Here is a 54,725-nt window from a genome sequence, read left to right as displayed (position 1 = left end):
GCAGACGGTACGCTGTCGCTGACCGGCACCGATCTGGAAATGGAGATGGTTGCGCGGGTGACGCTGACTCAGCCGCACGATGCAGGCGCCACCACGGTTCCGGCCCGTAAATTCTTTGATATTTGCCGTGGCTTGCCTGAAGGGGCAGAGATCGCCGTGCAGCTCGAGGGCGACCGCATGCTGGTCCGCTCTGGCCGCAGCCGTTTCTCTCTCTCTACCCTGCCAGCCGCGGACTTCCCGAACCTGGATGACTGGCAGAGCGAAGTGGAATTCACCCTGCCACAGGCGACGATGAAGCGTCTGATTGAAGCCACGCAGTTTTCTATGGCGCATCAGGACGTTCGCTACTACTTAAACGGCATGCTGTTTGAAACCGAAGGGGAAGAGCTGCGTACCGTCGCCACCGACGGACACCGCCTGGCGGTCTGCTCTATGCCAATTGGCGTTAGCCTGCCAAACCATTCGGTGATCGTGCCGCGTAAAGGGGTGATTGAGCTGATGCGCATGCTTGACGGCGGTGATACTCCGCTGCGCGTGCAAATTGGCAGCAATAACATTCGTGCCCACGTGGGGGATTTCGTCTTCACCTCGAAGCTGGTTGATGGGCGTTTCCCGGATTATCGCCGCGTATTGCCGAAGAATCCCGACAAGACGCTGGAAGCGGGCTGCGACAGCCTTAAGCAGGCATTTGCCCGTGCGGCCATTCTCTCCAACGAGAAGTTCCGCGGCGTGCGTCTGTATGTGAGTGAAAACCAGATCAAAATCACCGCGAATAACCCGGAGCAGGAAGAGGCAGAAGAGATTCTGGACGTCACCTACGCCGGCGCAGAGATGGAAATCGGCTTTAACGTTAGCTACGTGCTGGACGTACTGAATGCACTGAAATGCGAGAATGTTCGCATTCTGCTGACCGACTCTGTATCGAGCGTACAGATTGAAGATGCTGCATCCCAGTCCGCTGCTTATGTTGTTATGCCAATGAGACTGTAGTGATAACTATCGGGCTATCTTACTTGCCATTTTCAACCTGGGCTGTGCTCGCCCCTGTCACGTACTGCGTGTACGCGCCAGGGTCTGCGCGCAGTCCGCGTTGAAACTGGCTGCGCCGATTACGCCCTGGCCCGAAGAAATTCAGATATGTCACTGACGCGCCTTTTAATCAAAGATTTCCGTAATATTGAAAATGCGGATCTCGCTTTATCCCCCGGCTTTAACTTCCTGGTTGGCGCAAACGGCAGCGGCAAAACCAGCGTGCTGGAAGCCATCTATACGCTTGGCCACGGTCGGGCGTTTCGCAGCTTGCAAATTGGCCGCGTCATTCGCCACGAGCAAGAGTCCTTTGTTCTGCATGGGCGTCTTCAGGGCGCAGAGCGTGAAACCGCCGTCGGCCTGACCAAAGACAAGCAGGGTGACAGTAAAGTCCGCATTGATGGTACCGACGGGCATAAGGTGGCCGAACTGGCGCTCTTGATGCCGATGCAGCTGATTACGCCCGAGGGGTTTACTTTACTCAACGGCGGCCCCAAATACAGAAGAGCGTTCCTTGACTGGGGATGCTTTCACAATGAAGCGGGATTCTTTAACGCCTGGAGCAATCTCAAGCGTTTGCTCAAGCAGCGCAATGCCGCGCTGCGCCAGGTGACGCGCTACGCCCAACTGCGCCCGTGGGACAAAGAGTTGGTCCCGCTGGCGGAACAAATCAGCACCTGGCGTGCCGAATACAGCGCAGGTATCGCCGAAGATATGGCCGACACCTGCAAACAGTTTTTACCGGAGTTCTCTCTCACCTTCTCCTTCCAGCGTGGCTGGGAGAAAGAGACGGATTATGCCGAGGTGCTGGAGAGAAGCTTCGAGCGCGACCGCCTGCTGACCTATACCGCGCATGGCCCGCATAAAGCGGATTTCCGCATTCGTGCTGACGGTGCGCCGGTAGAAGATACATTATCGCGTGGGCAGCTTAAGCTCCTGATGTGCGCGCTACGGCTGGCACAGGGGGAGTTTCTCACCCGCGAGAGCGGCCGACGCTGCCTGTATCTGATAGATGATTTTGCCTCGGAACTCGACGACGCGCGGCGAGGGCTGCTAGCCAGCCGCTTAAAAGCCACGCAGTCGCAGGTTTTCGTCAGCGCGATTAGCGCTGAACACGTTATGGACATGTCGGACAAAAATTCGAAGATGTTCACCGTGGAAAAGGGTAAAATAACGGATTAACCCAAGAATAAATGAGCGAGAAACGTTGATGTCGAATTCTTATGACTCCTCCAGTATCAAAGTCCTGAAAGGGCTGGATGCGGTGCGTAAGCGCCCGGGTATGTATATCGGCGACACGGATGACGGCACCGGTCTGCACCACATGGTATTCGAGGTGGTAGATAACGCTATCGACGAAGCGCTCGCGGGTCACTGTAAAGACATCGTGGTGACGATCCATGCGGACAACTCCGTATCCGTCACCGATGATGGTCGTGGCATCCCAACCGGTATTCACCCGGAAGAGGGCGTATCTGCTGCGGAAGTTATCATGACCGTTCTGCACGCAGGCGGTAAATTCGATGATAACTCCTATAAAGTCTCCGGCGGCCTGCACGGCGTAGGCGTCTCCGTGGTTAACGCCCTGTCGCAGAAGCTGGAGCTGGTTATCCAGCGTGAAGGCAAAGTTCACCGCCAGATCTATCAGCATGGTGTGCCGGAAGCGCCGCTGGCTGTCACTGGCGATACCGAAAAAACCGGTACCCTGGTGCGTTTCTGGCCGAGCCTGGAAACCTTCACCAACGTCACCGAATTCGAATATGAAATTCTGGCCAAACGCCTGCGTGAGCTGTCGTTCCTGAACTCCGGCGTCTCTATTCGTCTGCGCGACAAACGCGACGGCAAAGAAGACCACTTCCACTATGAAGGCGGTATCAAGGCGTTCGTTGAGTATCTGAACAAGAACAAAACGCCTATTCACCCGAATATCTTCTACTTCTCTACCGAAAAAGACGGTATCGGCGTGGAAGTGGCGCTGCAGTGGAACGACGGTTTCCAGGAAAACATCTACTGCTTCACCAACAACATTCCACAGCGTGACGGCGGTACGCACCTGGCGGGCTTCCGTGCGGCGATGACCCGTACCCTGAACGCCTACATGGACAAAGAAGGCTACAGCAAGAAAGCGAAAGTCAGCGCCACCGGCGACGATGCTCGTGAAGGCCTGATTGCCGTGGTCTCTGTTAAGGTGCCGGATCCGAAGTTCTCCTCTCAGACCAAAGACAAACTGGTCTCCTCTGAGGTGAAATCGGCGGTTGAACAGCAGATGAACGAACTGCTGAGCGACTACCTGCAAGAAAACCCGTCTGACGCGAAAATCGTGGTCGGCAAAATTATCGACGCGGCACGTGCCCGTGAAGCGGCGCGTAAAGCCCGTGAAATGACCCGCCGCAAAGGCGCACTCGACTTAGCAGGCCTGCCGGGCAAACTGGCAGACTGTCAGGAGCGCGACCCGGCGCTGTCCGAACTGTACCTGGTGGAAGGGGACTCCGCGGGCGGTTCTGCGAAGCAGGGCCGTAACCGTAAGAACCAGGCGATCCTGCCGTTGAAGGGGAAAATCCTCAACGTCGAGAAAGCGCGTTTCGACAAGATGCTCTCTTCGCAGGAAGTGGCAACGCTGATTACCGCGCTCGGCTGCGGCATCGGTCGCGACGAATACAATCCGGACAAGCTGCGTTATCACAGCATCATCATCATGACCGATGCGGACGTCGACGGCTCGCACATCCGTACGCTGTTGTTGACCTTCTTCTATCGTCAGATGCCGGAAATCGTTGAACGTGGCCATGTCTACATTGCGCAGCCGCCGCTGTACAAAGTGAAGAAAGGCAAACAGGAACAGTACATCAAAGACGACGAAGCGATGGATCAGTATCAGATCTCTATCGCTCTGGATGGCGCAACGCTGCATGCGAACGCCAGCGCTCCGGCCCTGGCCGGCGAGCCGCTGGAACGTCTGGTGTCCGAGTTCAACGCTGCGCAGAAAATGATTGGCCGTATGGAGCGTCGTTATCCGAAAGCGCTGCTGAAAGAGCTGGTGTATCAGCCAACGCTGACCGAAGCCGATCTGAGCAGCGAGCAGACGGTCAGCCGCTGGGTCAACGCGCTGGTAAGCGAGCTGAACGAGAACGAACAGCACGGTAGCCTGTGGAAATGCGATGTTCAGCAGAACGCTGACCAGCTGTTCGAGCCGATCGTCCGCGTGCGTACCCACGGTGTGGATACCGACTATCCGCTGGAGCACGAGTTTGTGACCGGGCCGGAATACCGTCGCCTCTGCACCCTCGGCGAAAAGCTGCGCGGTCTGATCGAAGACGATGCCTACATCGAACGTGGCGAACGCCGTCAGCCGGTTGCCAGCTTCGAGCAGGCGCTGGAGTGGCTGGTGAAAGAGTCCCGTCGTGGTCTGGCAATTCAGCGTTATAAAGGCCTGGGCGAAATGAACCCGGATCAGCTGTGGGAAACCACTATGGATCCGGAAAGCCGCCGTATGCTGCGCGTTACCGTAAAAGACGCGATTGCAGCGGATCAGCTGTTCACCACCCTGATGGGCGATGCGGTTGAACCCCGTCGTGCCTTTATCGAAGAGAACGCGCTGAAAGCGGCGAATATCGATATCTAAGCTGTTATCCCCCTCACCCTAACCCTCTCCCCATAGGGGAGAGGGGATGTACGGTACCGCCTTTTCTCCCTCGCCCCTGTGGGGAGAGGGCCGGGGTGAGGGGAGATTCTTTGCCTGCAAAAGAGGAATCCCCTCCTCATATCCAATCCCCTTTCTTACCGTGTTTTTTGAGCGGAATCGCGTTAGCATGAGTGCAGACTCATTCAATCCGGGGATCCCATGGCCATCAAACTCATTGCAATCGATATGGACGGCACGCTGCTGCTGCCAGATCACACCATCTCTCCAGCCGTTAAAAATGCGATTGCCGCCGCCCGTGCAAAAGGGGTGAATGTGGTACTGACGACCGGTCGCCCCTATGCCGGTGTGCATAATTACCTGAAAGAGTTGCACATGGATAAACCGGGTGATTACTGCATTACGTATAACGGTGCCCTGGTTCAGAAGGCCGCCGACGGCAGCACCGTCGCCCAGACCGCGTTGAATTATGACGATTACCTCTATCTCGAAAAACTCTCCCGCGAGGTGGGCTCACATTTCCACGCGCTCGATCGCAACACGCTCTACACGGCCAACCGCGATATCAGCTACTACACCGTACACGAATCCTATGTCGCCACTATTCCACTGGTTTTCTGCGAAGCAGAAAAAATGGATCCGCAAACGCAGTTCCTGAAGGTGATGATGATTGATGAGCCAGCCATTCTCGATAAAGCCATCGCCCGCATTCCGGCTGAGGTAAAAGAGAAATACACTGTGCTAAAAAGCGCGCCGTACTTCCTCGAAATCCTCGATAAACGCGTCAATAAAGGCACCGGCGTGAAATCGCTGGCCGATACGCTGGGTATCAAGCCTGAAGAGATCATGACCCTGGGCGATCAGGAAAACGATATTGCGATGATCGAATATGCGGGCATGGGCGTGGCGATGGATAACGCAATCCCATCGGTGAAAGAAGTGGCCAATTTCGTCACCAAATCTAACCTGGAAGACGGCGTTGCCTACGCGATTGAGAAATTTGTCCTGAACTAAGCGTGGCTAAATACATCGGCCCTGGTTATTAACCGGGGCTTTTTTTTGCCCTTAACTTATCGAATTGTTCTTTTTGTGATCCGGATTGTAGTACAACATAAATAGATTGTACTACATTGCAACCACGGTCTTAACGAATTGCATCACGTTTGTACTGCAAAAGTGAGGCGGAATTCAGCGGTCGCGGTAAAGTAGTGATGGACACAAAAATCATAAGGACCCTCCATGACTCTCAATAAAACCGACCGCATTGTCATCACGCTGGGCAGCCAGATTGTGGGTGGCAAATACGTACCCGGCTCGCCGCTTCCTGCAGAGGCGGAGCTATGCGAAGAGTTTGAAACCTCGCGCAACATCATCCGGGAAGTGTTCCGCTCGCTGATGGCAAAGCGGCTAATTGAAATGAAGCGTTATCGCGGAGCCTTTGTCGCCCCACGTAGTCAGTGGAACTACCTCGATACCGATGTTCTGCAGTGGGTACTGGAAAACGATTATGACCCGCGACTGATTAGTGCCATGAGCGAGGTACGAAACCTCGTAGAACCGGCGATAGCCCGCTGGGCCGCCGAACGCGCCACCTCGGGCGACCTGGCGCAGATTGAGTCGGCGCTGAACGACATGATCGCCAATAACCAGGATCGGGACGCCTTCAACGAAGCGGATATTCGCTACCACGAGGCGGTGCTCCAGTCGGTGCATAACCCGGTGCTACAGCAGCTTAGCGTGGCGATCAGCTCGCTACAGCGCGCGGTATTTGAACGGACCTGGATGGGCGATGAGGCCAACATGCCGAAAACGCTCCAGGAACATAAAGCGCTGTTCGATGCGATACGGCATCAGGACGGCGATGCGGCAGAGCAGGCGGCACTCACGATGATCGCCAGCTCGACACGAAGGTTAAAGGAAATCACATGACATCTCGCTACATCGCTATTGACTGGGGATCGACCAATCTGCGCGCCTGGCTTTATCAGGGTGAGCAGTGCCTGGAAAGCAGGCAATCAGAAGCAGGCGTTACGCGCCTGAACGGTAAATCCCCCGAGGCGGTGTTAGCAGAGGTGACACAAAACTGGCGCGACGGCGCCACGCCAGTGGTAATGGCGGGCATGGTGGGCAGTAACGTAGGCTGGAAAATTGCGCCTTATCTGCCCGTACCGGCTCGTTTCTCCGCCATTGGCGAACAGTTAACGTCCGTTGGCGACAAGATCTGGATTATTCCCGGCTTGTGCGTCTCTCGCGACGATAATCACAACGTCATGCGCGGCGAAGAGACGCAACTGCTCGGCGCGCGCACGCTTTCTCCTTCTTCTGTCTACGTTATGCCCGGTACCCACTGCAAGTGGGTACAAACCGATGCAGAGCAGATCCACGATTTTCGCACCGTGATGACCGGTGAATTACACCATTTGCTCCTTAAGCATTCGCTGGTGGGGGCGGGTTTGCCGGAGCAAGCCCCCTCGCCGGAGGCATTTGCCGCCGGGCTTGCGCGCGGGATCGCTTCTCCTGCCGTTTTGCCGCAACTTTTTGAGGTTCGCGCCTCGCACGTGCTGGGACAACTCCCGCGCGAGCAGGTCAGCGAGTTTCTGTCCGGCCTGCTGATTGGCGCCGAAGTCGCCAGCCTGAGTGAACGCTTCGCCGGGCAGCAGGCCATTACTCTCGTCGCAGGCTCATCGCTGAGCTCACGTTATCGGCAGGCGTTTCACGCCATCGGCCGGGACGTGGCGGTGGTAGAGGGCGACACGGCATTTCAGGCTGGAATAAGGAGCATCGCTCATGCAGTGGCAAACTAACCTTCCCCTTATCGCGATATTGCGCGGCATCACCCCCGACGAGGCGCTGGCGCACGTAGGCGCGGTGATTGAGGCCGGGTTCGACGCGGTGGAAATCCCGCTCAACTCCCCGGAGTGGGAAAAGAGCATCCCGGCCGTCGTCGATGCGTTTGGTGATAAGGCGCTGATTGGCGCAGGCACGGTGCTACAGCCGGAGCAGGTCGACAGGCTGGCGAAAATGGGCTGCAAACTTATCGTCACGCCCAACATCAACCCCGAGGTGATCCGCCGCGCGGTGGGCTACGGCATGACCGTCTGCCCGGGATGTGCAACGGCAACCGAAGCCTTTACCGCTCTCGATGCGGGCGCGCAGGCGCTGAAAATTTTCCCGTCATCGGCTTTTGGCCCGGAGTACATCAAGGCGCTGAAAGCGGTCTTACCCGCCAGCGTACCGGTCCTGGCGGTGGGCGGCGTGACGCCAGAAAACCTGGCGCAGTGGATGAAAGCTGGCTGTGCAGGCGCCGGGCTGGGTAGCGATCTCTATCGCGCCGGACAGACCGTAGAGCGCACCGCACAGCAGGCGGCAGCATTTGTGAAAGCGTATCGAGAGGCAGTGAAATGAAAATAACCAAACTCACCACGTACCGTTTACCGCCGCGTTGGATGTTCCTGAAAATCGAAACCGACGAAGGGGTAGTGGGCTGGGGCGAGCCGGTGATTGAGGGCCGTGTGCGCACCGTCGAGGCCGCTGTGCACGAGCTGGGTGAATACCTGATTGGGCAGGATCCCGCGCGCATTAACGATCTGTGGCAAGTGATGTACCGCGGGGGCTTCTATCGCGGCGGCCCCATTCTGATGAGCGCCATCGCCGGTATCGACCAGGCGCTGTGGGATATCAAAGGGAAAGTGCTGAATGCTCCGGTCTGGCAGCTGATGGGCGGCCTGGTGCGCGACAAAATTAAAGCCTACAGCTGGGTGGGCGGCGACCGTCCTGCCGAAGTCATTGATGGCATCAGAAAGCTGCGCGGGATTGGTTTTGATACCTTCAAGCTCAACGGCTGTGAAGAGATGGGAGTCATCGACAATTCACGTGCGGTAGACCGGGCGGTAAACACCGTGGCGCAGATCCGCGAAGCCTTTGGCAACGACATTGAGTTTGGTCTGGACTTCCACGGCCGCGTCAGCGCGCCAATGGCGAAAATATTAATTAAAGAGCTGGAACAATACCGCCCGCTCTTTATTGAAGAGCCGGTGCTGGCGGAGCAGGCAGAATATTATCCACGGCTGGCGGCGCAAACCGCTATTCCTATCGCTGCAGGGGAACGTATGTTCTCGCGCTTCGAGTTTAAACGCGTACTGGAGGCGGGCGGAATCGCGATCCTGCAGCCGGATCTCTCCCACGCGGGGGGCATCACCGAATGCTACAAAATCGCCGGTATGGCAGAAGCCTACGACGTGGCGCTGGCTCCGCACTGCCCGCTGGGGCCGATTGCGCTGGCAGCCTGTCTGCACGTGGACTTTGTCACCCGCAATGCCGTGTTCCAGGAACAGAGCATGGGGATTCACTATAACAAGGGCGCGGAGCTGCTCGACTTTGTGAAAAATAAAGAAGATTTCAACATGGAAGGCGGCTTCTTCAAACCCTTAATGAAGCCTGGGCTTGGCGTAGAAATAGATGAGGCGCGGGTCAGCGAATTAAGCCGAAATAGCGCAGACTGGCGCAATCCTCTGTGGCGTCAGGAAGATGGTGCGGTTGCCGAATGGTAACACCCTAATAAGTTAATGCGTTTCTCTATATCAATCTTTGCCTTCTGATGGCCGCGATTTGGCCTGAAGAGGGCAAGATGAAGAGGTAATAATCGATGAGCATTGCACTCTATACTTCTACACTCAAAAAACTAAATAGCAAAATAATTCCCTTCGTCATCATTTGTTATTTTGTCGCCAATCTTGATAAAACGAATATTTCTATTGCCGCCTTACAAATGAATGCGGATTTAGGTCTCACAGCCAGTATGTATGGCCTTGGCGTGGGCATGTTCTATATCTCCTACATTATTTTTGAAATTCCCAGTAACATTATTATGACGCGTGTCGGGGCGCGTATCTGGATCGCCAGGATAATGATCACCTGGGGTATTATCAGCGCCGGGATGTCGCTGGTACAAACACCTACTCAGCTCTATGTCATGCGTTTTCTGTTGGGCATGGCGGAGGCAGGGTTTACGCCCGGTATTATTTACTATATCTCCTGCTGGTTCCCTAAGAGCAACCGCGCCCGCGCGATGTCATTCTTCTATATGGGCTCCGTACTGGCCTCCATCATCGGCCTGCCTATCTCGGGATCCATTCTCAATATGCACGGCATTGCTGACATCGCCGGCTGGCGTTGGTTGTTCGCCATTGAAGGCATTCCGGCCATTATCCTGGGGGTGATGGTTTTAGGGTTACTGCCCTCTACGCCTGAGAAAGCCCACTGGTTATCGGGGTCTGAAAAGGAGTGGTTAATTGCTCAGTTAGCGGAAGATAACCGAAGTGTGACGGTGAATGAAAACCACTCCTGGCTGAGCGCGCTAAAAAACAAAGTGGTGCTGTTACTGAGTCTGGTTTGGTTTTTACAGGCCTTCGGCTCTATCGGTATTACGCTATTTTTACCGCTGATTCTTAAAAGTATTGCCAGCGAGCAAAGTAATTTTGTAATCAGCTTGCTCTCTGCGGTGCCGTTTATTTTTGCCTGCCTGTTTATGTATTTGAATGGTCGCCATTCCGATGTAACGAAAGAGCGATCCTTACATATGGGGTTACCTTTAATTCTCGCCGGAATATCGCTCGGGGCCGCTATTTATTCGGGTAACCTGCTGGTCTCCTATATTCTGCTGGTGCTGACGGTCGGTTTTAACTTTGCCCTAACCCCTGTTTTCTGGGCAGTGACAACAGAAAAACTGGCCGGCGTTGCCGCGGCTGCCTCTATTGCATTTATTAATACGATTGCCAATTTCGTTGGATTAGGCCTGCCGCCTGTTTTAGGCAAGATTAAGGATCTGACCAACAGCTATCACTACGGCCTGCTGATTGTGGCCATTGCGCTGATACTAGGGGGGATTATCGGTATCGCCGTCTCTCGCCCGGGTAAAAGCACATCGCTCAAGCAGTCAGCCTCCTCTTCTTTATAAGTGAACGGATAACGATGAAATTGAAAGTTTTGAAACAAGCCTCCCTGCCTGACCAGCTAACGGCAGAACTGGAAAAACGTTACGACGTTTATGAATATGCGGCGCTTAGCGAGGAGGCATTCGCGGACCTGGCCGGACAATTTACCGTGATGATTACTAACGGTGAGGCCGTCGTCACGCGCCAGCTGATCGCAAGCCTGCCTTCTCTGGAACTGATTGCTGTTTTTGGCGTGGGATACGACGGTGTCGATGTGGCGGCTGCGGCGGATCACCATGTGGCCGTCAGCCATACGCCGGGCGTGTTAACGGACGATGTTGCCGATTTGGCGATGGGACTCATGCTGGCGACATCGCGTCAGATCGTTTCTGCTCAGAAGTTTATTGAGGCGGGAAGCTGGCATCAGGGAGGATATCCGTGGACACACAAGGTTTCGGGGGCGCGAGTCGGCATTGTGGGCATGGGGAGAATTGGCCAGGCCATCGCACAACGTTGTGAAGGCTTTGCCATGCACATTGCTTATAGCGATAGCAAAGTTATCCCGGGGCTGAATTATACCCGAATTGAGGACATTGCCACCCTGGCGGCAGAAAGTGATTTCTTGATGATATGTACGCCGGGTAGTGCAAAAAACCAGGCGCTGATTGATGGCCGGGTTCTCGCGGCGCTGGGTGAGAAAGGAATATTGATCAACATTTCGCGTGGTAGCGTAGTGGATGAGCCCGCGCTGATTAACGCGATTGAACAGGGCACCATCGCCGGGGCCGGACTGGATGTGTTCAGTCGCGAGCCGGACGTTCCGCAGGCGTTGCTCCAGCGCGCTAACGTGGTGGTGACGCCACATATGGCCAGCGCGACCTGGAGCACCAGAGAGGCGATGTCCCGGTTAGTGCTGGAAAATGTTTCGGGTTGGGCCAGCAATAAGCGTCTGGTAACCCCCATCCCTGAGCTGGACGCGTAGTCATTTTCCGGCAGATCCATTACTCTGAAGCGCAACTGTCGCTTCAGAGTTTATCCGTTCATGAAACAAGTCACCTTCGCTTCCCGTAATCACCAGCTCACCAATATCAACACCTGGACGCCAGATAGCCAGTGGCTGGCCTTTGACGTACGCCCATCCGGCGCATCGTTCACCGGTGAAACCATCGAGCGGGTAAATATCAGTACGGGCGAGGTTGAGGTGATTTATCGCGCCACAAACGGCGCGCATGTCGGGGTGGTGACCGTTCATCCTGCAGAAGACAAATATGTCTTTATCCATGGCCCGGAAAACCCGGATGCCGACTGGCAGTACGATTTTCACCATCGTCAGGGCGTGGTTGCGCACAATGATCGGGTGGATAATCTCGATGCGATGGATATCACCGCTCCCTACACGCCCGGCGCACTGCGCGGCGGCAGCCATGTCCATGTCTTTAGCCCGAACGGGCAGTTCGTCAGCTTCACCTATAACGACCATGTTCTGCACGAGCGCGACCCAGCGCTTGATTTGCGCAACGTGGGGGTCGCCGCGCCTTTCGGTCCCGTGAACCCACCGGCTACGCATCCCCGGGAATATGCGGGCACCTTCTGGAGCGTGCTGGTCACTCGCACGACGCCGAACCCGCCGCCAGGCAGCGATGCAATCAATCGCGCCTACGAAGAGGGCTGGGTAGGGAACCACGCGCTGGCGTTTATTGGCGATACCCTGTCTGAGAAAGGCGACAAGGTGCCGGAGCTCTTTATTATTGATTTACCGAAAGATGAGCAGGGCTGGAAGCACGCCGGGGATGCACCGCTACAGGGTACGCCAGAGACCCTGCCGGCACCTCCGGCGGGCGTGGTGCAGCGTCGGTTAACCTTTACGCATCAGAACGCGTACCCGGGGCTTGTGAACGCGCCGCGCCACTGGGTGCGTAGCAATCCGCAAGGTACGCAGATTGCCTTTTTAATGCGCGATAACCAGGGAGTGGTGCAACTCTGGCTTCTCTCACCCGAGGGCGGCGAGCCGCGCCAGTTAACCGCGAACCGCAGCGATATTCAGTCGGCCTTCAACTGGCATCCGTCCGGCAACGGGCTGGGATTTGTGCTGGAAAATCGTCTTGCATACTGCGATGCGGTGACGGGGAGCGTGACGTTTTTGACGTCCGATCACGGCAATCCGCCTTCTGCGGATGCCGTGGTCTTTTCACCGAATGGGCGTTATATCGCCTGGATGGAAGAGGCGGAGGGCTTCCGCCAGCTGTGGATCACTGAAACCGGGCGCTGATCAGCGCACGGGCATGGCGGCAGGGGGAATAACCGAGTTGGTGGCCAGCGTCTCCTGCTCGCTTTTTTCAACGCGCGAGCGCACGGAGCTGTCCGTACGGAAGAAATCCCAGGGCAGCAGAAGCGTATCGAATACCGCCGTAAAGGGCATATCCAGAATCACCAGAGATTTGGTGCCCCAGTTGGTGTCATCATCTGACAACATTGTGGCACTGGCTCGCGTGCCGGGATAGGTCCCTTCTTTACCGCCGGTGTGCGACATCACGCTTGAACATCCGCAAAGCAACACCACCGCGCTGAACGTCGTCAACTTTATCAGAACATTTTTCATCATCAGTTTGTCATCATCAATGGCGCGATATGAACCAGCAACCCGGTTTATAACGGGCCATATGCAAATTGAACAGTTGAAAAGCGCCGCTCTGTGGCAGCCATCGCAATTTAACCCTTTGTGCTGCCATCCCAGTCTAAGCCAGTGACAGTAAAGTGCAAAAAAAACTGTTCAGGATCCGCTTGAAATGATCGAAATCAGACCCATTTTAGAGATGTGTCCATGAACAAACGCGCCTGATGGGTGTTTGGGATACCGCAGCCTGTCCATGGTGGAAGGCTACAATTTCTCGCTGATTTCAGGAGTTTTAACTTATGCGTAATTTCGATCTCTCCCCGCTATACCGTTCTGCAATTGGTTTTGACCGCCTGTTCAACCATTTAGAAAATAACCAGAGCCAGAGCAACGGCTACCCTCCTTACAATGTTGAACTGGTTGACGAAAACCACTACCGCATCGCCATTGCCGTCGCCGGTTTTGCAGAGAGCGAACTGGAGATCACCGCCCAGGATAATCTGCTGCTGGTGAAAGGCTCGCATGCGGCCGAACAGAAAGAACGTACCTACCTCTATCAGGGCATCGCCGAGCGTAACTTTGAACGCAAGTTCCAGCTTGCTGAGAACATTCACGTTAAAGGCGCAAATCTGGTCAACGGCCTGCTGTTTATCGAACTGGAACGTGTGATTCCGGAAGAGAAAAAACCGCGTCGTATCGAAATCAACTAATTAGACGGGTCGCCATCGCGGCCCACTCAGAATTGCTTGCCGAACCGGGAGCATAGGCGAATCCGTAAGGATTTGCAGGAACAACTGCGCACAAAATTAGACTGTGCCGAACTCGCTTCTCAGAAGGAGATTTAGTATGCGTAACTACGATTTATCCCCCCTGCTGCGTCAGTGGATTGGTTTTGACAAACTGGCTAACGCCCTGCAAAGCACCACCGAGCAACAGACATTTCCGCCGTACAATATCGAAAAAAGCGACGATAACCACTATCGCATCACCCTTGCGGTAGCCGGATTCCGCCAGGACGATCTGGATATCCAGCTTGAAGGAACGCGCCTGACGGTGAAAGGTACCCCGGAAAAACAAGAAACCGAGACGAAGTGGCTGCATCAGGGTCTGGTGACGCAGCCGTTCAGCCTGAGCTTTACGCTGGCGGACCATATGGAAGTCTCTGGTGCGACCTATACCAACGGTCTGCTGCATATCGACCTGACCCGCAACGTGCCGGAAGCAATCGCTCCGCAGCGTATCGCCATTAGCGAACGCCCTGCGTTAAACAGCTAACAGTATGCGGGCTGATGCCTTCTCCCACTGGGGGAGGGCGCAAACACTAAAAACGGTCACCTTCGGGTGACCGTTTTGCTTTTACCTTCGGTTTTTTTGTGCGCCATCGCCCATACAACCGCCACCGGCTCTGAGAGAATCCCCATCATAACTAAGGTTATGCACAGGGAGTGGATCATGAGTGATATCGCGTTAACCGTCAGCGTGTTAGCCCTGGTCGCAGTAGTAGGACTGTGGATTGGCAACATCAAAATCCGCGGCGTCGGGTTTGGGATTGGCGGGGTACTGTTCGGCGGGATTTTTGTTGGCCATTTTGCCGACCAGTTTGGCCTGGTACTCAGCGCCGATATGCTCCACTTCATCCAGGAGTTCGGCCTGATCCTCTTCGTCTACACCATCGGTATTCAGGTCGGTCCGGGATTTTTCGCCTCCCTGCGCGTCTCCGGGCTACGGCTAAACCTCTTTGCCCTTGGTATCGTGGTGATGGGCGGGCTGGTCACCGCCATTCTGCATAAAATCTTTTCTATCCCTCTGCCGGTCGTTCTGGGTATTTTCTCCGGTGCGGTCACCAATACGCCGGCGCTCGGGGCGGGCCAGCAAATTCTGCGTGATTTGGGGATCGAGCCCGGCATTGTCGACCAGATGGGGATGAGTTACGCCATGGCTTATCCGTTTGGCATCTGCGGTATTCTGCTCTCTATGTGGCTGGTACGGGTGCTGTTTCGTATCAATGTCGAAGAGGAGGCGAAGGCGCACGAAACTGCGCATACCAACGGCCATATACCCATCAAAACCATCAACATTCGTGTCGACAACCCCAATCTCAATAACCTGGCGATTCAGGATGTGCCGATCCTGAACAGCGTAAATGTGGTCTGCTCGCGCCTGAAGCGGGAAGAGATATTGATGGTGCCGTCACCGGGCACGGTGATCCATACCGGAGATTTGCTGCACCTGGTTGGCCAGCCTGACGATCTGCACAATGCGCAGCTGGTCATTGGCAAGGAGGTCGATACCTCGCTTTCCACCCGCGGCACCGATATGCGCGTAGAGCGCGTCGTCGTCACCAACGAGCATGTTCTTGGAAAGAAAATCCGCGATCTGCAGGTAAAAGAGCGGTATGACGTGGTGATCTCCCGGCTTAATCGCGCCGGGGTTGAGCTGGTTGCCAGCCAGGACGCCAGCCTGCAGTTTGGGGATATCCTCAACCTGGTTGGGCGCCCATCCTCTATCGATGCCGTGGCGGATATGGTGGGCAACGCCCAGCAAAAACTGCAGCAGGTACAGATGCTACCGGTCTTTATCGGTATTGGCCTGGGCGTGCTGCTGGGCTCCATTCCGCTGTACGTGCCGGGCTTCCCGGTAGCGCTCAGGCTGGGGCTGGCGGGCGGGCCGCTGATTATGGCGCTGATCCTCGGGCGCATCGGTTGTATCGGCAAGCTTTACTGGTTTATGCCGCCGAGCGCCAACCTGGCGCTGCGCGAGCTGGGGATCGTGCTCTTTCTGGCCGTGGTCGGGCTGAAGTCCGGCGGAGATTTTATCGCTACCCTGGTCAAGGGCGAAGGGATGAGCTGGATTGGCTACGGGATCGTTATCACGGCTATCCCGCTTCTGACCATGGGGATCCTGGCGCGAATGTTCGCCAGAATGAACTACCTGACGATCTGCGGTATGTTGGCCGGCTCCATGACCGATCCCCCTGCGCTGGCCTTTGCTAACAACCTGCACGCCACCAGCGGCGCGGCGGCGCTGTCTTACGCCACGGTCTATCCGCTGGTGATGTTCCTGCGCATTATCACCCCGCAGCTACTGGCGGTGCTGTTCTGGGGGGCAGGTTAACAACGCCGCCTGCATTAGGCTATGCTGAAGCCAGGCCGTAGCACGACAAGGACTCTTGATGAAAATTTCCCGCCTCGGCGAAGCGCCGGACTACCGCTTCTCTCTGGCTAATGAACGCACTTTCTTAGCGTGGATCCGTACCGCACTGGGCTTTCTGGCCGCCGGGGTGGGTCTTGACCAGCTGGCGCCTGATTTTGCCACGCCGCTGATCCGTGAAGTGCTGGCGCTGCTGCTGTGCCTGTTCGCAGGCGTGCTGGCCATCTACGGCTACCTGCGCTGGCTGCGTAATGAGAAGGCGATGCGACTCAAGCAGGATCTGCCCTATACGCGCGGGTTATTCATCATCAGCGCGATTCTGCTGACGGTGGCAGGCGTAGTGATGGTGCTGGTTTTCTATGGCGGATAGCCGCAAAGCGCGACGCGAAGCGGACCCCGGCCTGCAGCCGGAGCGGACATCACTCGCCTGGCTGCGCACGCTGCTGGGGTACGGCGCCCTGATTGCGCTGGCGATTAAACACAACTGGCACCGTACCGGCCTGCCGTTCTGGATCTCACTGGTGGTGCTGGCGCTGGTGGCCCTTATGTTATGGCGTTATACCCGCAGCCGTAACCTGATGGACGTCACGCAGGATGAATTCGTACAGCCGAAAGCCGTCCGGGATAAGCTCTTGATCGCGCTTGCGGTGCTGTCGCTCTCTCTGCTGTTTGCGGTGACGCACCTGGAGGTTATTTTTTCCCTTTAGCCAGATATGTCGCCATCTCCTCTTCCGGGACCATGCCGCCGCCAGTCGCCCAGACCAGATGGGTGGCCTGTGCATCGGCTTTGAAACGCACCGGGCCGGCCATACCCGCCAGCGCCGACGGCTCCAGACGAAGATTTTCCGCCTGCGCCAGCCAGCCGAGCATGTCATACATGCTCTGATCGGACAGGGTATAGAATCCGTCCAGTAACCGCTCCATCGCGCGCCCCACGAAGCCAGAGGCCCGACCTACCGCCAGTCCGTCTGCCGCCGTCACGTTATCGATACCGAGATCCTGCACCGCAATGTCGTCGTGCAGTCCGGTGTAGACCCCCAGCAGCATGCAAGGGGAGTGCGTCGGCTCGGCGAAGAAGCAGTGGACGTTATCACCAAAAGCCAGCTTCAGACCAAACGCCACGCCGCCGGGGCCCCCGCCAACGCCGCACGGCAGGTAAACATACAGCGGATGTTGAGCATCGACCACGCGGCCCTGTTCGGCAAACTGGGCCTTCAGGCGCTCGCCCGCTACCGCATAGCCCAGGAACAGGGTGCGGGAGTTTTCATCGTCAATAAAGAAACAGTTTGGGTCGTTTTCGGCCGCTTTTCGTCCCTGTTCAACCGCCACGCCGTAGTCCTGCTCATATTCCACAACGATCACGCCGTGGCTGCGTAGTTTGGCTTTCTTCCATTCGCGGGCATCGGCAGACATATGCACCGTCACCTTAAAACCGAGGCGGGCGCTCATCATGCCGATGGACATCCCGAGGTTGCCGGTTGAGCCCACCGCAATGCTGTACTGGCTAAAGAACGCCTTAAAGCGCGGCTCCAGCAGGATGCTGTAGTCGTCATTGAGGTTCAGCAAGCCTGCTTCCAGCGCCAGTTTTTCCGCATGCGTCAGCACCTCATAGATGCCGCCGCGGGCTTTAATGGAGCCGGAGATAGGCAGATGGCTGTCTTTTTTTAGCAGCAGCGTGCCGGGGATGCCGACACCCGTTTCGCTCGCCAGCCGCGTTTGCATCGCCGGTATCGCGACCAGCTCGGATTCGATAATTCCGCCCGCTGCTGCCGTTTCCGGGAAGGCTTTCGCCAGATATGGCGCGAAGCGGCTGAGGCGAGCATGCGCGTCGTTGACGTCGTCCTGGGTCAGCCCGACATAAGGCAAGCCTTGCGCAAGGGTTGTGGCGCGCGGGTTAAGCCAGGTGAGCTCTTTCAGGGCGATCAGATCGGCAACCAGGGGGAATTTGGCGGTCAGCGTGTTAACGGCGTCGTTATTCATAATCTGTCTCAGAAATTAGTTCATTCTGACTCTACACGAAATGGCAAAAAGCGTGCTAAATACGGCTTATTACTTTCGATTTTTTCGCAAGGTTGATCGTGTTAAGACCCTTAATGGCCACCCTCTTATTGTGCGCTTCTGGCTGGGCCGCCGCCGCGGAGCCGCCGCTGACGGCGGCACGTTATGCTCAGCAGTTGGGCGTGGGAATGGATGTTGACTGGGCGCGTACCGAGCGTGGTATACGCGAATTTGACCCGCTGGTGGTGCGTGACTTTCACGCTAAAGGACTAAGCCATGTGCGTATCCGCGTCGCGGGGGCACCCACCGAGGCGCGGCTGATTCATCTGCGTAAGCTGGTGGAGGCGTGCGAGCAGTACGGCGTGATCCCGATTATCACTTATCAGGCGGATGCCTGGAAAAGCGACCCGAAGCCGGAAAATGAGAAAGCGGTGGTAAACTGGTGGATAGCGGTAGCCCGCTATTTTGGCCAGAGTTCTCCGCTGCTGGGTTTTGATCTGATTTATGAACCTGCCGAAAAGCTCAACCATAACCTCGCTGCGCTTAATCGTGTCTACGAAAAAACCATCAAAGCCATTCATGGCATCGACCCGCAGCGGATGATTTTTATCGCCCCGCGTCTGCGGGCCGCGCCTGAGGATCTTCCCGGCCTGAAATTACCGGCCCACAGCCAGGGCTATGTACTGGCAGAGTGGCACATCTTCCCCTGGGGGCCGCTGAAGAGTAACGGCAAATATCCCTGGACCTCCGGTACGGCGGCCGAAAAGGCGGCGATTCATGGGCGGATAAGCGCTGCCCTGCGCTGGCAGCAAAAAACCCGGCACAGCAGCTGGGTAGGGGGCTGGACGGTAGGGGAGACCATCAACTCTACGCCGACGGCCTCGCAGCTGGCCTTTGCTACCTTTATGGCCTGTGAACTGCAAAAGGCAAAAATACCCTATGCCATCAATGCGGATAATCAATTCTACGACGGAGAAGAGGGGGCGTGGCGACCCTCATCAGAGCCGTTATTGCAAACGATGATAGCCCCGCGCTGTGAAAAGCCCGACGAGAAGTCGGGCCATCATGGGGTTAAACCGGCTGCTCGTGATGCGGCACGCGCGACGCCAGCGGCAGCCAGCACAGCAAAATCAGCAGCCCCATCAGCGTCATCAGCAAACCTAAACTAGCCTGTCCGGTTTGCGGCATCATGGCGGAAAGCCAGGCCAGCGCGCCAGAACCGATGTTCTGCAAGCCGCCAACCAGTGCGCCGGCGGTGCCTGCCAGGAACGGAAACGGCTCCATCGCACCGCTGGTGGCGAGCGGGAACAGCATTCCCGCCCCGAAGAAGAACAGCGCCGCCGGGATGAGCAGCGTCCAGACGGTCATCACGCCAAACAGCCCTGGGATCCACATCATCAGCCCCGCCAGCAGACAGCTGATAACGGACTGCCACATCAGCGTGGAGAAACGCTTGTTGGGGCGACCCGCGAACCAGGCGCCGAAAAACGCCGCCGGGATCGGCAAAATAAACAGAATACTTACCACCATGCTGCTCAGGCCAAGCCCCGCACCCAGCAGCACCCCGGAACAGGCTTCAAACACCGCGATACCCGCCAGGCCACCGATCAGCATCAGCAGATAGCAAGTAAACGCCCCGTTGCCGAACAGCGTCTTATAGCTGGTGAGAAGTTTGGTACGCGGCGCATCTACTGGACGCGTTTCCGGCATCCAGCGCGCCATGCTGAAGGTGACTATCACGCACAGCACCAGCAGGAAGGCGTAGCAGGCGCGCCAGGACCACACCGTATCCAGCAGGCCGCCAATCAGCGGTGCCAGTAGCGGACTGACCAGAATGCCCATATTCAGCAGGCTGTTAGCATGACGTAGCTGGGTGCCCTGATACATATCGCGCGGTAAGGTGCGCGCCATCACTCCACCGACGCCGGTTCCGACACCCTGCAGGGCGCTGGCGGCGATCAGGACGGTCAGGCTATGGGTCGCGATCGCTATTACCGTCGCGACCATAAAAATGGTCATGCCCACCAGGATCACCGGACGACGCCCGACCCGATCAGAGAGCGGCCCGTAGAAGAGCTGCGATACGCCATAGGTCAGCAGGTAGGCCGCCATTACGCTCTGTACTGCGCCCTCGCGGACATTCAGTTCCTTTGCCATATCGGCAATCGCCGGTATGTAGATGGTTTGCGCCATCTGCCCGACGGCCACCAGTAACACCAGCATCAACAATAAATTAACGTTCCGTTGCTTTTTCATGTCGCTGAATATGTTTGCTTAAAGATAAAAGAAAGAATAAGTGACTGCGCATTCCCATAAATGCGCGAGGAATCTACCACAATGAGATGACAATTTAAGCATTGCGATAAGGAATGGAAAAACCGGGTCAGGCAGGATTTGTAAACATGGGCGGCAACGAATGTTGCCATGAATTTATGCCAGGCGAAGCAGCATGGCTCCGCCTGCTATACCCAGCGCCGCAGCGATGCGTAAACCGGCAACCTTTTCTTTTAAAAGCACAAAGGCGATAAGCGCCCCGAAGAGTATCGAGGTTTCGCGCAGGGCAGCAACGACGGCAAGCGGTGCCTGGGTCATCGCCCATAATGCCAGACCGTAGGATCCCAGCGTGCCCACGCCACCGAGCAACCCTTTTTTCCAGTGCAGGCGCAGATAACGGGTGGCTTCCCGGCGGCGGGCCGCCATCGCCCAGGCGAGCAGGCAGAAACCGTTCATCAGAAAGGTCCAGAGCGTATAGCCCAGCGCGGTATCAGACAGACGCACGCCGGTGCCGTCCACCAGGGTGTAACCGGCAATAAAACAGGCATTCAGCAACGCCAGCCCGATCCCTTTACGCGACCGCATGCGACCGTTCATCGCTATGGCAAGAATCGACAGGCAGATCACTCCGATGCCGGACCAGGCCAGCCCTGAGAGGCTATCCCCCAGCGCCAGCACGCTGATTAGCGCCACCAGCAGCGGCGCCGTGCCGCGCATAAGCGGGTAGGTCTGGCTCATATCAGAGACCTGATAGGTCTTTGCTACCAACACCGTGTACACCACCTGCAGCGCGCAAGAGACGACCAAAAACGGCCAGCTGGCAGCAGAGGGTTGTGGAGAGAAAGGGAGTATTACCAGAGCGATAAGCGCGGCAGAACCGCTCACGCCGATCGCGGAGTAGAGTTTGTCCGTTCCGGCTTTGACGATGGCATTCCAGCTGGCATGCAGCAGAGCGGCAAACAACAGAATGCAGAAAACGGTGAGGGTCATAGCGTATCGGGTGGTGAATTGTCATCTAACTGTAACATTCACACCCTGAGCCTGCCAGGCGGTTATACCGCACAGAAAAGGCGGTGCGTCACCCGGGGTTCGTCGCAGACCAGCATAAAACCAGCCCGATGATAAAATCCGTACGCGGTGTCCGGTGCATGGGTATTCAGAAAATCAAACCAGATGCTGGCATCGGCCATTACGACGGTCAAAAGCTGCTTCCCGATGCCCAGCCCCCGGCACTTCTCGCTGACGTAAAGGTGGCGTATACGCCCCGCACGGGGCTGCTGGCTAAAGGGATCGCGGTTTAAGCCGCACACGCCCACCAGCTTGCCGTTAAGAAACGCCCCCAGCAGCTTTTCGCCCGGTGCGTTAAAGCGATTCTCACCCCGCTGCCAGTTCTCTTCCAGCCTGCGCAGCATATTGAAACGTAGCGCAATACTCTCCGCCTTCAGGGCGATATATCCCGGTTCATCCGGGGTGACAGGCTCAATTAACAGACGCGACATAGCATTCCCTCGTTATTAAAGAGGGGCGGTTTCCCGCCCCTCTCAGGTGCGACTTGAACCTGAATTACCGAGTGTATTTCAGGACAGCATCAAGCAGTTGCAGTGCTGCAACAATGAGTTTGAGGATAAGTACAACCATATCCACTACGCTCATACGCGTCTCCTTTTGGTAAAAAGGAGCACGATGCTGGCGTACCTTTCCGCCGCCTGTTACCAGCACCTGGATTGACGTAACACAGTGTGCTCACTTCAGGGGGTTAAGGCACTGACGGCACCACCCGTTTCAGCCAGGACGTCGTTGCGCCGGTAGAACTGCGGCCCCCTCGCTCACTGCGAACAGACTCAGTATAGATAAATACTGTATGTATGAACAGTATTTTATGGACAAAAATCAGAAGGCGGTCCATACTCAAAAACGTCAAAATCCGTGCCAGAAATTGCGCATTCGTCTTCGATCGCGTATACTTTTGCCGTTGACGTAACACAGTGTGTTCTGCGGAAACCAACCGCAAAACCCTGATAAAAACCTCGCTTAGGCGGGGTTTTTTGTTTTCACGGCGCAACAAACGAAACGTGATCCCTGACGCATTTTTATGCGTATATCTATTTTTCCATTGTCACGCCTTAAAACCTGTGGTTGTATAAATTCTATCAATGATTCCAAACACAGGTTCCTCATGACTCCATCCCTGTTCACCGCGACCCTACTAAAAACTGCGCAACCCGCCGCAGTGGTCGTCGTGCGTGTGGTGGTCGTCGTCGGCAATGCGCCGTAGGGACTGGATCAACACACGAATCCAAAACCCCGCCGGCGCAAACCGGGCGGGGTTTTTCGTTTTAGCGACCCTCTCCCGGAAAGTCGGCTCAGATCAGAATAAAAGGACTGGAGCATGGCAAGTTCGGGCACAACATCCAACAAGACGCGTTTTACGGGCGCGCAGTTAATCGTTCATTTACTGGAACGGCAGGGCATCACCACGGTGGCGGGTATCCCTGGCGGCACGGTACTCCCGCTGTATGATGCGTTAAGCCAGAGCAGCAAAATCCGCCACGTGCTGGCACGCCACGAACAGGGCGCGGGTTTTATCGCCCAGGGCATGGCGCGTACCCAGGGTAAACCGGCGGTCTGTATGGCCTGTAGCGGCCCGGGGGCCACTAACCTGGTCACCGCCATCGCCGATGCGCGTCTCGACTCTATCCCCCTGATTTGCATTACTGGCCAGGTCCCCTCGTCCATGATCGGCACCGACGCCTTTCAGGAAGTAGATACCTACGGCATCTCTATCCCCATCACCAAACATAACTACTTAGTTCGCGATATCGCCGAGCTTCCGCAGGTTATCAGCGATGCGTTCCGCATTGCGCAGTCCGGCCGCCCAGGCCCGGTGTGGATAGACATTCCTAAGGATGTCCAGACCGCAGAGATTGACATCGATGTCCTGCCAGAGCCGGGCGATCGCGCCCCTGCGCCAGAATTCAGCGCAGAGAGCGTGCGTGATGCCGCGGCCATGATTAACGCCGCCAAACGCCCGGTACTCTATCTGGGCGGCGGGGTGATCAACGCGCCGGAGGCGGTGCGCGAGCTGGCCGAAAAGGCGCAATTACCCACCACCATGACGCTGATGGCGCTGGGTATGTTGCCAAAAGCGCACCCGCTGTCGCTGGGCATGCTGGGGATGCACGGCGCGCGCAGCACCAACTACATCCTGCAAGAGGCGGATTTACTGATTGTGCTCGGGGCCCGTTTTGATGACCGGGCGATTGGTAAAACCGAGCAGTTCTGCCCGAACGCGAAAATCATTCACGTGGATATCGACCGCGCCGAGCTGGGTAAAATTAAGCAGCCGCACGTGGCCATTCAGGGGGATGTGGGTGAGGTGCTGGCCCAGTTGACGCCGCAAATTGAGGCGGCCCCGCGTGCGGAGTGGCACCAGCTGGTGGCCGATTTACAACAGGAGTTCCCGGGTGCCATCCCAACCGGGGGCGATCCGCTGAGCCACTATGGCCTGATCAACGCCGTGGCCGCCTGCGTGGACGACAGCGCCATTATCACCACCGACGTGGGCCAGCATCAGATGTGGACTGCGCAAGCCTATCCATTGAACCGTCCCCGTCAGTGGCTCACCTCTGGCGGCCTGGGCACCATGGGCTTTGGCCTGCCTGCGGCGGTGGGGGCGGCGCTGGCCAACCCGGATCGCAAAGTAATCTGCTTCTCCGGCGATGGCAGCCTGATGATGAATATTCAGGAGATGGCGACCGCGGCGGAAAACCAGTTAGACGTGAAAATTATTCTGATGAATAACGAAGCGCTGGGGCTGGTACACCAACAGCAGAGTCTGTTTTACAAGCAGGGCGTCTTTGCGGCGACCTATCCGGGGATGATTAATTTTATGCAGATTGCCGCCGGGTTTGGTCTGCACACTTGCGATTTGAATGCCGAAGCCGATGCGCATGCCGCCCTGCAGGCGGCGATTTCCCGCCCTGGCCCGGCGCTGATCCACGTGCGTATCGACGCGCAACAAAAAGTCTATCCGATGGTCCCACCCGGTGCGGCCAATACAGAAATGGTGGGGGAATAAGCCATGCAGAAACAACACGACAACGTCATTCTCGAACTTACCGTCCGCAACCACCCGGGGGTGATGACCCACGTCTGCGGGCTGTTTGCCCGCCGCGCATTCAACGTGGAAGGCATTCTTTGTTTGCCAATTCTGGGCAGTGAACACAGCCGCATCTGGCTACTGGTCAACGATGACCAGCGCCTGGAGCAGATGATGGCGCAGATCGATAAGCTGGAAGATGTGACCAAAGTGGTGCGTAACCAGTCCGATCCCACCATGTTTAACAAAATTGCGGTCTTCTTCGAATAAATCGCTCATTGCTTGAACGCCCGCGCGCTTATCGTTAAGGTAAGCGCGTTTTTTTATCCGCCCGCCAGGAACGCACATGACCACCATTGCCCTCATCGACGACCATCTTATCGTCCGCTCCGGCTTCGCCCAGTTGCTGAGTCTGGAGGCCGATTTCCAGGTTGTTGCGGAATTTGGCTCTGGCCGTGAGGCGCTGGCAGGTCTGCCGGGGCGCGGGGTGCAGGTCTGTATCTGCGATATCTCCATGCCGGATCTCTCCGGTCTTGAACTGTTAAGCCAGCTGCCGAAAGGGATGGCGACCATCATGCTGTCGGTTCACGACAGCCCGGCGCTGGTGGAGCAGGCGCTTAACGCGGGGGCGCGTGGGTTCCTCTCAAAACGTTGTAGTCCGGACGAACTGATTGCCGCCGTACGCACCGTTGCCACCGGCGGCTGTTATTTAACCCCGGATATCGCCGTCAAGCTGGCGACCGGACGCCAGGATCCGCTCACAAAGCGTGAACGTCAGGTGGCAGAGAAACTCGCCCAGGGAATGTCGGTTAAAGAAATTGCCGCTGAATTGGATCTATCGCCAAAGACCGTGCACGTTCATCGGGCAAACCTGATGGAAAAACTGGGCGTCAGTAACGACGTTGAACTGGCCCGGCGTATGTTTGATAACTGGCAATGAACCCGATGTTTTCGCGGCTGATCGCCGTCGTTGCCAGCTTTTTTATCTTCTCCGCTGCCTGGTTCTGCCTGTGGAGTATTAGTCTGCATCTGGTTGAACGCCCCGAACTGGCAGTGCTGCTGTTCCCGTTCGGCCTGCGGCTTGGACTGATGCTGCAATGCCCGCGCGGCTACTGGCCGGTGCTGCTGGGCGCGGAGTGGCTGATGCTGTTCTGGCTGGCGCAGGAAGTGGCGCTGGCCCATCTGTCATTATTGATGATCGGGAGTGTGCTGACGCTTCTTCCGGTCACGCTGATCTCGCGCTATCGCCATCAGCGGGACTGGCGCACGCTGCTGTGGCAAGGCACGGCGCTGATGGCCGCCGCGCTGTTACAGTCATTGCCGTGGCTCGGCGAGCAAGAGATGCTGAACACCCTGCTGTTGACCCTCACCGGCGGCCTGACGCTGGCCCCCACCTGTCTGGTTATCTGGCATTACCTCACCAGCACCGTATGGCAGCCGCTCGGCCCGGCGCTGGTCTCCCAGCCGGTAAACTGGCGCGCCCGGCATCTTATCTGGTATCTGCTGCTGTTTGTTCTGAGCCTGTGGCTGCAGCTTGGCCTGCCCGCCGAGCTTTCCCGCTTTACGCCGTTTTGTCTGGCGCTGCCGATTATCGCCCTCGCCTGGCACTATGGCTGGCAGGGGGCGCTGATCGCGACCCTGATGAACGCCATCGCGCTGATCGCCAGCCAGACATGGCACGATCACCCCGTTGATTTGCTGCTCTCGCTGCTGGCCCAGAGCCTGACCGGGCTGCTGCTGGGGGCGGGTATCCAGCGCTTGCGCGAACTGAATCAGTCCCTGCAAACCGAGCTGGCGCGCAACCGGCTCCTGGCAGAGCGTCTGCTGGAGACCGAAGAGAGCGTGCGCCAGGAAGTGGCCCGCGAGCTGCACGATGACATCGGCCAGACCATCACCGCTATCCGCACCCAGGCGGGCATTGTTCAGCGTCTGGCGGCGGAAAACGCAGGCGTGAAGCAGGGCGGGGCGCATATCGAGCAGTTGTCGCTGGGGGTGTACGATTCCGTGCGCCGTCTGCTCGGCAGACTGCGCCCGCGCCAGCTCGACGACCTTTCGCTTGAGCAGGCGGTGCGCTCCCTGATGCGCGAAATGGAGCTGGAAAGCCGGGGCATCGTCAGCCATCTCGACTGGAATATTGATGAACGGACGCTGAGCGAAGGCCAGCGCGTCACGCTGTTCCGCGTCTGCCAGGAGGGGCTAAACAACGTGGTGAAACACGCCAACGCCAGCGCGGTTACGCTGCAGGGCTGGCAGCAGGAAGACCGCCTGATGTTGATTATTGAAGACGATGGCTGCGGCCTGCCGCCGGGCTCCGGCCAGCAGGGCTTTGGCCTGGCGGGGATGCGCGAGCGCGTCGTGGCGCTGGGCGGTACCCTGACCCTCTCCTGCACGCACGGCACGCGCGTCAGCGCCAGTTTGCCGCTACGGAGTCACCATGTTTAACACCCCCGCCAATGCCGCGCCCGTCGGCAACCAGGCCGACATCGACGCCCGGTACCGCTACTGGCGGCGCCATATCCTGATCACTATCTGGCTCGGCTATGCGCTGTTTTACTTCACCCGCAAAAGCTTTAACGCCGCCGCGCCGGAAATCCTCGCCAGCGGTGTGATGACCCGCACCGATATCGGCCTGCTGGCGACGCTGTTTTACATCAGCTACGGCCTGTCGAAGTTCTTCTCCGGTATCGTCAGCGACCGCTCTAACGCCCGCTACTTCATGGGCACGGGGCTGATCGCCACCGGCGTGGTGAACATCCTGTTCGGCTTCTCCACCTCCCTGTGGGCGTTTGCCCTGCTGTGGGCCCTGAACGCCTTTTTCCAGGGCTGGGGGGCACCGGTGTGCGCCCGCCTGCTCACCACCTGGTACTCACGCAATGAGCGCGGCGGCTGGTGGGCAATCTGGAACACGGCGCATAACGTCGGCGGGGCGCTGATCCCCATCGTGGTGGGCGCGGCGGCGCTGCACTACGGCTGGCGTGCGGGAATGATGATTGCGGGCGGGCTTGCCATTCTCGCCGGGCTATTCCTCTGCTGGCGCCTGCGCGATAAACCGCAGACCGTCGGGCTTCCCCCCGTTGGCGACTGGCGGCACGACGAGATGGAGATCGCCCAGCAGCAGGAGGGGGCGGGGCTGACGCACAAAGCGATTCTCACGAAATATGTGCTGAAAAATCCCTACATCTGGCTGTTATCGCTGTGCTACGTGCTGGTGTATGTGGTGCGCGCGGCGATCAACGACTGGGGCAACCTGTACATGTCCGAGACGCTCGGCGTCGATCTGGTCACCGCCAACTCGGCGGTCACCATGTTCGAGCTGGGCGGATTTATCGGCGCGCTGGTGGCGGGCTGGGGATCGGACAAACTGTTTAATGGCAACCGCGGGCCGATGAACCTGATTTTCGCCGCCGGCATTTTGCTCTCCGTTGGCTCGCTGTGGCTGATGCCTTTTGCCAGCTATGTGATGCAGGCGGCGTGCTTCTTCACCATCGGCTTCTTCGTCTTTGGCCCACAGATGCTGATCGGCATGGCGGCGGCGGAGTGCTCGCACAAAGAGGCGGCAGGTGCGGCGACGGGCTTCGTCGGACTCTTTGCCTACCTCGGCGCATCGCTCTCTGGCTGGCCGCTGGCATGGGTGATCGACGTCTGGCACTGGAGCGGCTTCTTCGCGGTGATCGCCATCGCGGCGGGGATCTCTGCTCTGTTGTTGCTGCCGTTTTTGCACGCGCAGGCTCCGCGCGAAGCGTGACGCGCCTCACCTTTTGGCGCCGAGTGGCGCAAAACTAAGAAATTTTCCCGGTTTCACCTGGACGCTGTCTCAGGCGTCGCCCCCGGCTGATTTTTACAATGCCTGCCATTCGCAGGTATAAAAATCAGCTCAGGAGCAAACCATGCTGGCCTTCCTTAACCAGGTGCGCAAGCCGACCCTGGATCTGCCGCTCGATGTGCGGCGCAAAATGTGGTTCAAACCCTTCATGCAGTCTTACCTGGTGGTCTTTATCGGCTACCTGACCATGTATCTGATCCGCAAGAACTTTAACATCGCGCAGAACGACATGATCTCAACCTACGGGCTGAGCATGACGCAGCTGGGGATGATTGGCCTGGGCTTCTCCATCACCTATGGCGTGGGGAAAACGCTGGTCTCCTACTACGCGGACGGCAAAAACACCAAGCAGTTCCTGCCGTTTATGCTGATCCTCTCCGCCATCTGTATGCTTGGCTTCAGCGCCAGCATGGGTTCAGGCTCCGTCAGCCTGTTCCTGATGATCACTTTCTACGCCCTGAGCGGCTTCTTCCAGAGCACCGGCGGGTCGTGCAGCTACTCGACCATCACCAAATGGACCCCGCGCCGCAAGCGTGGCTCGTACCTCGGCATGTGGAACATCTCCCACAACCTCGGCGGAGCGGGCGCGGCAGGCGTGGCGCTGTTCGGCGCCAACTATCTGTTCGACGGTCACGTCATCGGTATGTTTATCTTCCCGTCGATTATCGCCCTGATCGTCGGCTTTATCGGCCTGCGCTTCGGCAGCGACTCCCCGGAATCCTACGGCCTCGGCAAAGCCGAAGAGCTGTTCGGTGAGGAGATCAGCGAAGAGGATAAAGAGACCGAAGAAAACGAGATGACCAAATGGCAGATCTTTGTTGAGTACGTGTTGAAAAACAAGGTGATCTGGCTGCTCTGCTTCTCGAACATCTTCCTGTACGTGGTGCGTATCGGTATCGACCAGTGGTCAACCGTGTACGCCTTCCAGGAGCTGAAACTCTCGAAAGAAGTGGCAATTCAGGGCTTCACCCTGTTTGAAGTAGGCGCGCTGGTCGGCACGCTGCTGTGGGGCTGGCTCTCTGACCTCGCCAACGGTCGTCGCGCGCTGGTGGCCTGCGTGGCGCTGGCGCTGATTATCGCCACGCTCGGCGTATACCAGCACGCCAGCAACCAGTATGTGTACCTTGCCTCTCTGTTCGCGCTCGGCTTCCTGGTGTTTGGTCCGCAGCTGTTGATTGGCGTGGCGGCGGTCGGTTTTGTGCCGAAAAAAGCGATCGGCGCCGCCGATGGGATTAAGGGCACCTTCGCTTACCTGATCGGCGACAGCTTCGCCAAGCTCGGTCTGGGGATGATTGCCGACGGCACGCCGGTCTTTGGCCTCACCGGCTGGGCAGGCACCTTCGCCGCGCTGGACGCCGCCGCCATCGGCTGTATCGTCCTGATGGCGATGGTCGCGGTGCTGGAAGAACGTAAGATCCGCCGTGAGAATCGTGCGCAGAAACAGAAATTGAAAGCAGCCTGAGTGTGCAGGTGACCTCTTTGCCCGGTGTGATGCCGGGCTTTTTTGGTTTGTCGGTAAGGCTGTAGCGCCTCTGGTGTGCAATTTGACCCCATGCCCGCCTCGCCCGGTGCGAAGCACAATCGAAGGGCCGCGGTTTTCTACGTAATTTCAGTTCACTTATATGACGTTGTCTGCTGGCGACCACGCTGCTTTTCCCGATATTATGAGCGGCTGTTACTTAGGAGAACTCATGATCTGGATAATGCTGGCGACCCTCATAGCCGTGTTTGTCATAGGATTTCGTATCCTGACCTCCGATTCTCGCCGCGCCATCAAACGTTTAAGTGAACGTCTGGGCATTTCGCTGGTGACGGTCGAGTCGATGATCGACCAGTTTGGTAAAACGTCCGGAAATGAGTTTATCCGCTACCTCGAGCGCCCGGACGAGGCGCATCTGCAAAACGCGGCCCAGGTGCTGTTGATCTGGCAGGTGTGTATTGTGGATGGCAGTGAACAAAATCTGCTCAGCTGGCACCGCCTGCTGCGTAAAGCCCGTCTCGCCGCACCGCTCACCGATGCGCAGATCCGCCTGGCCCTTGGCTTTATGCGCGAAATGGACCCCGATCCGCAGGAGCTGAACGCCTTCCAGCTGCGCTATAACCAACTTTTCCTGCCGGAAGAGGGTGTGTTTTACCTTCACTGAGGCCTTGCGGGCCGGGGCCAGCACCACGTCATCCGGCAAACCCCGGCAAAAGTTGTCGAAACGTTAAATTCGTCACACTTTTGATGATAAACTGCGCGACTTTTCCGCACATTTTTATCTTCAGGTGACGTCATGACAGAACATATTCAGCCCGCTCCCCACGCTAAAGAGGTCGCCCGGCCCAACTGGTCGGCGGTTTTCTCGGTGGCGTTCTGCGTGGCCTGCCTGATTACCGTTGAGTTTCTGCCGGTCAGCCTGCTGACGCCGATGGCGCAGGATCTGGGTATTTCGGAAGGTGTGGCGGGGCAGTCCGTTACCGTCACCGCCTTTGTGGCGATGTTCGCCAGCCTCTTTATTACCCAGGCGATTGGCACCATCGACCGCCGCAAAGTGGTCATTCTCTTCAGTGTGCTGCTGACGGCATCCTGCCTGCTGGTCTCCTTCGCCAATAGCTTTAGCCTGCTTTTGCTCGGGCGCGCCTGTCTGGGGTTAGGGCTCGGCGGCTTCTGGGCGATGTCCGCTTCGCTCACCATGCGCCTGGTGCCCGCCCGCACGGTGCCTAAAGCGCTGTCGGTGATTTTCGGCGCGGTCTCCATCGCGCTGGTAATTGCCGCGCCGCTGGGCAGTTTTCTCGGCGGGATCATCGGCTGGCGTAATGTCTTTAACGCCGCGGCGGTGATGGGTCTGCTCTGCATTGTCTGGGTATGGAAAGCGTTGCCGTCGCTGCCGGGTGAAGCGGCGCATCACAAACAGAACATGTTTACGCTGTTGAAACGTCCGGGCGTGCTGGCGGGGATGACCGCCATCTTTATGGCCTTCGCCGGGCAGTTTGCCTTCTTCACCTACATCCGCCCGGTGTTTATGACCATGGCCGGCTTTGACGTGGATGGCCTGACGCTGGTGCTGCTGAGCTTCGGTATCGCCAGCTTTGTCGGCACCTCGCTGTCGGCGCAGTTCCTGAAACGCTCCCTCAAGGTGGCGCTGGCCGGTGCGCCGCTGGTGCTGGCGATCAGCGCCGCCGTGCTGATTCTGTGGGGCAGCGACAAGTGGGTCGCCTCGGCGATCGCCATTATCTGGGGCTTCGCCTTTGCGCTGGTGCCGGTGGGCTGGTCGACGTGGATCACCCGCTCGCTGGCCGATCAGGCGGAAAAAGCCGGGTCGATTCAGGTAGCGGTGATCCAGCTGGCGAACACCTGCGGCGCGGCGGTGGGCGGGGTTGCGCTCGACCATCTGGGGCTGACCTCACCGCTGGTGATTTCCGGTACGCTGATGCTGATGACGGCGTTGCTGGTGGCAGCGAAGGTGAGGGCGCGTTGATTGATAAATAGTCACCCCGGCGATATACTTGTACCGTAACTTGTACAGGAGGGAATATGCAGGTTGTGACCTTTACTGAAGCGCGAAGCCGACTCAAAGATGTGTTGGACGACGTGAATGACAATGTGGAGACGACAATCATCAGCCGCCGCAACGGCGGGGATGCGGTTGTTATGTCTCTTCAGCACTACAACTCGATGATGGAAACGATCCATTTGATGAGTTCGCCTGCTAATGCCAGCCGACTGATGGAGTCAATCGCACAGGCAAACACGGGTAAAACCACGCAGAGGGATCTGATTGATGACCAGGCTACTGATTTGGACAGATAACGGCTGGGACGATTATCTGTGGTGGCAAGAGCAGGATAAGAAAACGCTTCGCAGAATCAACAAGCTGATTGAAGATGCGAAGCGCCAACCTTTCAAAGGAATGGGAAAGCCTGAACCGCTCAAAGGGAATCTTTCTGGTTACTGGTCCCGCCGGATAAACGATACTGACCGACTGGTTTACGGCGTGTCGGATAGCGCACTCACTATTTTGATGTGCCGCTATCACTATCATGTGTAATTCAGGTTAATGCCTGAACCCGTCTTCTCGAATTTATCGACGGCGTTGCTGGTGGCAGCGAAGGTGAGGGCAAAGTCGTAAATTACCCCTCACCCCGGCCCTCTCCCCAAAGGGGCGAGGGTGAAAAGACCCACCGGACAATCCCCTCGCCCCTTTGGGGAGAGGGTTAGGGTGAGGGGATATCAGGCTGATGTCTGAACCCGCCTTCTGGAATCCATCGAAATCAGCACCACCGACGAGACAATCAGCAGCGTGCCCAGCCAGTCCGGCAGGGTGAAGGCCACGCCCAGCAGGATCACCGACAGCAATGCACTACTCAGCGGTTCGGCGCAGCTCAGGATGCTCGCCTTTGGCCCGCCGATCATCTGTGCCCCTTTCAGATACAGGCTGAACGTCAGCGCCGTACCGATCACTACCAGATAGAAGAACGCCAGCAGCAGGCTACCGTCGAACGCAAAGGTGGTGCCGCGCCCCGCGTAGAACGGCGTCAGCACCAGTCCCGCAATCAACATACTCCAGCCGACGATCGGCAGCGTGCCGTAGCGGGCGATCAGCGTTGACGGGTAGGTGGTATAGAACGCCGCAGCAAAGGCCGAGGCGATGCCGAAGAACAGCGCGGCAGGCGAGATTGAGAGCGACGTCGGGTCGCCATGCGTCACCAGCAGGAAGGTGCCGACAAGCGACGTGAATATCGCGGATAACACAAACAGGCCGGGGCGCTTTTTCCGCGCCAGTGCGAACCACGCCACGATAATGGTTGGCGACAGGTACTGCAGCACGGTGGCGGTGGCAGCGTTGGATTTTTCAATCGTCAGCAGGAAGGTGAGCTGCACGGTGAGCGCGCCGACCAGCGAGAAAAATAGCAGGCTGATGGCGTCCTTGCGGTTTTTGATGACCGAGAAAATTTTGTCGCCGTGAACGAAGGAGAGCGTCAGCAGGATCACCCCGGTAAACAGCAGGCGAACCATGGTCAGATAAGGTGAAGAGATGTGGCTTTTCTCCATGATGTACTGCGCGCAAACGCCTGAACTTCCCCATAAAACGGCGGCGATCAGGACGTTGAGCATCCCTTTACGTGTGGAACCCATGTTCTCCCCTGTTATGTTGGTTTTTTTGTAGCATAACATGAGGATTGGTGGGTTTGGTGCGATCTGGTGCCCTCACCCCAGCCCTCTCCCACGGGGAGAGGGGGCAAAGACTAAAAACGGCAACTGGCGTTGCCGTTTTGCATTTACCTTAGAACCAGGCTTCCCACATGGCGCCGACGTTGAAATCGTCAAGCGTCTCGTCCTGGGTACCGTTCACGCGGGCGGTACGTTCGTTATCCACCTTGCCGCCGGTGACGTAGAAGCGCAGCATCGGACGGAACTCTGGCCCCATGGCGATAGACATGTTCTGCGACAGGGTCAGTTTCCAGCCTTTGTTATCGCCGCCGTTGTCGTAATCAACGTGCTGCCAGCCCGCTTCCAGCCAGGTCGAGTGGACGTCGTTCCACCAGTGCATTGGTCGGACAATGGCGTTGTAGTTCTTGCGGTTATCGGTGCCGTCGCGGCTATTGTCATAGTCGTGGAAGGCGAGAATGTACTCCACCTGGGTGGCCTGGGTGAATTTATGCAGCCCTTCGAAGCTGGCGTAGACCGTGGTCAGATCCTCGGTCTTGTTGAAGACGCTGTTATCCGAGTTATCAGAGTAACGGGCAATCACTTTGTTCACGCCGCTGTCGTTGGTGTGGCTCAGCACCACGCCACCTTGCCAGGCCTTCAGACGCTCTTCACTGTCGATCGCTTTCGAGTCAAAGCCGTAGTTCGCATACAGCTCCAGATCTATCGGGCCGAGCTTCATGCCGTGGATTTTAGAGGTGGCCGCGTAGTTACCTTTGTCGCCCGTGCCGGAACCGCCGGTACAGGTGATGCGCGATGGGTTCGCTTCGTCTTCCATTACTTCCGGGCTACAGGATTCCACGGCCGCCACGGTCGCCACGTCAAACTGCACGCCGCCAATGTCGAAGTTCTTCACCCCGGCGCCCTGGCCATCGTGGTTCATCCAGAAGTAGTCGTTGATACCCTGCTGCGGACGCTGGTGGAAGTCACGACCGGCCCAGAAGTAGGCGTTCGGGTTGGACGCCATAATGTTGGTGACGCCCGCATAGGCTTTTTTCAGGTTAACTTCGTCGCCCCAGTGGTCGATCATCACGTTGATGTCCCAGATGGCGCCGTTATCGCCTTTAAAGGCTTTGGAGAGCTGGAATTCACCGCCGTTGCCTTCGTTACCCAGACGACCAATCGCCGACGCACCGTTATAGGAGCCATCCACCGCTACGTATTTTTGATCGGCGGCCTGGAAATGGGCGCCATAGCGGGCATAACCGGTAAATTTAACCCCGAACGGAATAGCCATATCCGGCGACTGCGCCGCGCTTTGCGGCTCGGTGACCACGTCGGCTTTTTTCGCCACCGCAGCATCCATTTTTGCCTGACGTTCTGCCAGGGCTTTATCCACCGCTTTGGCCACAATGGCGTCGATTTGCTCTTGAGTGAACTCCTGTGCGAGTACAGAAATTGGGCAAAGCGCGGCGATAACCGCCATTGTTAATGGAAGTTTTTTAATTGTGTTCATGGTTATCTCAATATAGTTTAATTTTATTCAGACAATAACCATCCCGCTCCGATCTGACAGAATATGTCGCTATCATCAGAACAAGTGGATTTCTATTATTAGGTACAGAGGTATTACATTACCGTTTTTTCGCCATAGATTATCTCTGATATAAATGAATAATTTCTTCGGATAATTCACGCGCCAGTAGCGAGTTCATTAAATGATCCTGGGCATGCACCATAATTAACGTCATCGGCTGACGGGCTTCGCCTGCATCCTGCTCAATGAGTTTGGTCTGCATATGGTGCGCCTGACGCGCGTAGCCATCGGCTTCGCGCAGCAGGCTTTTGGCTTCATCAATATCGCCATTACGCGCGGCGTGCAGCGCTTCAAAGCACAGGCTGCGCGACTGACCGGCGTTAACGATAATTTCCATTACGGCTTCTTCTAATGCGATCATGAGTGATTACTCTTTTTCAAAACCATTATTCAGAGAGGTAACGGCAAACCACTCTCCACTTTTCTTTATCGTGCGTTGCTGCGTCGTTAAATCCAGCTGAATAAAGCCGTAGCGGTTTTTATACGCATTGCACCATGACCAGTTATCGATAAATGTCCACATATGGTAACCAAGGCAGTTTGCCCCTTCGCTAATGCCTTTATGCAGCCATTTAAGATGTTCGGAAATAAATTCGATTCGATACTGGTCGTTTATTTGTCCGGCTTCGATAAATCGTTGCTCGTTTTCTACGCCCATGCCGTTTTCCGAAATAAAGCAGCGCGGGTTGTCATAATTATCACGCAGATTAACGAGAATATCGTAAATACCCGGCTCATAGATTTCCCAACCGCGATACGGGTTCATCTTCCGACCGGGCATTTCGTAGTTATCAAAGAACCACTCCGGCATAAACGGCGCCTGAGGGTTCACCGCACTGTCACGACACTTCACGCGACGCGGTTGATAGTAGTTAATGCCCAGCAGATCGATACGCCCGTCGGCAATCAGATTGCTGTCCTCAGGCTGGCAGGCAGGCAGCTGATCGTAAGACTTCAGCAGCGCCACCAGGTCGGCCGGGTATTTCCCGCGCAGCACCGGGTCGAGGAAGCTCCGGTTAAACATCAGGTCGGCAATATGCGCCGCTTTCACATCCGCCGGATGCTGCGAACGGGGATATGACGGGGTCAGGTTGAGTACGATCCCAATCTCACCGGCATGGTTTCCGGCGCGGAAGGCGCGCACCGCGTGGGCGTGGGCCAGCACGGTGTGATACGCCACGGTCGCCGCACGACGGAAATCCACCACGTTGGGATAGTGGAAATCGTACAGATAGCCCCCTTCAACCGGCACAATCGGCTCGTTGAAGGTAAACCAGTGCAACACCCGGTCGCCAAACAGTTTGAAACAGGTCTGCGCATAGCGGCCATAGGCGGCCACCACATCGCGGTTCTCCCAGCCGCCAATCTCCTGCATCGCCATCGGCATATCGAAGTGGAACAGGCAGATAAACGGCGTGATGCCCTGCTCAATCAGTTCATCGATCACCTGATTGTAAAACGTGACCGCCTCAGGATTCACTTCACCGATGCCATCGGGGATCAAACGCGCCCAGCTAATCGAGGTGCGAAAGCTGTTGTGGTTCAGCGTTTTCAGCAGCTGAATATCCGCTTTCCAGTTCTGGTAAAAGGTCGATGTCTGTTGCGGCCCTATCCCCTGATGGAAACGGTTTGGTTGCTGGCTAAACCAGTGATCCCAGGTGGTCAATCCCTTGCCGCCGCCCTGGCTCTCCCCTTCGGTTTGCAGCGCGGAGCTTGCGCTACCCCACCAAAAGTTCTCGGGAAATGAGTAGTTCATAATGCTTCCTCTTTAACTTAGTTACTGGCCGGCTCAGCGCCTACAACAGCCGCCTGGGCTTTTTGCTCTTCGTTTTTCACCAACGTACGCTCATAAGCGCGCAGGAAAGGCAGGTACATCAGCGCCGACATCACCATGCACACCACGCACATCACCACCGGGCTCAATGCCCAGTTGGCCGCCCATGAGGCGCCAATCGGTGCCGGCGTGGTCCATGGGGTTAACGACACCACCTGCGCCAGCCAGCCGAGCTTAGTAGCACCGTAGGCCAGACACGCATTCACCAGCGGCACAAACACGAACGGGATAAACAGCATCGGGTTCATGATGATCGGCGCACCGAACAGGATCGGTTCGTTGATGTTAAAGAAGCTTGGCACCACGCCCATTTTGCCAATGGTACGCAGATGGGTGACGCGGCTGCGCAGCAGCAGGAACGCCAGCGGAAGGGTAGAACCGACGCCGCCAATCAGCAGGTAGTGATCCCAGAAGCCCTGCAGGTATACGTGCGGCAGGGCAGCCCCTGCGGCCAGTGCGGCCTGGTTTGCAGAGAGGTTTGCCATCCAGAACGGGTTCATGATGCCAGTCACAATCAGCGAGCCGTGGATGCCCGCGAACCAGAAGATCTGGCACAGCAGCACAGAGAGCAGAATGGCAGGCAAAGAGTCAGACGCCGAAACCAGCGGTTCCAGCAGGTGCATAATCGCCTGGGGAATGATCATGCCGGTCTGCGCTTCAATGAACAGGTTCAGCGGGTGCAGCGTACCGATCACCACCATCACCGGGATCAGGATCTCAAACGAACGGGCCACCCCGGTCGGCACCTCTTTTGGCAGGCGGATGGTGACGTTGTTCTGCTTCAGCCACGCATAGACGCGGGTGGAGTAGATGGCGGTGATCAGCGCGGTGAAAATCCCCTGGCCCGACAGATACTGGGTGGAGATTTTGCCATCGGCATAGGGCGCAGCCACCAGCAAGAATGCCATAAACGCCAGCAGGCCAGACATCACCGGGTCGAGGTTAAACTGACGACCCAGACTTGCGCCGATACCCACCGAGATAAAGAAAGTCATTACGCCCATGCTGAGGTTGAAGGGCAGCATCAGCTGTTCGCGGTAGGTCTGGGAGAAATCCAGCCAGCCACGGGCAAAGCTGTTGGTGGTGTCCGCTGAGAACGGCGGGAAGATAAACACCAGCATAAACGAGCCGATGATCATGAACGGCAGCGCGGCGGTAAAGCCGTCGCGGATGGCAATCACATACTTCTGCTGGCCAAGCTTCGCCGCCAGCGGGGTAATGGACTGCTCAATGACGGCAACCATAGACTGATATAACGAACTCATGAGAACACCTTCTTAGTGTGCCGCTTCAATGAGCGACAGAGCGTAATCCAGCACCTTATCACCACGCTGCATGCCGTAGTCCATCATATCGATGGCCTGCACCGGAATGCCTTGCGTAGCAGCCTTGTCTGACAGCGTCTTTATCATGTATTTCACTTGTGGTCCGAGAAGTACCACCTGGTATTGCGGAAACTGCGTATCAAATTCGGCCACGCCATACGCATCAATCTTCACCGGCAGACCTCGCTCATCCGCCGCTTCAACCATTTTCCTGACCAGCAGGCTGGTGGACATTCCGGCAGAACAACACAGCATTATCTTGAACATCGACGACCATCCTCTAAATGTAAAAAGTTATTGCGGGTCTGATTGGACATCATGCGGAAACCGGTTTCCATTTATAAAAGACAGAAGTGTGACAGCTATCAATATCCGTTACTTATGGCGCTAATTATCACGATCGATGTCACACTATTTGGCGTGTTTTGCATCAAAATGAGTGGAAACGGAAAATCGGTTTCCATAGAAAACGGAAACGGATATACTTCTTTTTGGCCAAAATGTGAGCCAATGCGGTAATGGAATTTGCAGGGCGGGGCCGTCCTGTCAGGGGAGAAAGATGTCTACAATCAACGATGTATCACGTTTGGCCGGGGTGTCCAAAGCCACGGTATCACGGGTGTTGAGCGGGTCGCGCGGTGTAAAGGAAGCCAGCCGTCAGGCCGTTTTGAAAGCGGTGGATGAGCTGAACTATCGACCCAATGTGATTGCGCAGTCGCTGCTGAGCCAGTCAACCGGCTGTATCGGGGTGATCTGTGCGCAGGATAATATCAACCAGAGCACTGGTTACCTGTACGCGCTGGAAAAACAGCTTAGTCAGCATCAAAAGCATCTGCTGTTGCGTTTTGCCAACACCAAAGCCGAGGTGATGAACGCACTTGAAGAGCTTTCGTGTGGGTTGTGCGACGACATTCTCATTATTGGCGCCCGTTTTCCGCTGAGTGTCGATCAGGAAAATGTCATTCTGGTGGACTGCATGCAGGCGGCGGATAACGTCAACAGCATTCAGTTCGATCACGCGTTCGCCGCAGAAACCGCCTGTAATTTCCTCACCAGCCAGGGGCGCCGCCAGATAGCGCTGATCCATCCGCAGGGTAGCGGCTTTGCCGATCAGGTGCTGCTGGGCTACAAGCACGCGCTGGAGAAAAATTTCCTGCCCTTTAATCGCAACCTGGTCTTTATGGAGGCCACCTCGTCATCCGTGGCGCTGCAGGAGTTGCTGAACAATGCGAGCACGCTGAACTTCAACGCCTTACTGGTTGCTGATGAGCAAGAGGCGCAGCGGGTGATCCCGCAGCTGCAGGCATTTAACAAGTCCGTACCGGGTGACATTATGGTCTTCAGTCTGGCCGGCTCCCTGCATTTACCGGGTATCCCAACCATTCCGGCGATTGAATACTCGATGGATGCGATGGCTGCACGCATTGTGAGCTGGCTGAACGAAAAAACCCAGATGCTGGAATCCTGGGTTCTGCGGGGCGATTTAATTATTCCTGAAATACGTAAACGTTAATCAGCAAGCGTGAAGCCCGCTTCACGCTTAATAATCCTCCATGCAGTCCATGCGGCTGACGGCGTCCCAGTAGGCCTCCTGGTTGTTACGATCTACCGCCAGCATGGCGTTGCGCATCAAAAGCTTATTCGCCTCTGAAGACATAATCATCGCCTGCCACTCCGAGTCAGACTGTTTACGCTGCGGGGCGCAGGCTTTTTTCACATCTTTCAAAATCAGCTGTTTTTTCTGTTCGAGTTTGGCGGGATCGTCGTTGTCTTGCGCATGGGCGAAGGCGGCAAAAAGCAGACAGACTATCAGGCAAAACAGGTGTGCTGACTTCATGTTGACCTCCGGTTGATAACCACGGCATTCCATTTGAAATATATCGTTACATTCGCCGATGCGATCCAGGTGGAAAGTATGAATTTGCGCATTCCGGCGACTAAACGTTAAAAGCGTAGCCGCACTTTTTGCCAAATTCTTGGGCGCCAACAAAAATTTATTGTCTCCTTTCTGCCGTTGCGCGAACTTAGGGTAACGATAAAAAAATGAGGGAAAACAGGATGCAGCTAGACATTGTCGATACCATCACTGCCGAGGATCAGGAAGCGTTATTAACCGGGCTGCGCGCCTATAACGAGCAGTTTGTCGATACCCGCACCTGGGGCGATCTGGCGGTCTTTGCCCGCGATGACGACGGTACCCTCATTGGCGGGGTTATAGGGCGTCGCAAAGGGGAGTGGCTGGATATCAGCTATGTGTGGGTGAGCAGCGCGGTGCGTGGCAGTGGTGTAGGCAGCCAGATCATGCTGGCCGCCGAAGAAGAGGCGAAGCGCAAAGGGTGCCTGAATGCGCTGGTGGATACCGTCAGTTTCCAGGCGCGGCCCTTCTACGAAAAGCTGGGTTATCAACTCCAGATGACGTTGCCCGATTTCCCGAACCAGGGGATGCAGCGCCACTATCTGACCAAAGCGCTTTAAGCGCCAATGCCCTGGCCCATCACCGCTAAGGCGTGGCCCACAATCTGTGCAGACGAGAGAGCGCTTAGCCTCTCGTCATTACGCCTTCTCGCGAAGGGCACCAGCACCAGGCTTAGCAGCGTGGTAAACAGCAGCTCCGGAGCCAGCTCGCGGTTCAGTTTCCCCTCCTGCTGCCAGCGCTTCAGCGTGGCAAGCGTCACGGAGTAGTTATCTTCACCCACCCGATTTCGCAAATGGGCGCGTAAGACCGGCATTTCACCGATCACCTCCTGCATCCACAGCGGCGCAAACCAGTGATGCTGCCCGGCGAGGCTCGCCAGCGTTTGGACCATCAGGGTCAGAGAAGCCACCGGATCGTCGGGATGGGCGCTAAAGGTGGCGGCGATGGTGCTGCGCAGCGGCAGAAAACGCTCCTCGATCATGGCATCCAGCAGCTGTTCGCGTGAGTTAAAATAGTAATGCAGCATCGCCGGCGTTACGCCCGCCTCTTTGGCGATGGCGTTTAAAGAGGTGTTGGCGATCCCCTGACGAGAAAAGAGATCCAGCGCAATGTCCAGCAACTGCTCGCGGCTGGTGGTGGCGCGTTTGCCCCCGCGAGGGCGACCGGGGCGGCGCGGTTCAGAATTATCTTTATGTGCTGACATGCTGGAGCGATCCCTTGACCGTATTCATAACTTCATTGAATATTAATTATCTCATTAATTAATTTCAAGCGGTCTCTTATGATGCCTGACGCGCAAAAGCCCCCTTCGATAAAGCTCTTGTTCAGCGCACTACTGCTGGTGATGCTGCTGTCTGCCCTCGATCAGACCATCGTCTCCACGGCGCTACCCACTATCGTGGGTGAGCTGGGCGGGCTGGATAAACTCTCCTGGGTTGTGACGGCCTACATTCTGAGCTCCACCATCGTGGTGCCGCTGTATGGCAAGTTCGGCGATCTGTTTGGCCGAAAAATCGTACTGCAGATTGCGATTGTGCTCTTCCTGCTGGGCTCGGCCCTGTGCGGACTGGCGCAAAACATGACGCAACTGGTACTGATGCGTGCCCTGCAGGGGCTGGGCGGCGGCGGACTGATGGTGATCAGCATGGCGGCGGTGGCCGATGTGATCCCGCCTGCCGAGCGTGGCCGCTATCAGGGGCTCTTCGGCGGCGTATTTGGGCTGGCAACGGTGATTGGGCCGCTGATCGGTGGGTTTATCGTGCAGCATGCCTCGTGGCGCTGGATCTTCTACATTAATCTGCCGCTGGGGCTGTTTGCCCTGCTGGTGATCGGCGCGGTGTTCCACAGCAATACCAAACGAAACAAACATGAAATCGACTATCTCGGGGCGATTTACCTCAGCATGGCGCTGCTCTGTATCATTCTCTTCACCAGCGAAGGGGGGACGGTACGCTCCTGGAGCGACCCACAGCTGTGGTGCATTCTGGCCTTCGGCCTGACGGGGATTGCCGGATTTATCTATGAAGAGCGTCTGGCCTGGGAGCCGATTATCCCGCTCTCGCTCTTTCGCGATCGCAGCTTCCTGCTGTGTAGCCTGATTGGCTTTATCATCGGGATGTCGCTGTTCGGGTCAGTGACCTTCCTGCCGCTGTATCTGCAAATTGTGAAAGAGGCCACGCCAACCCAGGCCGGATTACAGCTGATCCCGCTGATGGGCGGTCTGCTGCTGACCTCCATCATCAGCGGGCGCATTATCAGCCGTACCGGCAAGTACCGCCTGTTCCCGATCCTCGGTACCCTGCTGGGGGTGATCGGTATGGCGCTGCTCACGGGGATCACCATCGACTCCCCCACCTGGCAGCTGTACCTCTTCACCGGCGTGCTGGGGATGGGTCTGGGGCTGGTGATGCAGGTGTTGGTGCTGGCGGTGCAGAACAGCGTCTCGTCCAGCCAGTACGGTGTGGCGACGTCGGGCGTCACCTTGTTCCGCTCCATCGGCGGGGCGATTGGTGTGGCGCTGTTTGGCGCGGTATTTACCCATCAACTGCAATCAGGGCTAATGGCACGCATCCCCGAAGGCAGTGAACTGCCGCGAGGGCTGGATCCTGACGCTATCCACCATCTGCCGGATGCCCTCAGGGCGGACTATCTGGATGCCTTTGGCTCCGCCATTCACGCGGTATTTATCATGGCGGCAGGGATTATGGTGCTGGCGTTTGTGCTGTCATGGTTCTTGCGCGAAGCGCCGTTACGCAAAAGTCAGGCGTAAGCGAGCGCAAAAAAATGGTCGTCCATTTTTCGGTTGTGAGCACAGAGGTGAAAACGCCACTCTGGACTCACTGCTCACAACCGGAGAGACCCATGAACTTTACGACCCTGGATACGCCGGGCAGCCTGTTTCAGCAGGCCGTCTGGCAAGGGATTGCCCGCGTCGGCTACGGTGAGACATCGCATTACCAGGCGCTGGCGTTGCCCGCAAAGCGTGGCTGCTTGCCATGAGAAAAAGCACCGCTGAGCGGCATATATCTTTTTCTTCTGTTTGATTCCTTTTCGTTTTTTAGCCTGCCGCTGGGTTACCGATATAGTCGGGTAAACATTTATCAAAAGGAACCGGCTGGTGAAACGTCGATTGGGTGCACTTCTTCTTGCGGGCCTGCTGCTGGCGGGCTGCGATCAGGGTGGCAGTAATGCTAAACACATTAAAGTCGGCGTGATTAACGGCGCCGAGCAGGAAGTGGCAGAGGTCGCCAAAAAGGTGGCGAAAGAGAAATACGGCCTGGATGTGGAGCTGGTCGGCTTTAGCGGCTCGCTGCTGCCGAACGATGCAACTGACCACGGCGAGCTGGATGCCAATGTCTTCCAGCATCGTCCGTTCCTTGCGGAAGATAATAAAGCGCACGGTTATAAGCTGGTGGCGGTGGGAAATACCTTTGTCTTCCCGATGGCAGGCTATTCCCGCAAGATCACATCGGTGGCTGAACTGAAAGATGGCGCCACCATCGCGATTCCCAACGACCCAACCAACCTGGGGCGTGCCCTGTTGCTGCTGCAAAAAGAGAAGCTGATTACCCTTAAACCGGACATCGGCCTGCTGCCCACCGCGCTGGACATCACGGCTAACCCGAAGAAGCTGAACATCATGGAGCTGGAAGGGGCGCAACTGCCGCGCGTGCTGGATGATCCAAAAGTCGATGTGGCCATTATCAGCACCACCTATCTGCAACAAACCGGGCTGTCGCCGGTGCATGATGGGATATTTATTGAAGACAAAAACTCGCCCTATGTGAATATCGTGGTCGCACGGGAAGACAATAAAGACGCCGAGAACGTCAAAGCGTTTATCCACGCTTACCAGTCGCCGGAGGTGGCGAAAGCGGCGGAGAAGATCTTTAATGGCGGCGCAGTGCCCGGCTGGTAATCGTGTGAATAACCCGCTTCTGAATTTTGCGGGTGTTAGCATGACTAAAGTATCAATAAAGCGAATCTGAATAATTCAGGAGGGGGATTTTACTCTCCTCCTGAAGATTCTGCCTTACCTGTAAACCATAAAAATGGTATTCCGTTATCAGTATTAGAAAATCATTATGGTACTAAATTTAAGTTTGCATCAGGTACAGAGAGTATTACTCAACAAATGATTGATGCAGGTTCAGGCGCGAGAGGAATAGTGTATGGTTCTTATGGTATCGGCCAGCCGGGGCACGTATTTAATGTAGTGAATCAAAATGGGACAATCAGATTCCTTGATGGGCAAACAGGAAAAGTAGCCGATGTAAGTCAGTTTAAATCATTTAAAATATTGAGAACGAATTAATGATGACTTTCGATGATGCAATAAAAAAAGCACATGAATATCTTAGCAATACAGATATTCCTGTAGTTATTACCGTTCAGGGCCGTTTTTCTGAAGGGTGGTTCTTTTGTTTTGAATCAAGAGAATACCTGGAAACTGGCAATGGTAGTGCATTATTGGCAGGTAATGCACCATTTATAATAGATAAAGATAATGGTGAAATTTACACATTGGGAACAGCGCAGCCCCTCGAAGCATATTTGCAGGAATATGAAGAAGAGAAAAATAAGTTAAATTAAAATCTTAGATTCCGGCCTGAATGGCCGGAATCGTCTTATCAGCCATCACCTTTACCCAAAATGTCCGTTCCCGCGACTGTACACCGGCAGATCGCCGGTGTCGTTCAGCGCGCCCGGAAACGCCCCAATCCACTGTTCCATCTTTCTGCGGTTGGTGGGAGCGACGCTTAAGCCCTCGGCGCAGCCGTACAGCTTGCGGGTGTTCTGGATGGTGATAACGATACAATCCGGCATCACCCGTATTTTTAGCGGCATCCCGTCGATAAATCCCGCCTGCGCTATCCACTCGCCGCACAAAAATATCGCATTCTGTTCGTATCAGGCCGTAGCTCATCCGTTTTGAACTCTGAAAATATTTTGCCCTGAACCCGGCCGCCTTAGAAGGGAAGCTTAATGGCCTGACTGCCTCCCTGCGGGAGGAGGTTATCCGCAGCCAGGCGGAGTACAGCAGCCCCGACTACGGTCCGGAGAGCGCTTTCTGGACGAAGGTCAGCGCGGCGGCAACACGCAGACTGGCACCGCTGCGGTGCTGCTCTCCTGCTCGCCTCGCTGGTGAAAAATGTTGAAAACGATGCTGCCCGCGCAGCACTGCACGGCGTCGTGGCGGCTGCTCTGACGCAGCTTGCAGGCGGCAACGGCGCTGATGGGCTGAAGGCCGGGGCCGCGGGGGCAGTGACGGCCTCGCTGCTCTCTGAACGGCTGGTCAGCGCGCTGTATGGCAAAGACGTCAGCCAGCTGACGGCGGACGAAAAGCGGCTGGTGAGTAACCTTGTGTCCATTGACAGGGCCTGGTATCTGGGTCCGGCAGCAACGGCGGGTAAGGTTATTGGTGGTGGGATCCTTGGTCTGACCGCTAACGGTGGCTATCAATACTATGATCTGAGCAAGCCGGGAAATGAAAGTAAATCGTGGGATTACCTGGGAAGTGCCACCTCATTCAATATGGGGACACTGGCTCCGGGCCGCGGTATATGGGTAAATACGGGTATTGCAATGGGCGGGGCAGTATTTACAGACGGACCAAATGGCGCAGCTATCGCGGGAGCCGGACTCGGTGCATGGTCAGGTGGTACATTTGGAAAATTTGGTCCATTCTCAAGCGAAGTTAACTATATTTTTGGTGCTTTTGGCGGTGAATTTATCAGCAACAAAGTGAAAGATGCAGGGAAGAAGGAATGAAGATTAAGAAAATGACAAAACCGTCTTTATGGATGTTTCTGGCAAGTACTGCGTATTATTTCGTGGCATTTTTGGTATTTGCTTTTATTGCTGATTGTGCGATTAGAATTTGGTATGAAAGCGGTTTTGTTTTTACTAAAAAAAATGTTACTGATTTACTTGTGATCAGTGGAATCGTTGGGCTTGCTGCGGGTTCAAGAACATGGCTTTTTGCCTGGCTGGACGAACGCAAAGCCCGAAAATCTCCCCCACCTTCAGATCCAAAACCCTGAACCACAATCCCGGCCCCAGAGCCGGGATCTTCCTTTTACCCGTCAGCCTTTCTCAAGGGCCAGTCTGGCGTTCACGCCTTCAAGGAACGCCAGCACCTGTTGCTGCTCCTTCGCGGGCAGGCAGGTGCTGGTCCGGGTCAGTACCTTCATCAGTGGGCTCTCCGTGGGGAGCGTGGTGATGACCAGACAGCCGGGCATCACCCGGATATCCACCAGTGTATCGGTAGTAAACCCCGCTTCTGCCAGCCAGTTGCCATTCAGGCGCAGGCTGGGGCTGCGGGAATACCAGGTGGCCAGGAGGTTGTGGTGATAAAAATGCCGGATGCTGACATAACCGATCTTCATCCGCCGCTGCGCTTTGGAAAGGTTCTCTGTGACGTAGAATCGCGTCTAGCCATAATGACGACCTCTGACTAGTTGTTGTTGAGAATAATGCGCTCAGTGATATTGCGCAGGCACAGTCTGAAGGTAAGACGCAGGAGCAAAAAGCCGAAGAGCACCTAAAACCGAAAACGAACGCTATAAGCAGGAAAACTGTGCCGGAATGAGCGCTGAAGCTTGTTCGGTACAGATGTACACTAAACGGCGTGAAGCGTTGAAAGGCTCGGTTTCACTGGGTGTAGATTTTGTGCCTGTGGTCGGGGATATCAAGAGTTTTGCGGAAGCGCAGAGTGCGATTGATTACCTTGCGGCAACCATCGGGTTAGTACCGTTGGTTGGTGATGTCGCTGGCGACCTTGAGCAAGCATCCAAGCTCATTAATGATGCCAGCCATGAGATAAACGTTAAATGGGTTGATGAAAATGCCGGAATGAGTTCAAGAGCTGGAGACTATAATGATTCTGCTTCTGGTGCTCGTTCAAATATTGACACCTAAAAAGGACAGGCTCCAACGATCGATCGAATTGATGACGCTGGAAAAAACAGACCAGTTCGATTTGATGGTGTTGATGGTAATGTTGTGATTGTCAGAAAAATATCAGTTGTAACAACACCAAAAGCTAAAATTCAGGCGATAAGGCAGTCTGAGGCCTTGAAAAGTAATGGAATAACTGGACGTTGGGAAGTCCCAAATTAAGCTCAGGCTAATCGAGCTCAAAAAATGTTTGATGAATTAGGTATCAAAAATATAGAGGTGAAAATTGTCCATGAATAGTGATGCTCGCTTGGTGAAGATAATAGCTGACATGGCTATTTTTCTTGAGTTCTCTGATGAAGAGTCTTTAGATCCTGATATTGCAGTAGGAATGATGGAAAGTATTGCGGCTGAACTACAACTTTTAAGTCTTGATGATAAAATGAAAGTAGCAAATGCTTTTGACCTGATATCAAAAGAATATCAAGGAGATCATGCAATCTATATAAAAGAGCTTCCTGAATCACTTGGCTTGATATAGTTGTATGGTAATTGGTCCCGCCCATAGCTGGCGGGATTTTTTGCCCTGAATCCCTTTGCCAGCAGACAAAACAATCTCGTCAGGGCGCTGCCCTGATAACCACAAACTATCAGTCACATACAGACGCTTCCGGGCGTTGTGTGGTAGGTTCTGCTGTACGTGGCTGATATGATGGTGCCGGCGCTACAATCGCAAATGTTCCTTCCAGTGGTAAGTTGGCTGGAAGCCAGATGGAAGGGAGTAACATCCTGGAGGTTCCACCTCAGATGAAACCAATTCCACAATCAGTTATTAATGCGGCTAAGCAAGCTGATGTCATTATCCGAGATACTAATGGGAAGGTTTACAAATAATGGACAAGGTTTTTTATTGTAAAAAATGGTCCGTTGGTTATAAAGAACCAATGAATCCTCTGAGCGAGAATGAAGCCAAAAAAAAGCATTCTCGCGGGATGCCATATACTGCACTTATCGGTTCTGATGTAAAACCATCACATGTTATTCAGGTCACAAAAAATGCTGGCTGGATTAGTGTCGGTTTTTTAGATGAAGAACTAAGAGAATATCTTCTTTATAGCTTTAAAGTTCTGAATAATGAGCGACTTTTTCTTTCAATGGCAGTTCACCGAGAGTTTGCCGAGAGCGAAGGTGAAGGCGCTGGTTTTATGAATGTTTCTAATAGTACGACTTATCTTTTTAAAGAAGATGGTCATACCGTTATCAGAGAAGAACGTTTTAACCCACATCTTTTGGATGAAAGTGAAACAAAAGTGGATGTTTCCGGGAATTATGAAAATTTCCCTGCATTTGGAAATTACCAATCGATTCTAAGAAAAGAACGATAGTTTGAATGTTAACCATTTCCGCTACCTCGCGAGTGAGATAGCAATGATGTGGGAGAGGGCCTGAATCGCCACGGATAATTTAGACACTTCTGAGCCGTTGGTAATATAGGTTTTTATATTCAGCCGGTGGCATCTGCTCGCTCGAACCATGCCGACGCTTACTGTTATAAATCATTTCGATGTAATCAAAAATATCGCTTCTGGCTTCGTCCCTTGTTTCGTAGATCTTTTTCTTAATCCGTTCGCGTTTCAGTAGCAGGAAAAAGTTTTCCGCAACCGCATTGTCGTGGCAGTTACCGCGACAACTTATGCTGCCCTCCAGATCATGTGATTTCAGGAACGACTGCCACTCATGGCTCGTGTACTGACAGCCCAGATCAGAGTGAACCAATACCTGTTTTTGAGAATTTTGCCTCCATACCGCCATAAGTAATGCGTTCAGGACAATCTCTTTGATCATGCGGGGTTGCATTGACCAGCCGATAACCTTACGTGAGAACAGGCCAACAACCACGGCCAGATACCGCCAGCCTTCGTGGGTCCTGATGTAGGTTATGTCCGTTACCCAACGCTCATCTGGAGCATCCGGAATGAACTGTCGCTGGAGCCTGTTGGGCGACACGATGCTGGCTTCGCCTTTACATGCCCGTGGGCTACAGTACCCAACCTGAGCTTTTATTCCGGCACGCTTCATCAGCCGCCAGACCCGGTTCACTCCGCACTGTTGCCCGGTATCACGCAGATCGAGAGGGATCTTGCGATAACCATAGACGCAGCCAGACTCAAGCCAGAACTGTTTGTCTACTTATTTATTTGCTGCCTGATATTTTTCTCTCTGGCCCTGATTGCCATTAAATTCATTATCCACCATGAGGTTGTGATTGAACGGGCAGATATTAAGCAGGTGGCTGTCGTAAGTGCGATTGCAGCAACCGCGGCAGCCTTCAGATCGTGGTTATTCGCCCTCCTTGATGAGCGGAAGAGGCGTAAAAAACCGCCTGAGTAACGGACCAGAAGGCAGCTATTTCGCTATTGAGAATAAGGTTCCTAACCCAGCCTTTCCATCCGCGTCTCGCCCTCCGCCATCGACAGCTGGTACAGCGAAAACGAACGGTGCTTCTCAATTAAGGTCGCCAGTTCTGGCGAGTGGCTGGTCAGCCAGATCTGCGAATAGCGGCTGGCTTCGGCGATCAGGCTTGCCAGCGCAGGCAGCATCTGCGGGTGCAGGCTATTTTCTGGTTCGTTGAGGGCGATAAACGCTGGCGGACGCGGGCTGAGCAGCGCCACCGCCAGGCAGAGAAAGCGTAGCGTACCATCAGAAAACTCAGCAGGCTCCAGCGGGCGACTTAGCCCCTCGCGCTGCATCATCATCCGGAAACGGCCGTCGCGGTTGTCGCTGTAAAACACGCAGCCGGGGAAGGCCTGATCGAGAATTCGCATCAGTAGCAGCTCGTCGCCAATCTCCACAATGGTCTGAAAGGCCGCCGCCAGGTTTGCGCCGTCACTCGCCAGCACCGGGGAGCGGAACCCCACCTGCGGGGCGCGCATCGCCGAGCCAGAAGCCACCGAAAACTCATGATAAAAACGCCAGTTGCGTAGCGATTCGCGCATCTGCGATACCTCAGGGTACAGATGCGGCTCCCCCAGTTGACCAAACACCGACTCATTCTCATACAGCGTGCCGCTGTGGGTCACTTTTTCGTGATGCACGTTGTTCAGGAACACAGTCTGGTTTTTACGCTGCATCAGCCGCGCCGAGGGGCGGCGGTGCTGCTGGCTCAACCAGATAGTCTCCTCTTTTATCACCGGATCCAGCTGAAACTGCGACGGATACGGCAGTCTCTCAACAAACCCCACCTGCAGCTCGTATTCGTACGTTTCGGTCTCTACCGCCAGATTCATCCGCCGCAGCTGGTCGCTGCGCGTCTTGCCGGCCCAGAACACTTTTAAAATCCCGCCCTCGTTCGCCAGCGCCTGAGAAAACTGCCCCTGCGCCGCGCTGTGCATCAGATGGATAGCTTTATAGATGTTTGATTTACCGGTGCCGTTTGGCCCGAAAACGATATTAAGCTGCTGCAGATCCAGCGACAGGCGGCGGATGGAGCGGTAGTTTTCGATATGCAGCGTCTTGATCATGGGCATTCCCGAAGCGGCGAAAAGGCCTGTATATATTGCCAGTATTCTTGCGCAAAATGCAAAAAAAAGACGACAGTGAGGGTGTCGTCTAAAGGGGTACAGTATGGGCCTCTGCGGGTCAACGGGGCCTTCGCTTCATTGATATTTAGCCAGTAGCAAGACGTAAACCTAAATGATTAGGGTAGGGATCAAAGTAGTTTTGCGTCAGCAGATAACTGTGTGGGTGTTCCGCAAGATAATGTTTCAACAGCGTCAGCGGGGCGAGGATCGGTAACAGACCGGCGCGGTAGTTAAGGATCACTTCGCGTAACTCGTCGCGCTGGCGGGCGTTAAGCTGATTACGGAAATAGCCCTGCACGTGCATCAGCACGTTAGTGTGATTCTTGCGCGAGGCGGGTTGCTTCAGGATCGCCATCAGCTTATCCCGGTAAACCTCGAAAAAGGCGTTCAGGTCGTCCCACTCATACAGCGAGGCGACAAAAGGCCCGATAGCGCGATATCCCGCCTGATGGTGGGACAACAGCTGCAGTTTATAGCGGCTGTGAAAATCCAGCAGGGCGCGGCGGCTCAGGCCGTTTGCGCGCAGGGTATTCAGTTCATGCAGGGCAAAGACCCGCTCGACAAAGTTCTCGCGCAGTACGGGATCGTGCAGGCGACCGTCCTCCTCGACGGGCAGCCATGGATACTTCTCCATCAGGGCGGCGGTGAACAGCCCGGTGCCGGCTTTCGCCCCCCGGTTGCCTTGCTCATCGTATAACCGTACGCGTTCCATGCCGCAGCTTGGGGATTTGGCGCAGACGATAAACCCGGCAAAGTCGCTGATACCCGGCAGGTAGCTGGCGGCAAAGCTCGCCATTTTCTCTGATACGTCTTCGGTGCTGTCCTTGCTAAAACGCATACGCGTTTCACCGTCGGTGGTCTGAACCAGCCTCAGCGCCGGGCGCGGTACCGGCAGGCCAATCGCCATTTCAGGGCAAACCGGTTTAAAGCTTACCCACTGGGCCAGCTCGTTCATCACAAAGCCCATGCGTTTATGACCGCCGTCGAAGCGCACGGCGGACCCGGTTAAACATCCGCTAATTCCGAGTACGGGTTTCGTATTCATGGTGTGCTACCTCCTAAGCCTTTCTTAAAACTTACACACCATGAATAATTTGTCCAAGTATTCGCAGAATTATTTTGTTATAACTTGCGATATCAGAAGGTTACGAAACCACTTTTTTGTAAGCGATCAGCTGCCTTTGTAGGTTGAATAGCCATACTGGCTAAGCAGCAGTGGGATGTGCAGTTTTTCGTTGGTGCGAGTAACGGTGAAGAGCACCGGGATCTCAGGGAAGAAGCTGTCGGCCTTCTGGCTTTTGAAATAGTCGCCCGTTTTGAAGACGACGCGATAAACGCCCGGCTCCATCTCCTTGTCCTGCGGATAGAGTGATTTGATGCGGCCATCCTGGTCCGTTTTACCGCTGGCAAGCTGAGCCCAGTTACCCTGCTGCTCTTTTTCCAGGGTAACGGTCACGTCAGACGAGGGGACACCTGTCTGCTGATTAAGAATATGCACGCTAAGCGTACCGACCGGGGCGCTAAAGGCGGCAGGGGCGAAAGCGAGGGAGGACAACATCAGCAGTGCGGCACTTTTTTTCATCATGAATTCCTGTGTTTTGATAAGTAACAGGAAAACGTTAGCACTCTGGCGAAAAGAAAATATTCAACTTTTCGTGATAACTGGCGCTAGAGGATGACCACCTCAAGTGCGACCGCCTGCTGCCACTGCTCTATCTGTTTTTTTCGTGCGGCGCTCAGTTTGCCGCTGGCGATCAGCAGCCATTTGCGCTCCGGGAATATCTCGGGTGCCAGGGCGGCTGGCGGGATGGGCAGCACATCGATACGGTGACCCTGCCCGGTGCGTTTTAAGGCTTCGAGCCAGATTTCACAGGGATCGCTCAGGTGCCAGCCGGTGATTAAATAGTTGTCGCCAGGGGCTTTTTTATCCCCTTCAAGGCAGAACGAGGTGTAGGCAATGATAATGCCATCGAGGATCTCACGCAGGGTCATCATCGCCGGCACGCGCGCCGAGACCTGGCTGCGCAGCGGACGCAATACTTCGGTGACCAGCTCTGGTCTGGGGTATTCCCGGCCGGCGTTGTACACCAGCTGGCGCAGGGCATCGATTTTGCCCTCTTTCAGACGCTGCAGCATGCTCTCCTGGAGCGTCTGCCAGTTGTTGGTACGCCGCGCGGTAGGGCGCTCGAGCAGGGGTTTAACCTGGCCAATCGGCACCCCTTTTTTTACCCAGTCGAGGATTTTAAGCGCTTGCTGAACATCCTCTTCGCTGTACTGACGGTGGCCGCCATCGGTACGCAGCGGTTTAAGCAAACCGTAGCGGCGCTGCCACGCGCGCAGCGTGGTGGCTGTAATGCCACAAAGTTTGGCGAATTCGCCAATGGAGTAAGCCATGCGCCTGTCCGGTGAGAAAGAATAATCTCAATATACTACGAATATTTGTATCCGGAATGAAGCAGTCGACCTCTGCACTACACTTACATCACGCAAACGAAAGGAGCTCACATGAAATTATGGCCAGTTGTGACCGGTGTGGCGATCGCGCTGACGCTGGTAGCGTGCAAAACGCCTACCCCGCCGAAAGGGGTGCAGCCCATTACCCATTTTGATGCCTCGCGCTATCTCGGCAAATGGTATGAAATCGCCCGCCTGGAAAACCGCTTCGAACGCGGACTGGAGCAGGTGACTGCCACCTACGGCCAGCGCAGCGACGGCGGCATTAGCGTGCTCAACCGGGGTTACGATCCACGCAAACAAAAATGGAACGAAAGCGAAGGCAAAGCGTACTTTACCGGTGCGCCGACCACCGCCGCCCTGAAGGTGTCGTTCTTTGGGCCTTTCTACGGCGGGTATAACGTGATTGCCCTGGATGATGAGTACAAATATGCGCTGGTAAGCGGCCCGAACCGTGATTACCTGTGGATCCTGGCGCGTACGCCAACCATCCCGGATAAGGTGAAAGACGATTACGTGCGCATCGCCCGTAGCCTCGGCTTCCGCGTCGATCAGCTGGTCTGGGTGAAACACTAACCCAGGCGGGAATTCGTGCTTTCTTCGTAGGGTAAAGCTGCCAGGCATGAATACACTTCCGTTATCGGCCAAACGGGAGACAACGACATGACCTGGCAAGCCTATCGCGGTAAAGCACCTGCAAACATGACCATTTACAGCGCCTCGTTTCCCGATGTCAGTGATAAATGGTCGATGAAAGACGAAACGACCCGGGAAATTAACGCCATCGATCGGGCGCTGAAGGCCGACCCGTCTCTGCAGCCGCCGCTGATTGAGCAGGGAGACCGCGGCGAGTTAACGCTGATCGCCCAACATGCCTGGTCGCAGGAGGCATTCCGTCATCGCCCTGCGCTGGCGGCCTGGCGCGTGCGGTTGGTGCCCTCAGCGCTGGCGTTGTTTGCGGTGCAAAACCCTCTGGAGGATAAACTGCCGGAAGGGACGGTAATGGACAGCGCCAGCCGCCAGTGGTTTATCCACGCCAACGATGCCATTGGCGTGCGCTCCCGCGCCCGGGTGCTGGCGACGCTGGTGGACAAATACATCCATAACGATATCGAGAGCGACTGGGTGAGTCTGGCCAGCGGCGCGGCCATCCCGGTGCTGGAGGCGCTGTGTGCCGCGAAGCTTGATGGACAGAAGGTGCATCTTTCGCTGGTTGATGACGACCCCGTCGCCCTGCGCTGGGCCGAGACCATGGCGGCTCAGCAGGGGCTGGTCGTGGGCGAGCAGATCACCCTGCTGCGCCGGAATCTGGTGTATCACCTGATCCGTAACGACGATCTGGTGCTGGAGCTGGGGGAGCAGCAGGCCGAGCTGGTGGATGCTCTGGGCATCTTCGAATACTTTAACCATGACGATGCCGTGACCTTT

At 55.9% G+C, this 54,725-nt stretch carries 62 protein-coding genes, 1 pseudogene and 1 other annotated feature (2 of these 64 cut by a window edge); of the genes and pseudogenes, 42 read left to right on the top strand and 21 right to left on the bottom strand.

The annotated features are described in order from the left end of the window. From dnaN to WFN75_RS18810, 11 genes are all read left to right on the top strand, one after another. A protein-coding gene (gene dnaN / locus WFN75_RS18860; RefSeq protein ID WP_040077737.1) for a DNA polymerase III subunit beta crosses the window boundary here: on the top strand, positions 1–990 show its 3' portion. Its footprint begins 111 nt before the window's first position; only the last 990 of its 1,101 coding nucleotides appear in the window; its start codon lies off the left edge, out of view; the stop codon is at positions 988–990. A 147-nt stretch (positions 991–1,137) separates the two neighbouring features. Beyond that, on the top strand, positions 1,138–2,211 hold the full coding sequence (gene recF, locus WFN75_RS18855; RefSeq protein WP_040077739.1) for a DNA replication/repair protein RecF: 1,074 nt from the start codon (positions 1,138–1,140) through the stop codon (positions 2,209–2,211). 28 nt (positions 2,212–2,239) lie between these two features. Next, entirely contained in the window at positions 2,240–4,651 is a 2,412-nt protein-coding gene (gene gyrB / locus WFN75_RS18850; protein WP_040077741.1) for a DNA topoisomerase (ATP-hydrolyzing) subunit B, read from the top strand. A gap of 219 nt (positions 4,652–4,870) precedes the next feature. Beyond that, positions 4,871–5,683 carry a sugar-phosphatase gene (yidA, locus tag WFN75_RS18845; protein WP_040077742.1) on the top strand — a complete coding sequence of 271 codons (813 nt, stop codon included), beginning with the start codon at positions 4,871–4,873 and terminating at the stop codon, positions 5,681–5,683. Positions 5,684–5,908: 225 nt separating this feature from the next. Next, positions 5,909–6,598 (top strand): D-galactonate utilization transcriptional regulator DgoR, encoded by a 690-nt coding sequence (dgoR, locus tag WFN75_RS18840; protein ID WP_336996666.1) that lies wholly within the window; start codon positions 5,909–5,911, stop codon positions 6,596–6,598. Further along, a complete protein-coding gene (locus WFN75_RS18835) occupies positions 6,595–7,473 on the top strand; it encodes a 2-dehydro-3-deoxygalactonokinase (RefSeq protein ID WP_040077744.1) in 879 nt (292 codons plus the stop codon). Before dgoR ends, WFN75_RS18835 begins: the two co-directional genes overlap by 4 nt. Beyond that, positions 7,457–8,074 carry a 2-dehydro-3-deoxy-6-phosphogalactonate aldolase gene (locus WFN75_RS18830; RefSeq protein WP_207292685.1) on the top strand — a complete coding sequence of 206 codons (618 nt, stop codon included), beginning with the start codon at positions 7,457–7,459 and terminating at the stop codon, positions 8,072–8,074. The genes WFN75_RS18835 and WFN75_RS18830 overlap by 17 nt, the downstream gene beginning before the upstream one ends. Then, positions 8,071–9,219 carry a galactonate dehydratase gene (dgoD, locus tag WFN75_RS18825; RefSeq protein WP_336996665.1) on the top strand — a complete coding sequence of 383 codons (1,149 nt, stop codon included), beginning with the start codon at positions 8,071–8,073 and terminating at the stop codon, positions 9,217–9,219. The genes WFN75_RS18830 and dgoD overlap by 4 nt, the downstream gene beginning before the upstream one ends. Positions 9,220–9,314: 95 nt before the next feature. After that, positions 9,315–10,625, top strand: coding sequence for an MFS transporter (locus tag WFN75_RS18820; protein ID WP_046886348.1), 1,311 nt, complete (start codon positions 9,315–9,317; stop codon positions 10,623–10,625). Positions 10,626–10,639: 14 nt separating this feature from the next. Next, positions 10,640–11,584 carry a 2-hydroxyacid dehydrogenase gene (locus WFN75_RS18815; protein ID WP_212478210.1) on the top strand — a complete coding sequence of 315 codons (945 nt, stop codon included), beginning with the start codon at positions 10,640–10,642 and terminating at the stop codon, positions 11,582–11,584. Between the two features lie 60 nt (positions 11,585–11,644). Next, positions 11,645–12,871, top strand: coding sequence for a DUF3748 domain-containing protein (locus WFN75_RS18810; protein WP_336996664.1), 1,227 nt, complete (start codon positions 11,645–11,647; stop codon positions 12,869–12,871). On the opposite strand, the gene WFN75_RS18805 is transcribed toward WFN75_RS18810, so the two are convergent. Beyond that, entirely contained in the window at positions 12,872–13,204 is a 333-nt protein-coding gene (locus WFN75_RS18805) for a YceK/YidQ family lipoprotein (protein WP_040077750.1), read from the bottom strand. 244 nt (positions 13,205–13,448) lie between these two features. Then, positions 13,449–13,522: a sequence feature (ROSE (Repression Of Heat Shock gene Expression) occurs in the 5'-region of heat shock genes and acts as an RNA thermometer to modulate expression.), on the top strand. Here WFN75_RS18805 and ibpA point away from each other — a divergent pair. From ibpA to WFN75_RS18780, 5 genes are all read left to right on the top strand, one after another. Further along, positions 13,516–13,926: a small heat shock chaperone IbpA gene (ibpA, locus tag WFN75_RS18800; RefSeq protein ID WP_040077751.1), complete on the top strand. Its 411-nt coding sequence runs from the start codon at positions 13,516–13,518 to the stop codon at positions 13,924–13,926. It overlaps the preceding feature by 7 nt. Before the next feature lie 136 nt (positions 13,927–14,062). Next, positions 14,063–14,491, top strand: a complete 429-nt coding sequence (gene ibpB, locus WFN75_RS18795; RefSeq protein ID WP_040077752.1) for a small heat shock chaperone IbpB — start codon at positions 14,063–14,065, stop codon at positions 14,489–14,491. Positions 14,492–14,668: 177 nt separating this feature from the next. Further along, a complete protein-coding gene (locus WFN75_RS18790; protein ID WP_336996663.1) occupies positions 14,669–16,330 on the top strand; it encodes a putative transporter in 1,662 nt (553 codons plus the stop codon). A 58-nt stretch (positions 16,331–16,388) separates the two neighbouring features. Continuing rightward, positions 16,389–16,736 (top strand): YidH family protein, encoded by a 348-nt coding sequence (locus WFN75_RS18785; RefSeq protein ID WP_040077755.1) that lies wholly within the window; start codon positions 16,389–16,391, stop codon positions 16,734–16,736. Next, entirely contained in the window at positions 16,726–17,073 is a 348-nt protein-coding gene (locus WFN75_RS18780; RefSeq protein WP_040077756.1) for a DUF202 domain-containing protein, read from the top strand. Before WFN75_RS18785 ends, WFN75_RS18780 begins: the two co-directional genes overlap by 11 nt. On the opposite strand, the gene dsdA is transcribed toward WFN75_RS18780, so the two are convergent. Next, complete coding sequence (gene dsdA / locus WFN75_RS18775; RefSeq protein ID WP_336996662.1) at positions 17,057–18,346, bottom strand: D-serine ammonia-lyase; 1,290 nt, start codon at positions 18,344–18,346, stop codon at positions 17,057–17,059. The genes WFN75_RS18780 and dsdA overlap by 17 nt on opposite strands. A gap of 98 nt (positions 18,347–18,444) precedes the next feature. Here dsdA and WFN75_RS18770 point away from each other — a divergent pair, with 98 nt between their 5' ends. Then, the gene (locus WFN75_RS18770; RefSeq protein WP_336996661.1) at positions 18,445–19,533 is read left to right on the top strand and encodes a cellulase family glycosylhydrolase; all 1,089 of its coding nucleotides are present in this window, start codon (positions 18,445–18,447) and stop codon (positions 19,531–19,533) included. Here the strand turns inward: WFN75_RS18770 and emrD are convergent. The 4 genes from emrD to tisB all read right to left on the bottom strand — a co-directional run bounded on the left by emrD (position 19,436) and on the right by tisB (position 22,291). Beyond that, positions 19,436–20,620: a multidrug efflux MFS transporter EmrD gene (gene emrD / locus WFN75_RS18765; RefSeq protein WP_040077760.1), complete on the bottom strand. Its 1,185-nt coding sequence runs from the start codon at positions 20,618–20,620 to the stop codon at positions 19,436–19,438. The two genes, WFN75_RS18770 and emrD, sit on opposite strands and share 98 nt — an antisense overlap. 174 nt (positions 20,621–20,794) lie before the next feature. Beyond that, positions 20,795–21,628, bottom strand: coding sequence for an EamA family transporter (locus WFN75_RS18760; protein WP_336996660.1), 834 nt, complete (start codon positions 21,626–21,628; stop codon positions 20,795–20,797). 62 nt (positions 21,629–21,690) lie between these two features. After that, positions 21,691–22,137: a GNAT family N-acetyltransferase gene (locus tag WFN75_RS18755; protein WP_263617376.1), complete on the bottom strand. Its 447-nt coding sequence runs from the start codon at positions 22,135–22,137 to the stop codon at positions 21,691–21,693. Positions 22,138–22,201: 64 nt separating this feature from the next. Next, positions 22,202–22,291 (bottom strand): type I toxin-antitoxin system toxin TisB, encoded by a 90-nt coding sequence (gene tisB, locus WFN75_RS18750; RefSeq protein WP_040077764.1) that lies wholly within the window; start codon positions 22,289–22,291, stop codon positions 22,202–22,204. 523 nt (positions 22,292–22,814) lie between these two features. Between tisB and ivbL the strand changes: the two genes are divergently transcribed. From ivbL to WFN75_RS18695, 11 genes are all read left to right on the top strand, one after another. Then, positions 22,815–22,913 (top strand): ilvB operon leader peptide IvbL, encoded by a 99-nt coding sequence (ivbL, locus tag WFN75_RS18745; protein WP_088208941.1) that lies wholly within the window; start codon positions 22,815–22,817, stop codon positions 22,911–22,913. Positions 22,914–23,027: 114 nt separating this feature from the next. Then, positions 23,028–24,716, top strand: coding sequence for an acetolactate synthase large subunit (ilvB, locus tag WFN75_RS18740; RefSeq protein WP_286807901.1), 1,689 nt, complete (start codon positions 23,028–23,030; stop codon positions 24,714–24,716). A 3-nt stretch (positions 24,717–24,719) separates the two neighbouring features. Further along, complete coding sequence (ilvN, locus tag WFN75_RS18735) at positions 24,720–25,007, top strand: acetolactate synthase small subunit (RefSeq protein ID WP_040077766.1); 288 nt, start codon at positions 24,720–24,722, stop codon at positions 25,005–25,007. A 76-nt stretch (positions 25,008–25,083) separates the two neighbouring features. Next, a complete protein-coding gene (gene uhpA / locus WFN75_RS18730) occupies positions 25,084–25,677 on the top strand; it encodes a transcriptional regulator UhpA (protein WP_040077767.1) in 594 nt (197 codons plus the stop codon). Further along, positions 25,674–27,179 carry a signal transduction histidine-protein kinase/phosphatase UhpB gene (gene uhpB / locus WFN75_RS18725; protein ID WP_336996659.1) on the top strand — a complete coding sequence of 502 codons (1,506 nt, stop codon included), beginning with the start codon at positions 25,674–25,676 and terminating at the stop codon, positions 27,177–27,179. The genes uhpA and uhpB overlap by 4 nt, the downstream gene beginning before the upstream one ends. Next, a complete protein-coding gene (locus WFN75_RS18720; protein ID WP_040077770.1) occupies positions 27,172–28,482 on the top strand; it encodes an MFS transporter in 1,311 nt (436 codons plus the stop codon). Before uhpB ends, WFN75_RS18720 begins: the two co-directional genes overlap by 8 nt. Before the next feature lie 142 nt (positions 28,483–28,624). After that, positions 28,625–30,022, top strand: a complete 1,398-nt coding sequence (gene uhpT / locus WFN75_RS18715) for a hexose-6-phosphate:phosphate antiporter (RefSeq protein ID WP_336996658.1) — start codon at positions 28,625–28,627, stop codon at positions 30,020–30,022. Between the two features lie 229 nt (positions 30,023–30,251). Further along, positions 30,252–30,704 carry a DUF1198 domain-containing protein gene (locus tag WFN75_RS18710; RefSeq protein ID WP_336996657.1) on the top strand — a complete coding sequence of 151 codons (453 nt, stop codon included), beginning with the start codon at positions 30,252–30,254 and terminating at the stop codon, positions 30,702–30,704. A 132-nt stretch (positions 30,705–30,836) separates the two neighbouring features. Next, on the top strand, positions 30,837–32,021 hold the full coding sequence (gene nepI / locus WFN75_RS18705; RefSeq protein WP_207292697.1) for a purine ribonucleoside efflux pump NepI: 1,185 nt from the start codon (positions 30,837–30,839) through the stop codon (positions 32,019–32,021). 56 nt (positions 32,022–32,077) lie between these two features. Continuing rightward, entirely contained in the window at positions 32,078–32,353 is a 276-nt protein-coding gene (locus tag WFN75_RS18700; RefSeq protein ID WP_233803349.1) for a type II toxin-antitoxin system Phd/YefM family antitoxin, read from the top strand. After that, positions 32,325–32,591, top strand: coding sequence for a Txe/YoeB family addiction module toxin (locus tag WFN75_RS18695; RefSeq protein WP_336996656.1), 267 nt, complete (start codon positions 32,325–32,327; stop codon positions 32,589–32,591). Before WFN75_RS18700 ends, WFN75_RS18695 begins: the two co-directional genes overlap by 29 nt. 182 nt (positions 32,592–32,773) lie before the next feature. Here WFN75_RS18695 and WFN75_RS18690 read toward each other — a convergent pair whose 3' ends face one another. The 6 genes from WFN75_RS18690 to WFN75_RS18665 form a co-directional block, all read right to left on the bottom strand. Continuing rightward, positions 32,774–33,679, bottom strand: coding sequence for an EamA family transporter (locus WFN75_RS18690; RefSeq protein WP_336996655.1), 906 nt, complete (start codon positions 33,677–33,679; stop codon positions 32,774–32,776). Between the two features lie 148 nt (positions 33,680–33,827). After that, entirely contained in the window at positions 33,828–35,207 is a 1,380-nt protein-coding gene (locus WFN75_RS18685; protein ID WP_046886332.1) for a carbohydrate porin, read from the bottom strand. A gap of 139 nt (positions 35,208–35,346) precedes the next feature. Continuing rightward, positions 35,347–35,649, bottom strand: a complete 303-nt coding sequence (locus tag WFN75_RS18680; RefSeq protein WP_040077777.1) for a PTS lactose/cellobiose transporter subunit IIA — start codon at positions 35,647–35,649, stop codon at positions 35,347–35,349. A 6-nt stretch (positions 35,650–35,655) separates the two neighbouring features. Next, positions 35,656–37,044 (bottom strand): glycoside hydrolase family 1 protein, encoded by a 1,389-nt coding sequence (locus WFN75_RS18675; RefSeq protein WP_336996654.1) that lies wholly within the window; start codon positions 37,042–37,044, stop codon positions 35,656–35,658. 17 nt (positions 37,045–37,061) lie between these two features. Continuing rightward, positions 37,062–38,387 (bottom strand): PTS sugar transporter subunit IIC, encoded by a 1,326-nt coding sequence (locus WFN75_RS18670; protein WP_040077779.1) that lies wholly within the window; start codon positions 38,385–38,387, stop codon positions 37,062–37,064. A 12-nt stretch (positions 38,388–38,399) separates the two neighbouring features. Then, positions 38,400–38,714, bottom strand: coding sequence for a PTS sugar transporter subunit IIB (locus WFN75_RS18665; RefSeq protein WP_040077780.1), 315 nt, complete (start codon positions 38,712–38,714; stop codon positions 38,400–38,402). A gap of 292 nt (positions 38,715–39,006) precedes the next feature. On the opposite strand from WFN75_RS18665, the gene WFN75_RS18660 reads away from it, so the two are divergent. Continuing rightward, positions 39,007–39,960 (top strand): LacI family DNA-binding transcriptional regulator, encoded by a 954-nt coding sequence (locus tag WFN75_RS18660; RefSeq protein WP_040077783.1) that lies wholly within the window; start codon positions 39,007–39,009, stop codon positions 39,958–39,960. Positions 39,961–39,987: 27 nt separating this feature from the next. Here WFN75_RS18660 and WFN75_RS18655 read toward each other — a convergent pair whose 3' ends face one another. Then, positions 39,988–40,284 carry a YicS family protein gene (locus WFN75_RS18655; protein ID WP_040077784.1) on the bottom strand — a complete coding sequence of 99 codons (297 nt, stop codon included), beginning with the start codon at positions 40,282–40,284 and terminating at the stop codon, positions 39,988–39,990. Between the two features lie 221 nt (positions 40,285–40,505). Between WFN75_RS18655 and WFN75_RS18650 the strand changes: the two genes are divergently transcribed. Further along, positions 40,506–40,922, top strand: a complete 417-nt coding sequence (locus WFN75_RS18650; RefSeq protein ID WP_336996653.1) for a GNAT family N-acetyltransferase — start codon at positions 40,506–40,508, stop codon at positions 40,920–40,922. On the opposite strand, the gene WFN75_RS18645 is transcribed toward WFN75_RS18650, so the two are convergent. Next, a complete protein-coding gene (locus tag WFN75_RS18645) occupies positions 40,919–41,566 on the bottom strand; it encodes a TetR/AcrR family transcriptional regulator (protein WP_212478202.1) in 648 nt (215 codons plus the stop codon). The two genes, WFN75_RS18650 and WFN75_RS18645, sit on opposite strands and share 4 nt — an antisense overlap. Before the next feature lie 78 nt (positions 41,567–41,644). Between WFN75_RS18645 and WFN75_RS18640 the strand changes: the two genes are divergently transcribed. The 5 genes from WFN75_RS18640 (at position 41,645) to WFN75_RS18620 (ending at position 44,955) form a co-directional block, all read left to right on the top strand. Further along, positions 41,645–43,132 (top strand): MDR family MFS transporter, encoded by a 1,488-nt coding sequence (locus WFN75_RS18640; protein WP_336996652.1) that lies wholly within the window; start codon positions 41,645–41,647, stop codon positions 43,130–43,132. A gap of 92 nt (positions 43,133–43,224) precedes the next feature. Next, positions 43,225–43,362, top strand: a complete 138-nt coding sequence (locus tag WFN75_RS18635) for a hypothetical protein (RefSeq protein ID WP_336996651.1) — start codon at positions 43,225–43,227, stop codon at positions 43,360–43,362. A 118-nt stretch (positions 43,363–43,480) separates the two neighbouring features. Next, positions 43,481–44,281 (top strand): lipoprotein NlpA, encoded by an 801-nt coding sequence (nlpA, locus tag WFN75_RS18630; protein WP_046886327.1) that lies wholly within the window; start codon positions 43,481–43,483, stop codon positions 44,279–44,281. A gap of 51 nt (positions 44,282–44,332) precedes the next feature. Next, positions 44,333–44,677: a toxin glutamine deamidase domain-containing protein gene (locus WFN75_RS18625; RefSeq protein WP_336996674.1), complete on the top strand. Its 345-nt coding sequence runs from the start codon at positions 44,333–44,335 to the stop codon at positions 44,675–44,677. Further along, positions 44,677–44,955, top strand: a complete 279-nt coding sequence (locus WFN75_RS18620) for a YrhB domain-containing protein (RefSeq protein ID WP_336996650.1) — start codon at positions 44,677–44,679, stop codon at positions 44,953–44,955. Before WFN75_RS18625 ends, WFN75_RS18620 begins: the two co-directional genes overlap by 1 nt. Positions 44,956–45,006: 51 nt before the next feature. Here WFN75_RS18620 and WFN75_RS18615 read toward each other — a convergent pair whose 3' ends face one another. After that, positions 45,007–45,252, bottom strand: a complete 246-nt coding sequence (locus WFN75_RS18615) for a SymE family type I addiction module toxin (RefSeq protein WP_072039544.1) — start codon at positions 45,250–45,252, stop codon at positions 45,007–45,009. Positions 45,253–45,507: 255 nt separating this feature from the next. On the opposite strand from WFN75_RS18615, the gene WFN75_RS18610 reads away from it, so the two are divergent. Then, entirely contained in the window at positions 45,508–46,134 is a 627-nt protein-coding gene (locus WFN75_RS18610; protein WP_336996649.1) for an adhesin, read from the top strand. Then, the gene (locus tag WFN75_RS18605) at positions 46,131–46,406 is read left to right on the top strand and encodes a hypothetical protein (protein WP_212478196.1); all 276 of its coding nucleotides are present in this window, start codon (positions 46,131–46,133) and stop codon (positions 46,404–46,406) included. The genes WFN75_RS18610 and WFN75_RS18605 overlap by 4 nt, the downstream gene beginning before the upstream one ends. A gap of 42 nt (positions 46,407–46,448) precedes the next feature. Here WFN75_RS18605 and WFN75_RS18600 read toward each other — a convergent pair whose 3' ends face one another. Next, positions 46,449–46,751, bottom strand: coding sequence for a SymE family type I addiction module toxin (locus tag WFN75_RS18600; RefSeq protein WP_336996648.1), 303 nt, complete (start codon positions 46,749–46,751; stop codon positions 46,449–46,451). Between the two features lie 199 nt (positions 46,752–46,950). On the opposite strand from WFN75_RS18600, the gene WFN75_RS18595 reads away from it, so the two are divergent. The 3 genes from WFN75_RS18595 (at position 46,951) to WFN75_RS18585 (ending at position 48,647) form a co-directional block, all read left to right on the top strand. Beyond that, the gene (locus tag WFN75_RS18595; protein WP_336996647.1) at positions 46,951–47,283 is read left to right on the top strand and encodes a hypothetical protein; all 333 of its coding nucleotides are present in this window, start codon (positions 46,951–46,953) and stop codon (positions 47,281–47,283) included. Positions 47,284–47,554: 271 nt separating this feature from the next. Further along, positions 47,555–47,803 (top strand): hypothetical protein, encoded by a 249-nt coding sequence (locus tag WFN75_RS18590; RefSeq protein ID WP_212478194.1) that lies wholly within the window; start codon positions 47,555–47,557, stop codon positions 47,801–47,803. Positions 47,804–48,155: 352 nt separating this feature from the next. Beyond that, positions 48,156–48,647: a hypothetical protein gene (locus tag WFN75_RS18585; protein ID WP_336996646.1), complete on the top strand. Its 492-nt coding sequence runs from the start codon at positions 48,156–48,158 to the stop codon at positions 48,645–48,647. A gap of 79 nt (positions 48,648–48,726) precedes the next feature. Here the strand turns inward: WFN75_RS18585 and WFN75_RS18580 are convergent. The 5 genes and pseudogenes from WFN75_RS18580 to WFN75_RS18560 all read right to left on the bottom strand — a co-directional run. After that, positions 48,727–49,446, bottom strand: a pseudogene (locus WFN75_RS18580) (IS3 family transposase); the annotation flags it as partial. A gap of 248 nt (positions 49,447–49,694) precedes the next feature. Continuing rightward, positions 49,695–50,783 (bottom strand): AAA family ATPase, encoded by a 1,089-nt coding sequence (locus WFN75_RS18575; protein ID WP_263617638.1) that lies wholly within the window; start codon positions 50,781–50,783, stop codon positions 49,695–49,697. A gap of 145 nt (positions 50,784–50,928) precedes the next feature. Continuing rightward, positions 50,929–51,888 carry a YbgA family protein gene (locus WFN75_RS18570; RefSeq protein ID WP_207292712.1) on the bottom strand — a complete coding sequence of 320 codons (960 nt, stop codon included), beginning with the start codon at positions 51,886–51,888 and terminating at the stop codon, positions 50,929–50,931. Positions 51,889–52,014: 126 nt separating this feature from the next. Then, a complete protein-coding gene (uraH, locus tag WFN75_RS18565; RefSeq protein WP_040077801.1) occupies positions 52,015–52,425 on the bottom strand; it encodes a hydroxyisourate hydrolase in 411 nt (136 codons plus the stop codon). Between the two features lie 86 nt (positions 52,426–52,511). Continuing rightward, positions 52,512–53,237: a MerR family transcriptional regulator gene (locus WFN75_RS18560; RefSeq protein WP_286775658.1), complete on the bottom strand. Its 726-nt coding sequence runs from the start codon at positions 53,235–53,237 to the stop codon at positions 52,512–52,514. Between the two features lie 111 nt (positions 53,238–53,348). Here WFN75_RS18560 and WFN75_RS18555 point away from each other — a divergent pair, with 111 nt between their 5' ends. Together WFN75_RS18555 and WFN75_RS18550 are read left to right on the top strand one after the other, a co-directional pair. Further along, positions 53,349–53,873, top strand: a complete 525-nt coding sequence (locus WFN75_RS18555; RefSeq protein WP_040077803.1) for a lipocalin family protein — start codon at positions 53,349–53,351, stop codon at positions 53,871–53,873. Between the two features lie 87 nt (positions 53,874–53,960). Next, a protein-coding gene (locus WFN75_RS18550) for a class I SAM-dependent methyltransferase (RefSeq protein WP_336996645.1) crosses the window boundary here: on the top strand, positions 53,961–54,725 show its 5' portion. 237 nt of this gene lie beyond the right edge of the window; 765 of the gene's 1,002 nt are visible here — the first part of the coding sequence; its start codon is at positions 53,961–53,963; its stop codon lies beyond the right edge, outside the window.

Source organism: Leclercia sp. UBA7405, assembly GCF_037152215.1.
Taxonomy (GTDB): domain Bacteria; phylum Pseudomonadota; class Gammaproteobacteria; order Enterobacterales; family Enterobacteriaceae; genus Enterobacter; species Enterobacter pneumoniae.
Note: the sequence above shows the minus strand (reverse complement) of the source record. Positions and strands in the feature narration are given on the sequence as shown.

Bases quoted from the DNA above. Each gene is read 5' to 3' on its own strand.
- WFN75_RS18690 (WP_336996655.1), bottom strand. From the start codon at position 33,679: ATGGGTTCCACACGTAAAGGGATGCTCAACGTCCTGATCGCCGCCGTT.
- WFN75_RS18555 (WP_040077803.1), top strand. From the start codon at position 53,349: ATGAAATTATGGCCAGTTGTGACCGGTGTGGCGATCGCGCTGACGCTG.
- dgoR (WP_336996666.1), top strand. From the start codon at position 5,909: ATGACTCTCAATAAAACCGACCGCATTGTCATCACGCTGGGCAGCCAG.
- WFN75_RS18810 (WP_336996664.1), top strand. From the start codon at position 11,645: ATGAAACAAGTCACCTTCGCTTCCCGTAATCACCAGCTCACCAATATC.
- WFN75_RS18655 (WP_040077784.1), bottom strand. From the start codon at position 40,284: ATGAAGTCAGCACACCTGTTTTGCCTGATAGTCTGTCTGCTTTTTGCC.
- recF (WP_040077739.1), top strand. From the start codon at position 1,138: ATGTCACTGACGCGCCTTTTAATCAAAGATTTCCGTAATATTGAAAAT.
- WFN75_RS18780 (WP_040077756.1), top strand. From the start codon at position 16,726: ATGGCGGATAGCCGCAAAGCGCGACGCGAAGCGGACCCCGGCCTGCAG.
- dsdA (WP_336996662.1), bottom strand. From the start codon at position 18,346: ATGAATAACGACGCCGTTAACACGCTGACCGCCAAATTCCCCCTGGTT.
- uhpA (WP_040077767.1), top strand. From the start codon at position 25,084: ATGACCACCATTGCCCTCATCGACGACCATCTTATCGTCCGCTCCGGC.
- WFN75_RS18835 (WP_040077744.1), top strand. From the start codon at position 6,595: ATGACATCTCGCTACATCGCTATTGACTGGGGATCGACCAATCTGCGC.
- WFN75_RS18570 (WP_207292712.1), bottom strand. From the start codon at position 51,888: ATGAATACGAAACCCGTACTCGGAATTAGCGGATGTTTAACCGGGTCC.
- WFN75_RS18650 (WP_336996653.1), top strand. From the start codon at position 40,506: ATGCAGCTAGACATTGTCGATACCATCACTGCCGAGGATCAGGAAGCG.
- WFN75_RS18720 (WP_040077770.1), top strand. From the start codon at position 27,172: ATGTTTAACACCCCCGCCAATGCCGCGCCCGTCGGCAACCAGGCCGAC.
- emrD (WP_040077760.1), bottom strand. From the start codon at position 20,620: ATGAAAAAGCAACGGAACGTTAATTTATTGTTGATGCTGGTGTTACTG.
- gyrB (WP_040077741.1), top strand. From the start codon at position 2,240: ATGTCGAATTCTTATGACTCCTCCAGTATCAAAGTCCTGAAAGGGCTG.
- WFN75_RS18755 (WP_263617376.1), bottom strand. From the start codon at position 22,137: ATGTCGCGTCTGTTAATTGAGCCTGTCACCCCGGATGAACCGGGATAT.
- dgoD (WP_336996665.1), top strand. From the start codon at position 8,071: ATGAAAATAACCAAACTCACCACGTACCGTTTACCGCCGCGTTGGATG.
- uhpB (WP_336996659.1), top strand. From the start codon at position 25,674: ATGAACCCGATGTTTTCGCGGCTGATCGCCGTCGTTGCCAGCTTTTTT.
- WFN75_RS18790 (WP_336996663.1), top strand. From the start codon at position 14,669: ATGAGTGATATCGCGTTAACCGTCAGCGTGTTAGCCCTGGTCGCAGTA.
- uhpT (WP_336996658.1), top strand. From the start codon at position 28,625: ATGCTGGCCTTCCTTAACCAGGTGCGCAAGCCGACCCTGGATCTGCCG.
- WFN75_RS18695 (WP_336996656.1), top strand. From the start codon at position 32,325: ATGACCAGGCTACTGATTTGGACAGATAACGGCTGGGACGATTATCTG.
- WFN75_RS18590 (WP_212478194.1), top strand. From the start codon at position 47,555: ATGAATAGTGATGCTCGCTTGGTGAAGATAATAGCTGACATGGCTATT.
- WFN75_RS18675 (WP_336996654.1), bottom strand. From the start codon at position 37,044: ATGAACTACTCATTTCCCGAGAACTTTTGGTGGGGTAGCGCAAGCTCC.
- WFN75_RS18560 (WP_286775658.1), bottom strand. From the start codon at position 53,237: ATGGCTTACTCCATTGGCGAATTCGCCAAACTTTGTGGCATTACAGCC.
- WFN75_RS18685 (WP_046886332.1), bottom strand. From the start codon at position 35,207: ATGAACACAATTAAAAAACTTCCATTAACAATGGCGGTTATCGCCGCG.
- WFN75_RS18830 (WP_207292685.1), top strand. From the start codon at position 7,457: ATGCAGTGGCAAACTAACCTTCCCCTTATCGCGATATTGCGCGGCATC.
- WFN75_RS18645 (WP_212478202.1), bottom strand. From the start codon at position 41,566: ATGTCAGCACATAAAGATAATTCTGAACCGCGCCGCCCCGGTCGCCCT.
- WFN75_RS18710 (WP_336996657.1), top strand. From the start codon at position 30,252: ATGATCTGGATAATGCTGGCGACCCTCATAGCCGTGTTTGTCATAGGA.
- ilvB (WP_286807901.1), top strand. From the start codon at position 23,028: ATGGCAAGTTCGGGCACAACATCCAACAAGACGCGTTTTACGGGCGCG.
- ilvN (WP_040077766.1), top strand. From the start codon at position 24,720: ATGCAGAAACAACACGACAACGTCATTCTCGAACTTACCGTCCGCAAC.
- WFN75_RS18605 (WP_212478196.1), top strand. From the start codon at position 46,131: ATGAAGATTAAGAAAATGACAAAACCGTCTTTATGGATGTTTCTGGCA.
- WFN75_RS18595 (WP_336996647.1), top strand. From the start codon at position 46,951: ATGAGCGCTGAAGCTTGTTCGGTACAGATGTACACTAAACGGCGTGAA.
- WFN75_RS18620 (WP_336996650.1), top strand. From the start codon at position 44,677: ATGATGACTTTCGATGATGCAATAAAAAAAGCACATGAATATCTTAGC.
- WFN75_RS18760 (WP_336996660.1), bottom strand. From the start codon at position 21,628: ATGACCCTCACCGTTTTCTGCATTCTGTTGTTTGCCGCTCTGCTGCAT.
- WFN75_RS18805 (WP_040077750.1), bottom strand. From the start codon at position 13,204: ATGATGAAAAATGTTCTGATAAAGTTGACGACGTTCAGCGCGGTGGTG.
- yidA (WP_040077742.1), top strand. From the start codon at position 4,871: ATGGCCATCAAACTCATTGCAATCGATATGGACGGCACGCTGCTGCTG.
- tisB (WP_040077764.1), bottom strand. From the start codon at position 22,291: ATGAGCGTAGTGGATATGGTTGTACTTATCCTCAAACTCATTGTTGCA.
- WFN75_RS18680 (WP_040077777.1), bottom strand. From the start codon at position 35,649: ATGATCGCATTAGAAGAAGCCGTAATGGAAATTATCGTTAACGCCGGT.
- WFN75_RS18660 (WP_040077783.1), top strand. From the start codon at position 39,007: ATGTCTACAATCAACGATGTATCACGTTTGGCCGGGGTGTCCAAAGCC.
- WFN75_RS18640 (WP_336996652.1), top strand. From the start codon at position 41,645: ATGATGCCTGACGCGCAAAAGCCCCCTTCGATAAAGCTCTTGTTCAGC.
- WFN75_RS18700 (WP_233803349.1), top strand. From the start codon at position 32,078: ATGCAGGTTGTGACCTTTACTGAAGCGCGAAGCCGACTCAAAGATGTG.
- WFN75_RS18785 (WP_040077755.1), top strand. From the start codon at position 16,389: ATGAAAATTTCCCGCCTCGGCGAAGCGCCGGACTACCGCTTCTCTCTG.
- ibpA (WP_040077751.1), top strand. From the start codon at position 13,516: ATGCGTAATTTCGATCTCTCCCCGCTATACCGTTCTGCAATTGGTTTT.
- WFN75_RS18575 (WP_263617638.1), bottom strand. From the start codon at position 50,783: ATGATCAAGACGCTGCATATCGAAAACTACCGCTCCATCCGCCGCCTG.
- WFN75_RS18670 (WP_040077779.1), bottom strand. From the start codon at position 38,387: ATGAGTTCGTTATATCAGTCTATGGTTGCCGTCATTGAGCAGTCCATT.
- nepI (WP_207292697.1), top strand. From the start codon at position 30,837: ATGACAGAACATATTCAGCCCGCTCCCCACGCTAAAGAGGTCGCCCGG.
- ibpB (WP_040077752.1), top strand. From the start codon at position 14,063: ATGCGTAACTACGATTTATCCCCCCTGCTGCGTCAGTGGATTGGTTTT.
- uraH (WP_040077801.1), bottom strand. From the start codon at position 52,425: ATGAAAAAAAGTGCCGCACTGCTGATGTTGTCCTCCCTCGCTTTCGCC.
- ivbL (WP_088208941.1), top strand. From the start codon at position 22,815: ATGACTCCATCCCTGTTCACCGCGACCCTACTAAAAACTGCGCAACCC.
- WFN75_RS18635 (WP_336996651.1), top strand. From the start codon at position 43,225: ATGAACTTTACGACCCTGGATACGCCGGGCAGCCTGTTTCAGCAGGCC.
- WFN75_RS18820 (WP_046886348.1), top strand. From the start codon at position 9,315: ATGAGCATTGCACTCTATACTTCTACACTCAAAAAACTAAATAGCAAA.
- WFN75_RS18585 (WP_336996646.1), top strand. From the start codon at position 48,156: ATGGACAAGGTTTTTTATTGTAAAAAATGGTCCGTTGGTTATAAAGAA.
- WFN75_RS18665 (WP_040077780.1), bottom strand. From the start codon at position 38,714: ATGTTCAAGATAATGCTGTGTTGTTCTGCCGGAATGTCCACCAGCCTG.
- WFN75_RS18600 (WP_336996648.1), bottom strand. From the start codon at position 46,751: ATGAAGATCGGTTATGTCAGCATCCGGCATTTTTATCACCACAACCTC.
- WFN75_RS18815 (WP_212478210.1), top strand. From the start codon at position 10,640: ATGAAATTGAAAGTTTTGAAACAAGCCTCCCTGCCTGACCAGCTAACG.